General features: G+C 63.2%; 46 protein-coding genes and 1 tRNA gene (1 of these 47 only partly in view). 21 read left to right on the plus strand and 26 right to left on the minus strand.

What is annotated here, in order from left to right; genetic code table 11:
* A protein-coding gene (locus BSG09_RS12180; RefSeq protein ID WP_217650123.1) for an MFS transporter crosses the window boundary here: on the plus strand, positions 1-1,001 show its 3' portion. The gene continues 229 nt to the left of window position 1, outside the view; the window shows 1,001 of its 1,230 coding nt (coding positions 230-1,230); its start codon lies beyond the left edge, outside the window; the stop codon is at positions 999-1,001.
* A gap of 60 nt (positions 1,002-1,061) precedes the next feature.
* The gene (locus BSG09_RS12185) at positions 1,062-1,451 is read left to right on the plus strand and encodes a CopG family ribbon-helix-helix protein (protein ID WP_092933489.1); all 390 of its coding nucleotides are present in this window, start codon (positions 1,062-1,064) and stop codon (positions 1,449-1,451) included.
* A 30-nt stretch (positions 1,452-1,481) separates the two neighbouring features.
* Here the strand turns inward: BSG09_RS12185 and BSG09_RS12190 are convergent, their stop codons facing one another.
* On the minus strand, positions 1,482-1,700 hold the full coding sequence (locus BSG09_RS12190) for a hypothetical protein (RefSeq protein ID WP_092933491.1): 219 nt from the start codon (positions 1,698-1,700) through the stop codon (positions 1,482-1,484).
* 83 nt (positions 1,701-1,783) lie between these two features.
* Between BSG09_RS12190 and BSG09_RS12195 the strand changes: the two genes are divergently transcribed.
* Positions 1,784-2,089: a DUF7130 family rubredoxin-like protein gene (locus tag BSG09_RS12195; protein ID WP_394328124.1), complete on the plus strand. Its 306-nt coding sequence runs from the start codon at positions 1,784-1,786 to the stop codon at positions 2,087-2,089.
* 49 nt (positions 2,090-2,138) lie between these two features.
* On the plus strand, positions 2,139-3,047 hold the full coding sequence (locus tag BSG09_RS12200; protein WP_092933495.1) for a ketopantoate reductase family protein: 909 nt from the start codon (positions 2,139-2,141) through the stop codon (positions 3,045-3,047).
* A gap of 132 nt (positions 3,048-3,179) precedes the next feature.
* Here BSG09_RS12200 and BSG09_RS12205 read toward each other — a convergent pair whose 3' ends face one another.
* On the minus strand, positions 3,180-3,542 hold the full coding sequence (locus tag BSG09_RS12205; protein WP_092933497.1) for a NifU family protein: 363 nt from the start codon (positions 3,540-3,542) through the stop codon (positions 3,180-3,182).
* Positions 3,543-3,625: 83 nt separating this feature from the next.
* A complete protein-coding gene (locus BSG09_RS12210; protein WP_092933572.1) occupies positions 3,626-3,943 on the minus strand; it encodes a DUF5783 family protein in 318 nt (105 codons plus the stop codon).
* Between the two features lie 194 nt (positions 3,944-4,137).
* Here BSG09_RS12210 and BSG09_RS12215 point away from each other — a divergent pair, with 194 nt between their 5' ends.
* Positions 4,138-4,536: a hypothetical protein gene (locus BSG09_RS12215; protein WP_092933499.1), complete on the plus strand. Its 399-nt coding sequence runs from the start codon at positions 4,138-4,140 to the stop codon at positions 4,534-4,536.
* A gap of 51 nt (positions 4,537-4,587) precedes the next feature.
* Here the strand turns inward: BSG09_RS12215 and BSG09_RS12220 are convergent, their stop codons facing one another.
* Entirely contained in the window at positions 4,588-5,382 is a 795-nt protein-coding gene (locus tag BSG09_RS12220) for a DUF7260 family protein (RefSeq protein WP_092933501.1), read from the minus strand.
* Positions 5,379-6,299: a DUF7551 domain-containing protein gene (locus BSG09_RS12225; protein WP_092933503.1), complete on the minus strand. Its 921-nt coding sequence runs from the start codon at positions 6,297-6,299 to the stop codon at positions 5,379-5,381. Before BSG09_RS12225 ends, BSG09_RS12220 begins: the two co-directional genes overlap by 4 nt.
* Before the next feature lie 319 nt (positions 6,300-6,618).
* On the opposite strand from BSG09_RS12225, the gene BSG09_RS12230 reads away from it, so the two are divergent.
* Positions 6,619-7,368: a PHP-associated domain-containing protein gene (locus BSG09_RS12230; RefSeq protein ID WP_092933505.1), complete on the plus strand. Its 750-nt coding sequence runs from the start codon at positions 6,619-6,621 to the stop codon at positions 7,366-7,368.
* A 15-nt stretch (positions 7,369-7,383) separates the two neighbouring features.
* On the opposite strand, the gene BSG09_RS12235 is transcribed toward BSG09_RS12230, so the two are convergent.
* The 4 genes from BSG09_RS12235 to hemC form a co-directional block, all read right to left on the minus strand.
* Positions 7,384-8,862 (minus strand): single-stranded-DNA-specific exonuclease RecJ, encoded by a 1,479-nt coding sequence (locus BSG09_RS12235; protein ID WP_092933507.1) that lies wholly within the window; start codon positions 8,860-8,862, stop codon positions 7,384-7,386.
* A 92-nt stretch (positions 8,863-8,954) separates the two neighbouring features.
* Positions 8,955-9,695 carry a uroporphyrinogen-III synthase gene (locus BSG09_RS12240; protein ID WP_092933509.1) on the minus strand — a complete coding sequence of 247 codons (741 nt, stop codon included), beginning with the start codon at positions 9,693-9,695 and terminating at the stop codon, positions 8,955-8,957.
* Positions 9,696-9,698: 3 nt separating this feature from the next.
* Positions 9,699-10,508 carry a uroporphyrinogen-III C-methyltransferase gene (gene cobA, locus BSG09_RS12245; protein ID WP_092933511.1) on the minus strand — a complete coding sequence of 270 codons (810 nt, stop codon included), beginning with the start codon at positions 10,506-10,508 and terminating at the stop codon, positions 9,699-9,701.
* 14 nt (positions 10,509-10,522) lie between these two features.
* Positions 10,523-11,644, minus strand: coding sequence for a hydroxymethylbilane synthase (gene hemC, locus BSG09_RS12250; RefSeq protein ID WP_092933513.1), 1,122 nt, complete (start codon positions 11,642-11,644; stop codon positions 10,523-10,525).
* A 323-nt stretch (positions 11,645-11,967) separates the two neighbouring features.
* Here hemC and BSG09_RS12255 point away from each other — a divergent pair, with 323 nt between their 5' ends.
* Entirely contained in the window at positions 11,968-12,333 is a 366-nt protein-coding gene (locus tag BSG09_RS12255; RefSeq protein WP_092933515.1) for a group I truncated hemoglobin, read from the plus strand.
* A gap of 12 nt (positions 12,334-12,345) precedes the next feature.
* On the opposite strand, the gene hemL is transcribed toward BSG09_RS12255, so the two are convergent.
* Entirely contained in the window at positions 12,346-13,692 is a 1,347-nt protein-coding gene (gene hemL, locus BSG09_RS12260; protein WP_092933517.1) for a glutamate-1-semialdehyde 2,1-aminomutase, read from the minus strand.
* Between the two features lie 202 nt (positions 13,693-13,894).
* Between hemL and BSG09_RS12265 the strand changes: the two genes are divergently transcribed.
* Genes BSG09_RS12265 through BSG09_RS12275 form a run of 3 tightly spaced genes read left to right on the plus strand, consistent with a single transcriptional unit; the run spans position 13,895 to position 15,694 of the window.
* The gene (locus BSG09_RS12265; RefSeq protein WP_092933519.1) at positions 13,895-14,299 is read left to right on the plus strand and encodes a cytochrome c maturation protein CcmE domain-containing protein; all 405 of its coding nucleotides are present in this window, start codon (positions 13,895-13,897) and stop codon (positions 14,297-14,299) included.
* A gap of 4 nt (positions 14,300-14,303) precedes the next feature.
* Entirely contained in the window at positions 14,304-15,008 is a 705-nt protein-coding gene (locus tag BSG09_RS12270; RefSeq protein ID WP_092933521.1) for an ABC transporter ATP-binding protein, read from the plus strand.
* A complete protein-coding gene (locus BSG09_RS12275; RefSeq protein WP_092933523.1) occupies positions 15,005-15,694 on the plus strand; it encodes a heme exporter protein CcmB in 690 nt (229 codons plus the stop codon). The genes BSG09_RS12270 and BSG09_RS12275 overlap by 4 nt, the downstream gene beginning before the upstream one ends.
* 528 nt (positions 15,695-16,222) lie before the next feature.
* Here BSG09_RS12275 and BSG09_RS12285 read toward each other — a convergent pair.
* Genes BSG09_RS12285 through BSG09_RS12295 form a run of 3 tightly spaced genes read right to left on the minus strand, consistent with a single transcriptional unit; the run spans position 16,223 to position 20,262 of the window.
* Positions 16,223-17,392 (minus strand): carboxypeptidase-like regulatory domain-containing protein, encoded by a 1,170-nt coding sequence (locus tag BSG09_RS12285; RefSeq protein ID WP_092933527.1) that lies wholly within the window; start codon positions 17,390-17,392, stop codon positions 16,223-16,225.
* Positions 17,393-17,395: 3 nt separating this feature from the next.
* The gene (gene ccsA / locus BSG09_RS12290; protein ID WP_092933529.1) at positions 17,396-19,819 is read right to left on the minus strand and encodes a cytochrome c biogenesis protein CcsA; all 2,424 of its coding nucleotides are present in this window, start codon (positions 19,817-19,819) and stop codon (positions 17,396-17,398) included.
* On the minus strand, positions 19,816-20,262 hold the full coding sequence (locus tag BSG09_RS12295; protein ID WP_175542197.1) for a thioredoxin family protein: 447 nt from the start codon (positions 20,260-20,262) through the stop codon (positions 19,816-19,818). Before BSG09_RS12295 ends, ccsA begins: the two co-directional genes overlap by 4 nt.
* A 196-nt stretch (positions 20,263-20,458) precedes the next feature.
* Between BSG09_RS12295 and BSG09_RS12300 the strand changes: the two genes are divergently transcribed.
* From BSG09_RS12300 to BSG09_RS12315, 4 genes are all read left to right on the plus strand, one after another.
* Positions 20,459-21,628 (plus strand): c-type cytochrome, encoded by a 1,170-nt coding sequence (locus BSG09_RS12300; RefSeq protein ID WP_092933531.1) that lies wholly within the window; start codon positions 20,459-20,461, stop codon positions 21,626-21,628.
* Positions 21,629-21,706: 78 nt separating this feature from the next.
* On the plus strand, positions 21,707-22,393 hold the full coding sequence (locus tag BSG09_RS12305) for a cytochrome c biogenesis CcdA family protein (RefSeq protein WP_092933533.1): 687 nt from the start codon (positions 21,707-21,709) through the stop codon (positions 22,391-22,393).
* Between the two features lie 43 nt (positions 22,394-22,436).
* Complete coding sequence (locus tag BSG09_RS12310) at positions 22,437-23,159, plus strand: cytochrome c biogenesis protein (RefSeq protein WP_175542198.1); 723 nt, start codon at positions 22,437-22,439, stop codon at positions 23,157-23,159.
* A 1-nt stretch (position 23,160) separates the two neighbouring features.
* The gene (locus tag BSG09_RS12315; protein WP_083857063.1) at positions 23,161-23,277 is read left to right on the plus strand and encodes a CcmD family protein; all 117 of its coding nucleotides are present in this window, start codon (positions 23,161-23,163) and stop codon (positions 23,275-23,277) included.
* Positions 23,278-23,400: 123 nt separating this feature from the next.
* On the opposite strand, the gene BSG09_RS12320 is transcribed toward BSG09_RS12315, so the two are convergent.
* Positions 23,401-25,056: an ammonium transporter gene (locus BSG09_RS12320; RefSeq protein WP_092933534.1), complete on the minus strand. Its 1,656-nt coding sequence runs from the start codon at positions 25,054-25,056 to the stop codon at positions 23,401-23,403.
* A gap of 475 nt (positions 25,057-25,531) precedes the next feature.
* Positions 25,532-26,539 (minus strand): porphobilinogen synthase, encoded by a 1,008-nt coding sequence (gene hemB / locus BSG09_RS12325; RefSeq protein WP_092933536.1) that lies wholly within the window; start codon positions 26,537-26,539, stop codon positions 25,532-25,534.
* A 138-nt stretch (positions 26,540-26,677) separates the two neighbouring features.
* On the opposite strand from hemB, the gene BSG09_RS12330 reads away from it, so the two are divergent.
* Positions 26,678-27,001 (plus strand): 4Fe-4S dicluster domain-containing protein, encoded by a 324-nt coding sequence (locus BSG09_RS12330; RefSeq protein ID WP_092933538.1) that lies wholly within the window; start codon positions 26,678-26,680, stop codon positions 26,999-27,001.
* Here BSG09_RS12330 and BSG09_RS20845 read toward each other — a convergent pair whose 3' ends face one another.
* Together BSG09_RS20845 and BSG09_RS12335 are read right to left on the minus strand one after the other, a co-directional pair.
* Positions 27,002-27,166, minus strand: a complete 165-nt coding sequence (locus tag BSG09_RS20845; protein WP_006183007.1) for a DUF6757 family protein — start codon at positions 27,164-27,166, stop codon at positions 27,002-27,004. It lies immediately after the preceding gene.
* Between the two features lie 44 nt (positions 27,167-27,210).
* Positions 27,211-27,999 (minus strand): PHP domain-containing protein, encoded by a 789-nt coding sequence (locus BSG09_RS12335; RefSeq protein WP_092933540.1) that lies wholly within the window; start codon positions 27,997-27,999, stop codon positions 27,211-27,213.
* A gap of 168 nt (positions 28,000-28,167) precedes the next feature.
* Here BSG09_RS12335 and BSG09_RS12340 point away from each other — a divergent pair, with 168 nt between their 5' ends.
* A complete protein-coding gene (locus tag BSG09_RS12340; protein ID WP_008013725.1) occupies positions 28,168-28,455 on the plus strand; it encodes a DUF5789 family protein in 288 nt (95 codons plus the stop codon).
* A gap of 174 nt (positions 28,456-28,629) precedes the next feature.
* Here the strand turns inward: BSG09_RS12340 and BSG09_RS12345 are convergent, their stop codons facing one another.
* Entirely contained in the window at positions 28,630-29,637 is a 1,008-nt protein-coding gene (locus tag BSG09_RS12345; protein WP_092933542.1) for a DUF5784 family protein, read from the minus strand.
* Positions 29,638-29,824: 187 nt separating this feature from the next.
* Here BSG09_RS12345 and BSG09_RS20205 point away from each other — a divergent pair, with 187 nt between their 5' ends.
* A complete protein-coding gene (locus BSG09_RS20205) occupies positions 29,825-29,998 on the plus strand; it encodes a DUF5786 family protein (RefSeq protein WP_223174715.1) in 174 nt (57 codons plus the stop codon).
* Here the strand turns inward: BSG09_RS20205 and BSG09_RS12350 are convergent.
* From BSG09_RS12350 to BSG09_RS12360, 3 genes are read right to left on the minus strand one after another with little or no spacing between them, the layout of a single operon-like run.
* Positions 29,995-30,732 (minus strand): DUF7530 family protein, encoded by a 738-nt coding sequence (locus BSG09_RS12350; protein WP_092933544.1) that lies wholly within the window; start codon positions 30,730-30,732, stop codon positions 29,995-29,997. The two genes, BSG09_RS20205 and BSG09_RS12350, sit on opposite strands and share 4 nt — an antisense overlap.
* Entirely contained in the window at positions 30,729-31,682 is a 954-nt protein-coding gene (locus tag BSG09_RS12355; protein ID WP_092933546.1) for an NAD(P)H-binding protein, read from the minus strand. The genes BSG09_RS12350 and BSG09_RS12355 overlap by 4 nt, the downstream gene beginning before the upstream one ends.
* Positions 31,683-31,712: 30 nt before the next feature.
* Positions 31,713-32,693 carry a YkgJ family cysteine cluster protein gene (locus BSG09_RS12360; RefSeq protein WP_092933548.1) on the minus strand — a complete coding sequence of 327 codons (981 nt, stop codon included), beginning with the start codon at positions 32,691-32,693 and terminating at the stop codon, positions 31,713-31,715.
* A 113-nt stretch (positions 32,694-32,806) separates the two neighbouring features.
* Between BSG09_RS12360 and BSG09_RS12365 the strand changes: the two genes are divergently transcribed.
* On the plus strand, positions 32,807-33,052 hold the full coding sequence (locus BSG09_RS12365) for a DUF7561 family protein (RefSeq protein WP_092933550.1): 246 nt from the start codon (positions 32,807-32,809) through the stop codon (positions 33,050-33,052).
* Between the two features lie 113 nt (positions 33,053-33,165).
* Here the strand turns inward: BSG09_RS12365 and BSG09_RS12370 are convergent.
* Positions 33,166-33,254 (minus strand) — tRNA-Gly (locus BSG09_RS12370).
* A 202-nt stretch (positions 33,255-33,456) separates the two neighbouring features.
* Here BSG09_RS12370 and BSG09_RS12375 point away from each other — a divergent pair.
* Complete coding sequence (locus BSG09_RS12375) at positions 33,457-35,289, plus strand: helicase C-terminal domain-containing protein (protein ID WP_092933552.1); 1,833 nt, start codon at positions 33,457-33,459, stop codon at positions 35,287-35,289.
* 217 nt (positions 35,290-35,506) lie between these two features.
* On the opposite strand, the gene BSG09_RS12380 is transcribed toward BSG09_RS12375, so the two are convergent.
* The 3 genes from BSG09_RS12380 to BSG09_RS12390 form a co-directional block, all read right to left on the minus strand.
* Entirely contained in the window at positions 35,507-36,316 is an 810-nt protein-coding gene (locus BSG09_RS12380; RefSeq protein ID WP_092933554.1) for a helix-turn-helix transcriptional regulator, read from the minus strand.
* A gap of 236 nt (positions 36,317-36,552) precedes the next feature.
* Positions 36,553-37,725, minus strand: a complete 1,173-nt coding sequence (locus BSG09_RS12385) for a class I SAM-dependent methyltransferase (protein ID WP_092933556.1) — start codon at positions 37,723-37,725, stop codon at positions 36,553-36,555.
* Positions 37,718-38,842 carry a 60S ribosomal export protein NMD3 gene (locus BSG09_RS12390; RefSeq protein WP_092933558.1) on the minus strand — a complete coding sequence of 375 codons (1,125 nt, stop codon included), beginning with the start codon at positions 38,840-38,842 and terminating at the stop codon, positions 37,718-37,720. The genes BSG09_RS12385 and BSG09_RS12390 overlap by 8 nt, the downstream gene beginning before the upstream one ends.
* 265 nt (positions 38,843-39,107) lie before the next feature.
* Here BSG09_RS12390 and htpX point away from each other — a divergent pair, with 265 nt between their 5' ends.
* Both htpX and pspAB read left to right on the plus strand, forming a co-directional pair.
* Positions 39,108-39,995, plus strand: a complete 888-nt coding sequence (htpX, locus tag BSG09_RS12395) for a zinc metalloprotease HtpX (RefSeq protein ID WP_092933560.1) — start codon at positions 39,108-39,110, stop codon at positions 39,993-39,995.
* A gap of 24 nt (positions 39,996-40,019) precedes the next feature.
* On the plus strand, positions 40,020-40,625 hold the full coding sequence (gene pspAB / locus BSG09_RS12400; protein WP_092933562.1) for a PspA-associated protein PspAB: 606 nt from the start codon (positions 40,020-40,022) through the stop codon (positions 40,623-40,625).
* A 34-nt stretch (positions 40,626-40,659) separates the two neighbouring features.
* On the opposite strand, the gene BSG09_RS12405 is transcribed toward pspAB, so the two are convergent.
* The coding region (locus BSG09_RS12405; RefSeq protein WP_139246213.1) for a transposase at positions 40,660-40,955 on the minus strand (296 nt) is incomplete at its 5' end.

Here is a 40,955-nt window from a genome sequence, read left to right on the forward strand (position 1 = left end):
GCAACAGTCTCCTTATCGGAACCGCCCTCATTTCACTCACACTGCTCGGGATCGGGCTATCCAGTTCCTTCGGGGCACTTGTGGTCCTGTACGTGTGTTGGTCGACAGGTTACAACTTTCGCTCGGGAAGCGAAGATGCCTGGCTGTACGATACGCTCACCGACGACCTCTCGGAAGACGAGTTCGCACACGTCCGTGGGCGGGGAGAGTCCGTTTCACTGGCGATTGGCGCAGGTGCGGCGATCGTCGGTGGCTATCTCGGAAGTATTGACCTCTCGTACCCGTGGTTCGTCGCTGCCACAGTCACGGCAATCGGTGTGTTCGTCCTCCTAACAATAGACGAACCTGAAACCTACGAACAAGCCGATACTACGGAACTGAGTTTTCGGCAGACACTCTCGATGATCCGTCGGACGGTCTCACAGCGTAACATCCGAGCGTTCGTTCTGTATTACTACGTTCTCTATGCGGCGGTGACGTACCTCGTGTTCGTGTTTCTCCAACCGATTTTCGAGACAGTCGTTCTCGACTTTGGTGTGTCGCAGACGCAGGTTAAATCACTGCTCGGATGGTTCTACGCGGCGTATAGTCTTTTCGGCGCAGGGCTGAGCTACTACACTGGTGCGATTCGCGACCGTCTCGGACTGCGACTGTGGTTTCTGGGACTGCCCTTCGTCGTCGGCGGGGCACTGGTGGGGATGTATTTCGTCCCGGTTCTTGCCTTGCCGACGTTCCTACTGGTTCGCGGGCTTTCTGATGTGACCCGATCGTTCGCTAGCCAGTACATCAACGATCATCTCGAGACGATGGGACGTGCGACTGTTCTCAGCGCGATGGCGATGGTCAGCGGACTCGCAGTTGTCCCCTTCCAACTTGGGAGTGGCATCATCTCCGACATCGTCACCCCATTGTTCGCTCTCGCCGTGGCTGGGGTCATCCTCATCATTAGTTCGACAGGGATCTTGCTCTGGGAGACACCTATCGAACGAGAACCGACGTAATACCGAACCGAAGGGTCGCTCTCCTCAGAACTCTTATCCAAGGGCGACGAACAGAACCCGATGCGAACGAGCTTCAATATTCCAGATGCAGTCGTCGAAGAGTTCGACCAGGTCTGGCAAGATGAGGGACTCGCCAACCGATCACGAGCAGTCCGTGAAGCGATGCAGGAGTACATCGAATCGCATTCACAACTCGAGGACTTGACGGACGATGTCATCGCACTCGTCGCCTTCGACTACCGTCATCACGAGGTGATCGGGGAACTCCACGGTGTCCAACACGAGTATCAAGACGTGATCCTCAACACTAGTCACACCCACCAGGGAGAGTGGTGTCTCGAGTCGCTGTTCTGTCAGGGTGCCGGCGAGCGGGTCCGAGAACTGACCTACCGGCTTCGTGATTTCGACGGCGTGAACCGGGTGAAAATCATGGTCCTCAGAGATAACTGAGAGCGGCGGAAGATCCGCAAATACTGTCGCTCAGTCTGCTGGCGTTGCCGCGGGCTTGGCAGGTTCAGTTGACGTGTTCGGATAGAGGTAAACCAACACGACGATCAAGACGATCTGAACTGCCTCGTCGACGTAGTCGACCACCCCGTATTCCGACTTGGCCACGAGCCAGATCGGGATCTGGACGGCCGTATACGGGACGCCGATGAGGTAGAGAAGGTGGCGTCGGTGGTTACGGAAAAATAGCACACGTACGCCGGTTGCAACTCCTGCGGTGCAGCAATTCTATATAGCGGATAGGGATTTATTCTGACGGCGGGCGTAGATCGACGATGGTGACACACATGGCGATCGAAAACTCACAACTCGCGTTCGGAACGACGGTCTATACCCAAGACGGTACGGAAATCGGCCAAATTCGCGGTGTCGACGAGGACGGGATCTACGTCACGCTCCGTGACGGAATCGAGGGACTGAGCGTCGAACACGTTCGATCGGGCCACGAGTTCGGCGAAGCGGAGCTCATGTGGCGCTGCTGGGAGTGTGGCGAGCTCGGTCGCCTCGAGAGCGATCTCCCCGACGCATGTCCGTCCTGCGGTGCCAAGCGTGAGGAGCTGTACTACTGGACTGAAGACTGAGCGCAGCCGGACAACAACCGTTTTTATCCCGCTCGCTCCACCTCGAGCCATGGACATCGTCGTCTTCGGGGCTGGCAGCCTCGGGAGTCTCGTCGGCGGGCTGCTCGCACGCGACCACGACGTCACGCTCGTCGCCCGCGAGGCCCACGCTCGTGCCGTTCGTGAGTCGGGACTGCGTCTCGAGGGTGCCGTCGACGACGGGCCGTCCCGTGTGGTCCCCGCGGCGACGACCGACGGGACGGGACTCGAGGCCGATCTCGCCGTCGTCACGGTCAAATCCTTCGACACCGCCGCGGCAGCCGACACACTCGCGACAGGGTCGATCGAGGCCGTGCTTTCGCTCCAAAACGGGATGGGAAACGAAGCGACGCTCGCAACGCGGCTCGATGCCTCAGTACTCGCTGGCACGGCGACCTACGGCGCGATCCTCCAGGAACCGGGGATCGTCGAGTGTACGGGTCCCGGCGAGATCGTGCTGGGGCCACGAGACGGGGGCTCCTCAGCACGTGCAGAGCGGGTCGGCGAGGCCTTTGCCGCGGCTGGCCTCGAGACGACCGTCGCCGACGATATGCCTCGCCGGCTCTGGGAAAAACTCGCGGTCAACGCCGGGATCAACCCTGTCACGGCCCTGACCGCCACTGAAAACGAGGCGGTCCGCGCCGAGCCAGCGGCCGACCTCGCACACACAGCGACCCGCGAAACGGCACGGGTCGCACGTGCTTGTGACGTGTCGCTGTCGAACCGCGAGGCACTGGCCGCAATGGAAACCGTCGCCGAGGCGACGGCCGCGAACACGTCCTCGATGGCCCAGGATCTCGCCGCCCAACGGCGCACCGAAATCGATGCGATCAACGGCTACGTCGTCGAGCAAGCGGCCGAGAATGGGCTCGAAGTGCCGACGAATCGAACGCTTACGGCGCTGATCCGGACGTGGGAACAGGGTCGTGGCCTTCGGTGAGCGATAGTCGCCACTGCACACCCAATCCCACGACAACCCTCCGATTAGTGTGACTCGGTTCAGTTGGCGCGCTATCGCTGCGATCGTTCTCGAAAATACCGAACCCGACGGATCGAACGCGCTAAACGGGGATTAGAACGGTGCTTCCGGTCCTTCGTCGGCTTCGCCGTCGTCGTCGACGGTCTCGCCGGGGAAGGAGGGGCTCATGCCGCCGCCCATGTCACTCTCGCCGTCCATGCCAGTGGAGGCGTTGACCTTCTCAATCTCGGGGATCTCTTTGACCATGCGGCTCTTGATCGCCTGGATCGTCATCGGCGAAATGCCACAGCCACTGCAGGCACCGCCGAGGGCGATGCTGACCACGCCGTTTTCGCGATCGAGGTCCTGAATCGCTGCGCTACCGCCGTGCATCTGAATCTGCGGGAAGTTCCGTCGCAGGAAGTTCGTCACGCGCTCCTCGAGGTCGTCCCCGTCGTTTTGGGTCTCGGTGCTCATGGACCCCACTTGGGTATCAGCCCCCCTAAACCTTCCGTCCTCACCGTTCGGCCGTCGGTGACGCCGACGGCTCTGGGCCCGCGTTAGGCGAAGCCGAACACGCGCTGAAGTTCGGCTTCGATCTCCTCGACGTGGCGCTCGAGGACCTGCTCGAAGCGCTCCTCGTCGACGAGCACGCCCGAGAGCCGACCGTAGGGGTCGTCGGGAAGCTCGACGCGGAACTCGCCGTCGCTCTCGTAGAAGGGCTCGCTCTCGTTGAGCACCTGCTGGTCGATCGCGTGGACGAGCTCGGAGTCGTACTGGTCGTTCATCCGGTTGAACGCGTTTTTGTACGCCTGCTGAAGCTCGGGGAAGTAGTTGGCGTACTTGTCTTCGAACTGCTCGGGGTCGAAGTCGGCCATATCCGACCAGAGGGTGAGCGACGACAAAAGTCGGACGATCGGTTCGTTCGACACCGAGTCACCCTGGTCTGGTCTGTCCCTGCCGTCCGATCAGCAGTTTCGGTACCAGTCCGCTGAAACTGTATTGGGTGCCTATACAGAGGCCCGCGTATGCAAGCGGAACGGCCACTCCGACCCTTGGCGACTCCGAGAACATGGGTACCAAACAGGAGCCCATTCCACCCGAAGCGCTCCCGCCGGGATGGGGACTGGCGAAACTCGATGACGATCGGTTCGTCTACCGGCATGGCAACCCTGTGATCGAGCTGATCGCGGACAGTACCCATCCCGATCGCTCCCATCCAGCGCTCGGGCTCTGTCGGTGCTGGGAGCTTCGCTACCAGCTCTTCCTTACGGATTCGACGATCGCTCGATCGATCGCTCACGTCTCGACGCGCCAAGCCGCCCTCGACGGCTTACTCGAGTGTATGCATAGCATCCACGAGGCCGCCGACACAGCCATCGATCCGGTCGCGGTCGAAGCGATACTCGACCGCGTCAGTTTCTCCGAACTCGTTCCAGACGAGGCGTCGTCGCCGGATCGCCGGCGGTAGGTTCGTTTCGCTTGCCGAGCCGTTCGCTCCAGCTGTGTAGGATTGGTATTACTAGACACGCCGCGTCAGGTGTGCTCGAACCGTCCGTTGACAGTCGCCACAGATGCCGTACAGCTGTGTCGCGGTCGACAGCAGCGGGTATCGAGCGGGACCGCTCGCGTAGATCGATTCGATGACTGATCGATACTGTGGTCCGCTCGGCTCGTCTCGAGGCGTCGACCCGGTAAGCTGTGCTTGCCGCCGGCTGAGACACGTCTTGAGGCGATCCTGATACGTCTCGAGCCGCTCGTGTTTGGCTCGCAAGTCGTCGAAGCCACACTGTAAGAACGACTCGTCAACCGTCATCTGTAGCCAGCCGACGATTTCGTCGATCTCCGCAATTGCCGTCTCGAGCGTCGACCGTTCTTCCCGTACGATCTCCCGTCGAGCCGCAAGCTCCCGGCGGCTGGTCGACACTGGCTCGAGCACCGCGGCTTTGAGTGGCGGCGTCCAGCCGGTGTCGGTCGCGAGTGCGCCGGCGACGTCTTCGGTCAGCGTGGTTGCCATCGCCTCGAACCGCGATTCGTCCTCGCAGCCGCTACTGTGTTGTCTGACGGTTTCGTCGAACGCCGTCCTGACAGAAGCACAGTGATCGTCCGATGCCGAGGGGGTCGCTCCACGTCCCTGAATCGCCTGCGTCGCCATCGGCGCTGCCGCCTGTTGGGCCTGCAACGCAGTCGGTTGTGCGGCTGGAACCGCCCGAACGCGGTCGGCGAACGCCTCGAGTGCCGCGTCGCGATCCGCGAGCGTCTCCCACTCCTCGGCGAGACACTCGAGCGCTCGGTGGGCCGTCGTCGCCCCCGTCATCGATCCTCCGCGTGGGCGCGAGTGCAGACGAGGCCGCCACTCGTCCGCTCGTCGGTCGTGACCACGAACTGCCAGTCGCCGTCGCCGAGCGCGGTAACCTCGTGTACACCCAGCGATGCCGTCGATGGTGCCGTCCGACGCAGGATGTCGATCCCGATCGGTAGCGTCGGAAACCGCCGCTCGCCGCTGTCGATCGCGTACTCCCGCAGGGTAACGGTCCAGACGCTCTCGCTGGTCCCAGCGGCTGACTCGCGTGTCACGCCGTACGCGCCGATCAGCGACAGCGAATCCAGATATGCGAGGCTCGTCGCGACCGGATCGTCGGCTGGATCGACCGGTGAGAGGTTCGCTGCTGCCGCCCGCAGCAATCGGGTTCGCTCGGTCGCCGTGAGGTGTCGATCGAGTTCGGCTGCGATCGTCTCGAGCAACACCAGACAGAGCGCGTTTCGGTCGGTCGTCGCCTCGGCAGCGGCCAGATACGTGTCCATGATCGCCCGCTCGACGCGCTCGTGATCGCGACTCGAGAGCGCCTCGAAGACGGCACCGGAGACATCGTGGCAGAACCCGATCAGCGGGCCGTCAGTCGTCCCAGCGTGTGTTTGATCGGCCGACCGGCGTCGCTCCCGTGCTGTCGTTGCGTGCCCGGGCGTGTCACTGGTCTGTCCCTCGATATCCGCTCGCGTCTGTTGGACGATTGGATCGTAAAACGGGAGTTGTGGATCGTATCGTCTGAGGGCGGCGCGGTACTGTTCGGTCGCGCGTGCGGCGTCCGCTGCGTCCGGACGGGTCGCGAACCGCCGCCCGGCGACCGGGACGGGCTGTTCGCCGGAGCGAGCACAGACGACGTTGTATTCCCCGTCGTCGCTGGCCAGCCGTTCGATGGAGCGGCGAATCTCTCTGAGCGTCGTTCCGACCATGATTGTCTCCAGTAGGTTCGTATGCTTTAGGCCAACCTAAACCACTATAAGTTCTCCGGATTTTAGGCAGACCTAATAGTGGCTAGGCTCCACGGTGGTAGCCAAAAGCGATTGTCGGATCGGCACGTAGCTACTCATTCACGGCTATTGTGGCCGGTTTCAGCCGCCTCGAGCCACGCTCGCTGTCGGCAGACGTAAACTGGATAATGATATATTGAATACGCCTGCAGACCGGCTGTCGGTGGCAGCACAGTGTTTATACCGGATAACAAGTTATTGGCAGTAGCGACGTCTGTCGTTCACTGACAGTTGGCTCCCCATGACTACGCAGATCCCGTTCGCGATCGACTTTCACGTCCATTCCGAGGACTCCTACGACGGCCACGAGCCGGTCGAACTCATCCTCGAGCACGCCGCTGACATCGGTCTCGACGGGGTGGTCATCACTGACCACGACGAGATCGACGAGTCGCTGCGTGCTGCTGCTCTCGCACCCGAGTACGATCTGATCGGGATTCCCGGCGTCGAAGTCTCGACCAAACACGGCCACCTGCTGGCGATCGGCGTCGAGAACCGACCGGAGCCCGGCCAGGCGTTCATGGACACTGTCCAGACCGTCCGCGAACTGGGCGGCGTCGCGATCGTCCCTCATCCATTCCAGCGTAGCCGCCACGGCGTTCGGAAACGCCATATTGCTGATGCCGACGCGATCGAGACCTACAACTCGATGGTCTTTACGGGATACCGAAATCGGCGCGCGCGCCTCTTTGCGAATCGACGGGACTATCCCCAGATCGGAGCCAGCGACGCCCACTACCTCCCCAACGTGGGCAAATCCTACACCGAAGTCCTCGTCACGCCCGACACGGCGTCCCCGACGAAAACCGACATCGACGGCGACGATCTCATCGCGGCGATTCTCGAGGGCCGAACGCAAATCTACGGCAAGCGGACGCCGATTCGCAAAAGTGCCGTCCAGTACGGAAAGGGCGCGGTGCGCAAGTCGGCGTACGTGTTTACTTCGCGCGCCCCGTTACTGCCGACCGTACCGGCGTCGATGGACCGATAGCCTGGGTCGCCCGGATCAGGACAGTTGCTCGCCGACGAGTTCGTCAGCGTGTTTGATGAATGCTCCTTTGTGCTCACTGGGAATCGTCGCCCCTGCTGCGACGTCGTGGCCGCCGCCGTCGCCGCCGACTGCTCTCGAGGCCTCGCCCATCACAACCGAGAGATCGAGTCCCTGCCGGACGAGCGAGTGGGTGCCGCGTGCGGAGACTTTCAGCTCGTCGTCGTTTTTCGCTGCGAAGGCGATGATCGGCTTCGAGCGGCTGATTCCCTCGTTGCCCATCGCCATCCCCGCGACGATCCCGACGATCGTTTCGCGGATCTCCTCGCCCGCGTCGAACCACTGGATGTGGGCTTCTTCGGTCGTCCCCTCGCGGGTGACGAGATCGATCCCGTTCGAAAGGTTTCGTCGGTGCTCGGCCAGGAGTTGCCGGGCACGCTCGAGTGCGCCGTCACGGTTCCCCAGACAGACTCCAAGCCCCACGTCAGCGCGCTCATAGCGGGCGGTCGCATTGAGCAGCGTCGAGAACTCGCTTGCATCCCGGAGTTCGGTGCCGACCGGTTCCTCACTCAAGACGTAGGCCGTGCCGACGAGTTCGTCGATCTTCGCTGCGGGGACGCCGCTCGAGACGGCTTTCCGGACCAGTGCGCTGGCGACGGTCTGTTTCTCTTCCCCTGAGAGGTCAGCCCATCGTCGCCACTCGCCGTCGCGTTTCAACTCGAGATCGAGCCCGTCGAGAAAGCGCAACGCACCGTTTGCGTCGTTCGAGACGCCCGGAATGTGGACGTCGGTGGCGTACTCGAGGAGTTTGGGGAGCGGGCGGGTCTGTTTGCCATAGAGGGCGAGGTCTTTGCCCGTCTCGAGGACGCCGGCGTCGACGCCCTCCGCAACGATCGCCTCGTTCGCCCCGTGGAGTTCGCCGCCGGCGGCCTGCATGTCGCCAACGGCACCGACGACGGCGAGCGCGGCGAGGTCGCGGTTGTCGGCGCGGGCCGTCGTTCCTGCTGGGCCGGCAACAGTTCCGCCATCAGTTGCGGTGGCTGGTGAACTGTCAGATACGTTCGCGAGCGCCCGCGCGAGGACGTAACTCGCGCCGGCTCCCGACAGCTCCGAGGCCCCGTTGATGCCGACCAGCAGCGGGTTGAGGTGGTACTCGGTGTCCCGGTCGGCGGGTTGGTGGTGGTCTGCGATGATCGGCGTGAAATCGCCGGCGTCCTCGTACTCGCCGATCACGTCGAGCTGGCCGCTCCCGAAGTCGGTAAACAGGACGGTGCCGTAGTCGGTCGCCGCGATGGCGGCGATCGCGTCCTCGTCGAGTTGCTTCTCGAAGACCGTCTCGAAGGGGATCGCCGCCCGCTCGAGCGCTTGGGCAGCGATCGCGGCGCTCGTGAGTCCGTCGGCGTCGATATGCGAGGCGAGCAACACGCGATCGGCCGCACACAGCCGTTCGGCACAAGCGTGTGCACGATCCTCGAGTTCGGGAACCGGCCCTGCCATCGGGGAAACGTGAGTCGGCTTCGCTCATAAACCCGCGGATCACTGGCTCACCGCGTCCCGTTCGCGGAGTCGCCTCACAGCGGTGGGTTCGATCAGTCGTTGTCGGTCGCTGCGTCGACGGTTTCCGTGGCCAACCGTTCGAACGTGGCCTCGCTTGCGACGAGATCGACGTCGATGCCGTGATCCGCAGCCGTCTCGCGGGTCGGCTCACCGATGACGCCGACGACAGCGTCCTCGAGGCCTGCAATCGCGTCCCCGCGGAGTCCCCGCTTGGCGGCGGCCTCGAGGAAGTGCTCGACGGTCAGCGACGAGGTAAAGCAGGCAGCGTCGAGCCCGCTGTCGGCAGCCAGCGCGGCTGATTCGCCGCTATCAGTGGGGCGAACCAGCCGGTAGAGGATCGTCTCATGGACGTACGCGCCCGCGTCCGCGAGTCCCTCGAGCAACACCGGACTGCCGTGGTCGCTGCGGGCAACCTCGACACATGCGCCGTCGACCTCGTCACCGAGCGATTCGACGAGGCCACTCGAGGTGTATTCCTCGGGAACGACGTCGACCGCATAGCCCTCCGCACGGAGGGCGTCGGCCGTCGCGGGACCGATCGCACACACGATTTCATCGCTCTGTTCCCAGCCCGCCTCTGAGATGAGCTCCGCGCCGGTCTTGCTCGTAAAGACGATGTAGTCAGCGTCCGTTCGCGGGACGGCGTCGGTCGCCTCGACGGCTAGCATCGGATCGGGGATCGGCTCGACGCCGCGATCCTCGAGGAACGCGATGGCCTGCTCGAGCCGGTCGTCGTCGGGCCGGAAGACGGCCACGGTGGGTGTCTCGCCCATTGGTTACGCCTCCCGGCCGCCGTTTTCGGCGGCCGACCCGTATTCGGTTTGCAGGAAGTCGACGATCGACTCGCGCGTGCCCGCGACGTCGCCGATCACCGTCACTGCGGGCGGCGAGATTCCTTCCTCATCGCGCACGTCGACGATGGTCTCGAGTGTGCCAGTGGCGACCTGCTGGCCGGGCCAGGTCCCCCGTTCGATGAGCGCGACCGGCGTTTCGGGAGCCATGCCGGCCTCGCACAGCGCGTTCGTGTAGTCGGGAAGACGACCGACGCCCATCAGGACGACGATGGTGCCGCCGGTAGCGGCTAAGGCGTCCCAGTCGACAGCGGATTCTTCCTTGGTCGGGTCCTCGTGGCCCGTGACGAACGACACCGACGAGGCGTGATCCCGATGGGTGACCGGGATACCGGCGACGGCGGGTGCGGCGATCGCCGAGGTGACTGCAGGGACGACCTCGAAGGGGATTTCGTGGGCCGCGAGATACTCCGCTTCCTCGCCGCCGCGGCCGAAGACGAACGAGTCGCCGCCCTTGAGCCGGACGACGGACTTCCCCTCGCTGGCGAGTTCGACCAGCCGTTCGTTGATCTCCGACTGGGGCGTGCGCTCGCCGCCGGCGCGCTTGCCGACGTCCTCACGGCGCGCTTCGGGGAGCTGATCGATGATCTCCGGGCCGGGAAGCTTGTCGTGGAGGACCACGTCGGCGGTCTCGAGCAGCCGTTTCGCCTTGACGGTCAACAACTCGGGGTCGCCGGGGCCGCTGCCGACGAGGTAGACGGTACCGGGTTCCGCGTCGATGTCGGAGTCTGCCATTCGATATGTCCTCGCTATTTCCCCGCGGGTGTATCTTCTTCGGAGACGTCGTCCTCGCCAGCTGCATCGATCAGCTCGGCGGCACCGCGATCCGCCAGGTCTTGTGCGAACTCGCGAGCGGCCTCGGCGTGGCTCTCGATCGGCAGATCTCGGCTCCCGGTCACCGACTCCTCGCCGTCGCCGTCGAAGACGCTGACGGTCGTGTGGACGTACTCGCCCTGAACGACCGCGTAGATGCCGACCGGCGCGATACAGCCGCCGCCGAGTTCGGCCAGGATCGTCCGCTCGACGGTCGTCTCGACGCGGCTCCGCGGATGGTCGATAAGCTGTTGCAATTCGCGGGCGGTCTCGCCGTCCCGGGCGGTCACCGCGAGCGCGCCCTGTCCCGGCGCGGGAACGAAGGTCGACCGCGGCAGCTCCTGATAGTCGACGTAGTGATCGAGTCGGCTCCGCTCGAGGCCGGCGTGTGCGAGAACGATCGCGTCGTACTCGGTCTCGACCTCGCGGCCAAGCGCCTGGCGCTCGAGTTCCGAGAGCTCGTCGAACCACTCGTCGACGGTGCGGTCGTACTCGGCCTCGAAGTCCTCGTTGCCGGTATTCCCTTTGCGTTCTTTGTCCGCCTCCGAGCGCTGCTGGTGTTCTTCCTGTAGCGCTGGCGCGAGCAACTTTTCGAGGCGCGTATCGATGTTCCCCCGCAGCGGCTCGACGTTGAGATCCGGCCGCTCGGATAGCAACTCGGCGCGCCGGCGGAGACTCGAGGTGCCGATAGTCGCGCCGTCGGGCAACTCCTCGAGCGTCGATCCATCGGGCGTCACGAGGATGTCCCCCGGTCGTCCGCGCTCGGGTACCGCGGCGGTCACGAGCTCTTCGGGCTGTTCGGTTGGCATGTCCTTCATCGAGTGGATCGCCCCGTCGAGGTCGCCCTCGAGGACGCGCTCGTCCAGTTCGCGGACGAACGCACCCGTCTTCCCGAGGCGGTGGATCAACTCGTCTGTGATCTGGTCTCCCGTCGTCTCGACGGTGACGAGTTCCACCTCGTACCGGCGGTCCTCCAGTGCCTCTTTTACCAGCGAGGCCTGTCGCCGGGCGAGCGTGGATCCCCGCGTCGCCAGTCGTAGCGTCCCGCGCGTTCTCATAGGCGTCAGTGGGTGCCTCGGGTATGAAAAGCGCACGCTTGTCCGACGAGGGGCGTTCCCCGTCTGGATTCTCATGCAGTTGAGCAATGGTCAGTGATGCTCGCCCCGCGATGCTCTGCTACGGGCTGCTGTCCCGCTTTCCCGGCCCGGCCGCAGTGCGGGTCGCGGTCCCACCGGAACTGACGTACAGTAGTTCGTATGAGTCCAGCACTGATTGTAGGCGAGATGCGATCACGGGCAGACGGACTAGTACTTCCGTGTCACGGGTTTTGCGAATATATTCGTCCATTCTTTTATCATGGTCTGGTGATTGGATACGTCCGATGAGCGATACGCTCTACGAACGACTCGGTGGCGAAGACGCGATTGCAGCCGTCGTCGACGAATTCTACGACCGCGTCGTTGCGGACGAACAGGTTGCGTACCACTTCGAGGACGTCGATATGCAGAAACAGCGCGCCCATCAGACCCAATTCATCAGTTCGGTCGCGGGCGGACCGGTCGAGTACACCGGCGATGATATGAAAGCCGCCCACGACCATCTCGGTATCACTCCCTCGGAGTTCGAGGCGATCGCGACCCATCTTGGGGATGCACTCGCCGTGTTCGATGTCGACGAGGCCGACCGGCAGGCGGTCCTCGAGGCAGTTGCAGACTACCAGGACGATATCGTGACTGCGGCTGACTAATCGCTCGGCTGACTATAGTGCGTCCTTGTAGGCCTCGAGCGTCCGCTCGACGTCTTCCTCGGTGTGGCCGTAGCTGACGAACTGACACTCGAATTGGTTCTGTGAGAGGAAGATATCTTGGTCTTTCATCTGTCCCCAGAAGATGCGCCGCCAGCGCTCGGTCTCGGCGTTTTTCACGTCGCCGGCGTTTTTCGGACAGTAGTCATACCGCGGACAGGTTGGGTTCTGCTGGCAGCCGGCAGTGCACTGTTCCTCGAGCGAATCGGGGCCGGGCCCGTCACGGGTAAAGATCACTTTGAACATGCTGTCGGTCCCGGTGACAGTGTAGCTGGGTGCCTGATCGGCGACGATGTCGGTCAGGCCGCTGCGCAGTCGCTCACCGAGGCCGTTGACGTGGTCGTAGACGTCGTTTTCCGCGGCGAACTGTAGCGTCTCGAGGCCGGCAGCCATCGTGACAGGGTGGCCGGAGAAGGTGCCGGCCTGGAAGACGTCGCCAGTCGGTGCGAAGCCCTCGATGATTTCGGCGCGGCCGCCGATCGCACCGACGGGGAAGCCCCCGCCGATGATCTTGCCGAACGTCGTCAGATCGGGCGTAATCCCGAACTCGCTTTGGGCACAGCCGAGGCCACCGACGCGGAAGCCGGTGATCACTTCGTCGAAGATCAGCAGCGCGCCGTGTTCGTCGGTGATTTCGCGAAGGAACTCGTGGTAGCCGTCTTCGGGGTAGACGATGCCGTAGTTGCCCAGGATAGGCTCGGTCATCACGGCTGCGATGTCGTCGCCGTGTTTTTCGAAGACCTCACGGACGGCCTCCTCGTCGTTGAACGGCACCGGGAGGGTATGATCGGCAAACGATTGTGGAACGCCGGCGGAGGAGGGTGTCGGATTATCGGCGTCGCCTTCGACCAGCGTCGACTCCTGTGCGCCGTGGTAGCCCCCCTGCATGACGACGATCTTGTTCCGACCGGTGTAACCCCGCGCGAGACGCACGGCGGAGGTCGTCGCCTCGGTTCCGGAGTTGACAAAGCGGAGCTTCTCGACGCTTGGAACGTGGCGGACGACGAACTCCGCGAGGTCGACTTCGATCTCCGTTGGGGTCCCGTACATCGGTCCCTCGCTGGCTTTCTGTTGGATACCCGCCTGCACGGGCTCGGGCAGATCGTGGCCCAACAGTAGCGGGCCGAGTCCCATCACCCAGTCGATATAGCGGTTGCCGTCGGCGTCGATGACGTGGCCGCCGTCGCCTTTCTGGACGAAGAACGGATACGGTTCGATCGCCGCGCGAACGGCGGAGTTGACGCCGCCGGGCAGCACCGACAGTGCCCGGTCGTACAGCGCTCGAGAGTTATCGTCGGTCATGCGCGCCCCTTCGGATTCGGACGGGAAAGGAGTACCGAGGTCGGGTCGGTTCGCGGCCCATCGTTGGCCGCCCGCATCCGCCTCATGTCCGGCCGGGCTGGAGACCGAATCGGTCCTCGGAGAACTGCTCGTTTTCTGGAACTGTAACAGAAATCAATGATACACGCCAAGATTGAAATAGTCCGATCGGACATATTCGATCGTGAAACGAAGGAGTAAGTTACTTTTCGCCGGCGTCGGCGTCGTGTTACTCTTCGGTGTCCTCGGAACGACGGTGATGAACGCCTCCGCGGCGTTCGTCACGCCGACCTCACTCGAGAACGGCGACTACAACGGCGAGTGGGTCAACCTCGAGGGGAAAGTCGCCAACCTCGAACAAGACGGCACCGACATCCGGTTCGATGTCACGGACAACAACACGTCCGTCGACGTCGTCTACGACGGGGCGATGCCCGAGACGATGGCCGAGGGCCGGATCGTCGTCGCGAAAGGCACCGTCGACGACGGTTCGCTCGACGCGTCCGAACTCTCCGTCCGGGCCCACGAGGGCAGCGGCGGCGGGAACAGTACCAACAGTACTGCAATGCCACCGACCGAACGGGAATAACGACATGGGGACGATCAGCGTCGATGGCGTGACGAGACGGCTCGGCTCGACGACCGCGCTTCGTGACGTTTCTTTTACTGTCGACTCCGGTGAGCACGTCGGGCTGTTCGGCCCCAACGGCGCGGGGAAAACCTCCCTGATGCAGCTGCTGTCGACGCTTGCCTCACCCGACGATGGCCGTATCCGGATCGACGGCGATGAGGTGACGCCGGACGCGACTGCGGTGCGCGCGAAACTCGGCGTTGTCAGCCATCGGCCGATGGTCTACGGGACGCTTACCGCTCGCGAAAACCTGCGATTGCACGCCCGGTTGCGAACCGTCGACGCGGAGCGCGTCGAACGGGTCCTCGAGGACGTGAACCTCCGAACACACGCCTCGACCCGCGTCGAGGACTTCTCGCATGGCATGACCAAGCGCCTCTCGATCGCGCGGGCGGTGCTACACGATCCGACGGTCCTGTTGCTCGACGAACCGTACGCCGGCCTCGACCAGCGGTCGGCGATGGACCTCCAGCGGATCCTGACGCGGTTCGACGACCGAACCGTCGTCATCGCGACCCACGACCTCGAGCGGGCCGTCGACGACTGTGACCGCGCGCTCGTACTCGTCGACGGCACGCTGGAACGAACCGTCTCGCTGACCGACCTCGACCGCCACTCGTTCGAGACCGAATATCTCGAGGCAGTCGGCCGCTCTGATCTGCAATGACCGACAGTACTGCCGTTAGCTACTGGCGGACCGTCCTCGAGGTCGCGCGCAAGGACCTCCGCATCGAGTTGCGCTCGAAGCAAGTGCTCAACACCGCGGCCGTCTTCGCGCTCTTGGTCGTCATCATCTTCGCGTTCAGTTTCGCCCGCACGTTCGCGAACATCGACGTCGTCGCAAGCGGTGCGCTCTGGGTTGCGTTCGTCTTCGCCGGGACGTTCAGCGTAAGCCAGAGCGTCGCCGTCGAAGAGGCCGACGCCGGCCTCGACAGCCTGTTGCTCGTTCCCGTCGACCGCTCGGCGATCTACGTCGGCAAGGTCGTGAGCAACACCGCGTTCACGGCGGCCGTCGCCGTCATCACGCTCGGGTGTATCGTCGTCTTCCTCGATTTCACCGTCCTGCCGGGCACGACTCCGCTGTTGTTGCTCGTCATCGCCCTCGCGGCGTTTGGCTTTGCCGCGACCGGCGTGTTGATCGCGACGATTACGGCTCGAGCCCGGCTCAGCGACCTCCTGTTGCCGCTGTTGCTCGTGCCGCTCGTGATTCCGGTGTTGCTCGCTGGCGTCGAACTCACGCGGGCGATCTCGGAGGGACTGCCGCTGTGGCGGTGGTTCCGACTCCTGCTGGCCTACGACGGCGTGTTGTTCCTGATCGGAGTCGCGCTGTTCGAGTACGTCGTCGAACGATAGGACCGCTTCGATCCGTTCCCGCCAATCTGTTAGCGGTGCTGTATTTTACAACAGCTGGTTGCTGGAGTCGTAACCCAGCGAACGATAAGTACAGGTGAAGAACTGTTTGATTCTCAGTAGAACAGGAGAGTGTTTGATTATTGTATAGTAGGTGGTTTATTTCTGGATGTGCCAGCACGGTACATTATAATAGCCACTGCTTCGACAAGGAGAACAGGTAGAATACTACCCACAATAAACACAGCAACGATACTCAGGATAAAGATGCTACCAGCTAAAACAAGCGGCGAGCGACGATTTTGAGTTGAGGCCTCACGATACACGAAGCGTGCAATGAACGCTTGGATGACAAGGTAGATGGGGGTACCAATTCCGAATGCAGGCATATAGCGAATACCTTATCGAGGAGACATATGTTTTCGGGTTGTCGTTCAGTTTTCATATCTACATGCTGACTGGTTCAGCGAAATTCGAACGAAATCAACCGCTGTGAACCGGTCGCTGGTTCCCCGCCGGTGGCAAACCGGCTTACAGGTACCGATACGCGGCCAGTCCAATCGCGATGACGGCGACGAAGCCGGCGCTCACCAGGCCGAGCGGGAACTCGCTGGCCCCTGGACTGCCGTTGGTCTGGTCGCTGGCAACCGATTGACTGGATTCGGTGATGCTCACGGAGATCTGTTCGTCCGCCTCGAGCGGCCCCGTACTCGTCACCATCGGCATCGGTGCGTTGGCTTCGACGAGGTTGTCGGAGACCTCGACCTGAGTCAGGTCGTATTCGGCGAACTGGATCGCGAGCTGCTCGACGTCGTAGCCGACCGGTTTCTCGAACGCTCGGTCCTCGAGGCGATAGTACACGTTGACGGTGGTCGTCTCCTGTGGACCGATCATCGTCTCGACGGTCGCCGTGCCGTTCGTCTGGCTGACCGACGTGCGTTCGTCGCCGACCATTCCCGTGACGACTTCCGCGTCCGATGGCACTGCAAAGGAGACGTCACCGGCGAACGGCCGATCGGCACCGTTTTTGACGGAGACCGTCTCGACGACGAACAGCCCGGTGCCGTTTTGTGTCGGTCCAACGTTCAGGAGGTGGTTCACCGGTTGGTCGCCACTGAGCGTCAGTGCATCTCGATCAGTCGAGGGCGTCGGCAACTCGAAGGTCGTGTTCGCTGCGTCGTCGCCGGTCGAGACTGCCCGCTCGTAGGTGGCCCCGTTCGCCTCGATCTCGAGGGTGTAGACGCGATCGGGCTGGACCGGCCCGATCGTAAACGAGCCGTCGGTCGCGTTCGTCTGTGTCACAGTGGGGCCGTACTGGCTCGTGACGGTGACAGTGGCGTTCGAAATCGGCGTGCCGTTCTCGTCGACGAGTTCGCCCGAGATCGTTTCGTTCAGGACGAAGTCGGGTTGTTCACCATCGTCGACGAGGGCGTAGTGTGTCGTGCCCTCGTGCTCGAGTTCGATGAAGTAGGTGATGGCACCCTCGACGGACTCGTAGCTGAACGAGCCGTCTTCGACCGTCGTTTCGGTCTCGTTGCCGATGAGTTCGTTGCTTGGGTCAAGCGGCGCGATCGTGACCGTTTCACCGTCTGCGGGGCCGCCGTCGACGGTGACGGTTCCGGAAACCGGCTCAGCAGTGGCGGTCGCGGGGACGATTAACAGCGATACGAGGACGACGAAGCCGAGGACTGTCTTTCTCATAGGTTAGTCTGATGTGGTTTCGGTGACGTTCTGCTGGCGCGTGACGCGGGGCCAGACCCGGGCGAGTCCGTGTGCGGGGTCGAACACGATCACGAAGAGCATGCCCACCAGCAACGCGGCGACGCTGAACCGCATCACGGTCATCAGCGGGATCTGCTTGACCGTCAGCGATACGGTCCCGTCGTCGACCGCTGCGATGACGTACGTATCGTGGGTCAGGCCGCGGTCGACGAGGACGTCGCGGACTTCCATCCCACCTTGCTGAAGGTAGCGTTCCTGCCCGGCGTTGCCGCGGGCGATCTGTTTGTCGTTTTGATACACGGTGAGTCCGACGGCAGTTCCCTCGACGCGCGTCTGGTCGAGTGCGGCCGGTGGGTTCGAGACCGGGCCGACGTTCGCCGCCTCGGTGACGACGACGCCGTCGGATTGGGGCAGCTCCGGCAGGAAATCCCACATGACGGTGCCGACACCGACGACCTGATCGCCTTCCGAAATACCAAGGTCGGTCTGACTCGCGTTCATCACGCCGATCCAGACGCCCGAATTATCGAGTTGGATGACGGTCGCGTCCGGCCCAGCGTTTATTTGCGTCGCCGTGCCGTAGACCGGTTGTCTCGTCTCATGTATCTCCTGGCCGCGGGAGGCGATCTGCTCGCTCGAGAGCGCCATGTTTTCGACGTTCGGCTTTTCGGGTCGCTGATACGAGCGGTAGTCGGATACCTGGACCGCATAGTTGGATTCGGGAACCTCGTGGACGGCCGATCCCTCGATCGTCGCTTCGCGGTCGGCGTCGGCAACGACCAGCGACGACTGGGCCGTAAAGAGATAGGAGAACGTCACCGTCACCACGAGCAGCGCAAACGCGACGTGGATCATCGTAATCCCCACCTGCTTGAGCTGGAAGTTCCGGTTCGGGTTGCCGGGGACGAACTCGAGCGTTCGCTTGATGACCGTCAGGCAGACGTATGCCGCAGGTGGGAGGATCGAGAGCGCACTCGCGTTCCCGACGAGTCGATACAACAGCGCGTCGTTGCCATCGACGTTCGACAGCGTCCACGTCTCGCTGGGTGCGACCAGTGCCGCGAGGACGGTCAGCAGCGTGAAGATCCCAAGCGAGATCAGCGCGCGCCGGCGGCCCTCGACGTCGTAATCCATGTAGAACCCGAGGATGAGCAACACGCCGAGGACGATCGGATAGCTCCAGAGGTTGTAGTACTGGCCGCCGACCGCGACTTCGACGCCGGTCGCATAGGTATTGAGCACGGGAAACGTCAGCCCCCAGACGGAGATGAAGCCGAGCAGGCCGATGCTCAGGACCGCGAGGTGTTTCAGGTTCACGTGCGTGATCCAGCGCTGTGCGGGACTCGACGCCTCCGACGCTGACTCCGGTTCACGGAGCAGCCAGTATCCAAGCGGCAGTCCGATGCCGAGGATCGACGTAATCGTCAGCAACACCAGTAGTGCAGCGCCGATGCCGCCGTCGGCGAAGGAGTGGACGCTCCGGAACACGCCGCTCCGGACGATCGCCGTGGCGTAGATGATGAGTGCGAGCGTCGCCCCGGTCATCGCGGGGGCAAGCGTTGCGTAGGTCGACCGGGAGCGATAGTTCATCACCGCGTGCAGCGTCGCCGTGAGGAACAGCCACGGGATCAACACGGCGACCTCGACGGGGTCCCACGCCCAGATACCGCCCCAGCCCAGCACCCGATACGACCACAGCGAGCCAAGCACGATCGCTGCAGTCAAAAACAGCCACGCGATGCGTAGCCAGCGCGTGACGCTGCCGATCCACTCGTCAAAGAGGCCACCCTCACCACGAATCGTCGAGATGAAGTGCGCGACGGCGATGGCAAACGGCATCGTCAACAGCGCGTACGCGATAAACATGATCGGCGGGTGGATCGCCATATAGGGATCGATGAGCAGCGGATTGAGCCCCGTCCCGTCGATCGGGACGAATCCCGGATCCATCTCCGGGAACTCCGCCGAAATCGGCTCGAATGGACTGTCGAGCACTAGCATCGCCGCGAAGTAGGTCACGACCCCCATCGTGATCCCCTGGACGAGCCTCGTCTCGCGGCGCTCGAGGCCACGAACGACGACCGCCCAGAACGCGACGATGGCCGTCAGCGCCGCCCAGAGAAGGACCGAGCCCTGATTCCCGGCGTACACGCCGGTAATCCGGTAGAAGATCGAAATGTAGTTGGCCGTGTTGTTCCACACGTAGGCGTTCGCGTAATCCGTGGTGACGAACTGATAGGTCAGATAGGCAAGCGCCAGACTGAGCAGTCCGGCAGTCACGCCGATCAGCGGCGTGACGGCGTTGAGATACCGCTTCTCACGCCAGAGATAGTTCGTGATGAGAAGGACTGTCGCCGCAAGACCGGACAGCAATGCAGCGCCAATCAAGAGCGTTCCGCCCATCATTGGGTTTCCCACTCCTCGAGTGCCTCATCGAGATAGCTCAGAAACGAGTCTGTCTCGGCGTAGCCGTTGATTTCGACCAGGACCTCGCCATCCGGCGTGACGGCGACATGCTGTGGCGGGTAGTTCGCCTCGTACTGCTGCTGGAGCTGTCCCGCCTGTTGACTGTTGTCCTCGAGATTCACCGCAAGGAGGACGAAGTCATCGAGTTGCTCGAGGACAGCCGGATCGGAGTACGCGTTTGCGTTGTAGTCCTCACAGTACGTACACCAGGTCGTCCAGAAGTAGATGAGGATCGGCTTGTCTTCTTCGGCGGCGATCTGCCGCGCCTCGTCGATATCTGTTCTCCACTCCGTCTCACCATGGTACGTATAGGAGTCGTCGCTCAGTACCGGTGCTGCGTTCATCGAGTAGTATCCGATACTGATCGCCGCTACAAAAACCATGATCGTAAACACTTTTCTCGGCGAAATTGACATTATTGTTGTAGTTTATAGTCTCAGTCGGCTCCCATTACGTCACGCCTTGAATCTAGTAGAATGACTTTCTCCCGACCATAAATGTTTAATCATTAGTTACTGTACTTGGCAGTATGCAGAGACGAAACCAGGTGAGGATCATACCCGGAGGTGACATCGGGCGATGAACCGCAAACTCCTCTCGTTACTTGGAGTTGTCGTATTAATCGCTCTCGCCGGCTGTGCCGCGCCATCGGCACCCGGTGGGCAAGCCAACGAGACGACCGAGCTCCCAAAAGAGTGGCCTGATCGGAAGGTCTTTGACGAAGACCTCAGAGAAGGCGAGTCGAAAAACAACTTCGCGTACCGGAACGCGACTTCCGGCGACGAGGTGCAGTTCTCCCCCAAGGAGATGAACAACTCGACGCTCCCCTCGAACGAAGAGGAGCGCGAGATGGTTCTCTACGGGCGTGAACTTATGCGAAACACCTCCCAGGCAATGCCGGAACACGTCGGCAACGAACTCTCCTGTGCCAGCTGCCACGGTGGCACTGACCCGCGCTACGGGATGACACAGGGGATGGTCGGGCAGGACATCGACATGATTCCGCTCGTGGGCACCCACGCGGACCTACCGGAGTGGACGTCTCGGCGCGACCGAATGCGTGACTCGCGCCAGCGCCTGATGGGCTGTTTCGACCGGAGTATGAACTCCCAGAACTCCACCGAGGGGACGCCAGCCTACGACAGTCGCGAAATGCAGGCGATGGAGGCGTACATGCAGTGGCTGAGCGAAGGCGTGCCAGTGAAGGGACAGCCCTACTGGTCACACCTGAACAAGCCCGAAGGTGACGAGAAGAAACCGATCGAAGAGGTCAACCCCGTGCGTGGTGCCGAACTCTACCTCGAGAACTGTGCGTCCTGTCACGGCGATGATGGACAGGGTATCGAGGGAAGTGCACCGCCACTGTGGGGGCCGGGCGCGTTCAACGATGGTGCCGGCATGAGCCGGATGTACACCTCGGCCTCGTTCATCCGCGAGGCGATGCCGTACGGCACGCCACATACGGTCAGCGACTGGAGTGACGTCCAGGACATCGCCGGCTACATGAACGGCCACGACCGTCCCGCATTCGTCGAGAAAGAGCAGGACTTCCCGACGTCCGGACCGCCGAAAGAGGGTATCTACTACCCACGGACGCAGGAAGAGCTCGGCTACGACATGAACCCAATGCGCAAGAAACTCGAGATCGCCGGGATCCCAACCGGGACTGAATCGCTCAACGAGAGCGACATCCCCGACGACGTCGAGTACTACGACCAGCCGCTTCGCAACGAATCGGTCGACGGCTAAGCCGTCGCCGATAGTCGCCGCGGATCCGTCGGTATCGGATCCAGCACGTTCTTTTGACTCGTGTTATAACATCGCGTCATGTTCGATGTGGCCGGACTCGTCGCTGTGTTCGTTGCAGGGACACTGACTGCACTGACGCCCTGTTGTCTCCCCATGATCCCGCCCCTTCTCGCGGGCAGTACCGGCCATCGACTGCGACCGGTCGCGATCGTCGCAGGAAGTATCGCCTCGTTTACTGCACTCGGCATTATTACGTCGCTGCTCAGTTCCGTGACGCCGGAGACGCTCAGAGTCCCCTTCGTGCTCCTGATCATTGCGTTTGGCGCGATCATGGCTGACGACGACCTTCACGACGCCTACACGACCGCTGCGTCACGGATCACTGGCCCGGCATCCCGGGTGACGACGAGCGTCGAAAACACACGGCATCCACTCACCAGTGGCTTCGTCCTGGGCCTGTTTCTCGGCATCATCTGGCTTCCCTGTGTCGGTCCCGTCCTCGGCAGCGTCCTCGCGTACGTCGGCACGTCCGGTGATGTGACGCGGAGCGCGACGCTTCTGTTCACGTATGGTGTCGGATTCTCGGGCCCACTGCTGGCGGTCGCCTACGGTGGCAAACGGGCGAGTACGATGCTTACGACCCGTGTCCGTTCGCTCGAGCGGCCCGCGCTGGTCCGCCGAGTGAGCGGGTACGCGCTCGTCCTGACTGGCATTGGCCTGTTGTTCGAACTCGATAAGGCGCTCTTGGCAGTGCTCGTCGGATAACGACTGGAAAAAAACTAAGTCAGGTGCTTTCAAGTACTGCGGTATGCGTACGTTTTCGCGACAGCTCGCATCACTCATCCGGCTGCTTCGGTGGATCATGTGGAGTCGGGTCGTAAGATGGGGCGCGTTTGCGTTCGGTCTGACCTCGCTTGCACTCATCTTCAGCGTCGCCTCCCGGACCATGTACGGCATCGAACACGGGATCAACCTCATCGCATACTGGCACATTCCGCTGGCGTTTCTCACTGCGTCTGCGCTGTCGACGACGTTCATCGGGAGCCTGCTGTATCTCCGGTACGACGGCCGATTCTGGAATCGCCTCGCTCACAGCGGCGGCGAAATCGGCTTCCTATTCGCGACGTTGACGCTCGCGACAGGGAGTATGTGGGGACGGGTCGTGTGGAATTCCTGGTGGGAGTGGAGCGACATTCGACTCGTCACGTTTCTGATCGTCTGGCTGATCTATGCTGGCTACCTCGCCGTGTACGCTTCGACCGAACGGGGAAGCGACGAGCGCTTTGCCGCTGTGTACGGCGTCGTTGCGTTCGTCACGGTCCCGATTACGTACACGGCCGGTCGACTCTGGTCGCCGACGTTTCATGAGCCGACGATTGCGAACTCGAGCGTGAGTGCGAATATCGACCCGATGATCCTCGCGATTTCGTTTCTCGCGCTGGCGTTACTCTATATATACGTGCTAGCTATTCGCATTCGTGTCCACGAAATCGAAGATAAAATTATCCTTCAGAAAGAAGAGGTGCGGTAAGATGGATACTCTTCTCCTCGCTGGATACGGGTCCGTGTTCGTGGTATTGTTCGTGTATTTGTTCTACATGCAGCGGCAGTTACGCCGCCTCGAACGCCAACTGCAGGATCTGCAGTAATCGCTGACGCAGTAATCGATTGATACGCTGTCGGATGATTCCGGGGATTCTGCCGGGCTGAGTGGTACTGCTCGGCGTCAAACGTCGACTCGAAGAGCGGAACGCGTTCGCGGCGAGTGTGCGTTAGACGGCGTCCGGACCGGTCTTGCCGGTCCGGACTTGCGTCGCGTCCTCGACGGGCATGACGAAGATCTTGCCGTCGCCGGGTTCGCCGGTCTCGGCAGCCCCACGGATGGCGTCGACGACCTCCTGTGCGGGGATGTCGGCGACGACACATTCGATTTTGACCTTCTGGTGGAGATCGACCGTGTACTCCTCGCCGCGCCACTGGCCTTTCTTGGCGGGTTGAGAGCCCCGTCCAGAGACGTTGGTGACGGTCAGCGACGGTGCGCCGACGCCAGCGAGGGCGGTTTTGATCTGGCCGAGGCGGTCGGGGCGGACGATCGCCGTGACCATCTTGATCTCGCCGTCGTTTGGCATCCCGCCGTCGGAACGGATGATTTCGCTGGCGCTGCCACCGTCGGTCGCAACGTCGGGCTTGCCGAACTCGGGGTAGGTATCGACGCCGTGTTCGGAGACGTCGAGCCCGTCGCGTTCGTGGTCGGGCGAGACGCGGGCCTGACCAGCCGCTTTGAACGCATACCAGATGGCCGCTGTCGTCGCGATCGTCCAGGCGCTGATGAGGACGACGCCGGTGAGCTGTGCGATGAACGCACTTGCGACGCTATCGACGACGCCCGGGGCGGCAACGAACGGGAACAGCAGCGTGCCGAGGATGCCCGCCGAGCCATGGACGGGGAAGACTGCACACACGTCGTCGATTTTGAGGTACTGTTCGACGATCTCGAAGACGATCGGCAGCTGTGCGCCGGCGAGGCCACCGACCACGAACGCGCCCCACCACGCAGTGGTGTTGGGAATCGCCGTGATGCCGACCAGACCGGCCAGCAGGCCGTTGGCGACGTATAGCGTGTCGACTTTGCCGGTCTTGAGCCAGGCAACGAGGCCGGCTCCCATCGCGCCGCAGGCCATCGCAATCGTCGTCGTCATCGCGACGCGACCGAGCTGGTCGCCGAGGAAGACGCCGTTTTCCATATCGATGATCGCCGACGTGCCGACGTTGAAGCCGTACCAGCCAAAGGCGAGGATCAACGTCCCCAGAACGGCGAAGGTCAGCGAGTGGCCGGGGATGACGTTCGCGGACCCGTCGCTGTTGTACCGGTCCATGCGCGGGCCGAGCACCCATGCAGCGGTGAGGCCGGCGATGCCGCCCATCCCATGGACGATCATGCCGCCCGCGAAGTCAGCGAACGGCGTGCCAGTGATCGTCTCGATGTAGCCACCGGCCCACGTGAGTCCGGTGACGACGGGGTAGATGACCGCTGCCAGCAGGAACGTGTAGGTGACGTACGCACGGAGCTTCGCCCGTCCGGCGACGGCACCCGACACGATGGTCGCGGCGGTCATCGCGAAGACCGCGCCGTACAGCCAGTCCATCCAGCCGACCGGATCGCTCTGGAAACCGGGCGTGAAGCCGCTTCCAGCCACCACGCCCTCGACGCCGACGCCGATGAGGAAAAACACCGTCACGCCGACGCTCCAGGTCAACAGGTTCTTCGTCAACTGGTTCGCCACGTTCTTCGAACGCACCTGCCCCGCCTCGAGCATGGCGAAGCCGGCGTGCATGAAGAAGATCAGGAACGTGGCGACCAGGATCCACGTGTAGTTGATCGACTCCATCAGCATCTCGGTCTCGGCCTGCAAGAGCGTCGCTTCCATCAGACGCTCACCTCGGGAGTCCACACATCGCATGCGCTATCGATCGAATGATCGTGCTTTTCTCCTGCAATCAGCACCGCATTCGTGTTCCAAATCACGTTTCAACTCGTAGCTCTTGTACCATTTAAGGATTAGTGTTGTTGTTTGTCCAAAATAAACTCTGTAATAGGCCCATACGGACAAAGCTAAATTAGGTATAATGTGTATAAGGATCTCAGCAATGGAGACTGTTTCCCGCTGCGGTTATATTCTATGCGTTTGTCAACCTCCTCGATCGTCGACGCACCGTGTCAGCGGGGGAACAGCCGGGTCTCCCGCCGTCGTTGTGGGGCATTTCGGCGGCCCGTCGCTCGCGCGCGGCAGATCTTGCCACCACGCGCTGGCGTGCCACCCGGTTCTTGACATTCGTCTACATACCAGTCTCGAGCACTCACAGCCGATCGATTCAAAAGTAGTCCCGCCGCCAGTCGTCACACTACAGTTGTGGCGCGATGTCTTCCGCGAAGTACGTCAGAATCAGGTCCGCACCCGCTCGTTTGATCGACAGCAGTGACTCGAGTGCCACTGCCTCGAGATCCAGCCAGCCCTTCTCGGCGGCGGCATGCAGCATGGCGTACTCGCCGGAGACGTTGTAGGCTGCGACGGGGTGGTCGAACTCCCGGCGGATGGCGCTGACGATGTCGAGATACGGCAGGGCGGGCTTGACCATCATGACGTCTGCGCCCTCCTCGGCGTCGAGTCGGACCTCTCGCAGGGCCTCGCGGGCGTTCGCGGGGTCCATCTGGTAGTGTCGCCGGTTGCCAAACGACGGCGCGCCGTCGGCGGCGTCCCGGAAGGGACCGTAGAACGCGCTCTCGTACTTGGCCGCGTAGCTCATAATCGGGACGTGCTCGAATCCCGCTTCGTCTAACGCTGACCGGATCGCACCGACCATGCCGTCCATCATCCCGCTTGGCGCGATCATGTCCGCGCCCGCGCGGGCATGAGAGACGGCGATCTTCTCGAGCGCCGCGAGCGTCGCGTCGTTGTCGACGGTCATCGTCGGCTCACAGGCAGGGCCGTCCGCGAGCGCACCGCCGCGCAGTTCCTCCTCGAGTGGCCCGCAGTGGCCGTGGTCGGTATATTCACAGAGACAGACGTCGGTGATGACGTAGGCGTCGGTCTCGCTCGTAACCTGGCGCAGCGCCTCCTGAATAACGCCGTCGTCGGCCCAGGCGCGGGTTCCTTCGGGGTCTTTCGACTCCGGAATGCCGAACAGCATGACCGCCTCGACGCCGGTCTCGAGCACTTCCTCGACGCGGGCGACGGCGTCGTCGACTGGCACTCGCTCGTGGCCGGGCATCGACTCGATCGGGACGCGTTCGTCGGTCGTCGCGTCGACGAACACCGGTGCGATTAGATCGGTCGGCTCGAGGCTCGTCTCGCTGACGAGATCGCGAACGCGGTCCTGCCGGAGTCGTCGCGGACGATGTGTGAGATCCATACCGGAGTTACTGACGGAACGTCCAAAAGCAGTGCGTTCGTACTCGTCGGCGGTCGTTGCCCTACTCGAGTGCCGATCGACTCCCAATGAGATGAGTACGCAATTTTAAGTGCGCGTCTCGCATCTACCATGTTAGTCATGGCTATTGATCCACAGTTCACCGAGAACCGGGAACAGGTCGACGAACACAACGGACATTCGGTCTGGGGTCCCGTCGATGAACCCGAAGAACTTGGGATTCACGGCACGCACGTCGCGGTCGATTTCGACATCTGTCTGGCCGACGGAGCCTGCGTCGAGGACTGTCCGGTCGACGTCTTCGAGTGGATCGACACGCCGGGCCACCCTGAAAGCGAAGAAAAGGCAGACCCCGCGAACGAGGCTCAGTGTATCGATTGTATGCTCTGTGTCGACGTCTGTCCCGTCGACGCCATCGACGTCGACGCCGGCCGAACGGCGTAATTATTCGGCGCGGTCGACGTCGACTTTCTCTTTGAGGCTCTCGAGCCCATCAGCTTCAGCGAGCTCCTGTAACCGCTCGCGGAAGTGTTCCTCGCAGAGACCGACTTTCAGTCCATCGGACTCGGCTGCGAAGGCAGCTTCGCGGTCACAGTAGTGGCAGTTCATACTCAGCCGTACGGGCCACGACGCATTGAACCCTCCGCTCGCGGTCAGTTAGTACCGTCGGCTGTCAGTTCGAGGCGCTCGTAGGCCCCCCGGGAGAGCCCGTCGATACCAAGGCGCTCGTTGTGTGCGTCGCTGCCGCCGGTGGCGAGCAGATCGTGACGCTCGAGCGCGCGTTCGACTGGTTTGCGGTCGATGTCACGACCGTACGGATACTGGAGTTCGACGGCGTCGAGGTCGGCCGAAAGCGCGAGTGCCTGCTCGGGATCGCGGTACCGCAACGGATGGGCAAGCGAGACGAGTCGACACGACTCGGCCAGTGCCGCCCGCCCCCGCTCGAACGAGGGGACCTCGCGGGGCACGTAACACGGACAGTCAGAGCCAATGAGATGATCGAACGCGCCCTGATAGTCGTACTCGATAGTGGGGTGAGCGTCGATCGCCCGCGCGATGTGTGGCCGTCCGAATCCGCTGTCGATCGTTACGCCGAGATCGACCCCTAGCCGCGACTCCACGCAGTCGACGATCGCCCGGCCGCGTTCCATGCGGTTTTCCTGAATCGACTCGAGGATCGCCTCGAGTTCTGCACTCGGCTCGAGGCCATAGCCCAGCAGATCGATTCGCTGGGAAGCGTCGGTCCCGACCCGCAACTCGATCCCGTGGATCAGCGTCACGCCGTCGCGTTCGACGACCGGGCTGTCGAACGGCTGGACCCGGTCGTGGTCCGTCACCGCGACGACGTCGACGCCGTCACGGCGCGCGACCTCGGGGACCGCCTCGAGTGGAAGACTCCCGTCCGAGCGGGTGGTATGGACGTGTAAGTCCGCGTATGGCATATCGTACCTCAACAGGGCCGTTCCTAAAGGCGTTTCTCCGGGCCTGGACCCATCCTCGGACGAGTAACGTACTTGCTGACTGTCTACTAGGCATATAAGGAACCTAGTGAGACTAGAAAACATGCATGGACAATGTTTATAATTATCGTTCACGGATGATGGGGCGTAATGCTGCTCAATGGCACCGGCGACGTCATCGACGACCACGACTACCCCGCCACGACTGAGGAACTGATCGACGAATACGGGGATCGGACCCTCGAACTCCCCAACGGGTCCGAAACGGTCGGCGACGTACTCGCCCGCCTCGAGTCCGAAACCTTCGAGCACCCGGAAGACGCGCGTCTCGCCGTCTACTCTGCTGTCAGCAACAAGGCTGTCGGCCGCGTCGGCTACAGCGACCGTGACCCGACACCGGTCGGGAGTCCGTACTCGCCCGACGCCGTTTCGTTCTAAGACGACGTCGCTTCTCGGATCGATTCCAGCCGACCGCGCTAGCGACCGGTTTGTTACAACTCGCGTGCGTTTTCACGTGGTATCCAACTCGAGTACAGCCGTGCACGTCTCCTCGCGGTCGTGTTGTAACTGCTATCTCTGAACCCAGCAGCGTGGCGAGTTGATCCCGTTCGATCAGTCCAGCACCGTCAGGACATCGTCCAATTCGAGCGGAACCGCACCTTTCCGGTAGCCTTCGACATGCCCGTTCGGTCGGGTGCGGTAGACGACGGCGGGACGGTGGCGCACGTCGGGTTGCTCGCCGCGGACGGCGGCCCACTCGTCGTCCCGGAAGCTCGAGCAGTCGACGAACAGGGTTGCGCCCCCGCCGTGGTCAGCCAGCTGGCCGTTGGTTTTAGTCTCGGCAGTGTCGCGAACGGCAGCGACGGGGCCAGTGGCGGCGCGGGTGCCCGGCGGCTGTGGTCGGGTAACCTCGACGAGGACGTTGGTATCGTCGTTTTCAGCTCGAAAATCGAGCGAGTGCCCGGTCGTGACCTCGATCTCGGGGACGACATCGTAGCCGGCGTCGGTGAGAATTTTGGCGGCGATGAACTCGGCCATCGCGGCACTCATCCGGACGCGGTCGACGTGCTCGCTGGTGCCGAGTTTGCCCGACATGACGTGTCGATGCTCGTCTAAGACGCCGGTCGAGAGAAAGTCCTCGAAGAACTGTGTCGTCTCCTGGTGGTCGGCGTCAGGAAAGCCCGCGGCGTGGTCCCGGAAGAACGCGCGAGTGGAGTCGCGGCCATCTTTGGACATGAAGACAGGCAGGAAAAACCACGAGAGATGCGGGTAATCCGCGAGCCAGGGGGACCGCTCGTGGAGCGTCGCGGTCAGTTCCCGTTTGGCCCATCGTGCGACGTGATGGGGGACTTCCCGCCAGCCGAACTTGTCGGTCTTCCATAGCGAGGATGGCGTTTCGGTGTTGCCCATCCAGTAGGCGTCGCCGTTGGCGTGTGCAAAGAGCGCGACGTCGCCGTTTTGCATCTCGAAGCGATGTGCCCGCCAGTTGCCGCCGATCTTGAACCAGGGCGTGACGGATTCTGCGCCGATGTTCGACTGAAGCGGCTGGAGAATCTCTTGGTGGATGCGCCCGTCGTTCCACGACTGGGGCGAGTAACGAAAGCGAAGCGGCCGTGCCACACTCCTTGTTAGGGTGTGCGGGTGCATATATCGTTCGCTGTCTCGCTGTCTGCTGCTGTGTGGACAGATTCGCTCGAGCACTCACACTCGAGCAACTCGCTTCCGGCCCAATCGGCGTGAGGTACGGCCGGGTATGAACGACCGTTACATTAATAGTCGCGTCTGCCGTACTATGCGTATACTTACCATGTCAATGGGTGCCTATGACGAAGACGAGCACGAGCGTCGCGAAAAGCAGGCCTCGACGGTCGATACGGACTTCGACGACGAGCGGACGATCTACCACGGTGAGGTCAAGTACGATGCCGGCGACTCCGCCGAAGACTTGCTCGATACGTTCGAGCAGATCAAATCGAACTAGCGGTGATCGACAGACACTGCAGTCATCGTTTTTCGCCGTCCCTGAATCGTAATCGAGAGCGTCGCGACGACCGCAACGGCGACGACGTGACCCACGACCGCGACGAGTAACACCATACGATCCGCGACGAGTGGCACCAAGAGCAACTGCACCGCCGCGAAGCCGATGTTGATCGCATCGATGCGCTGGTACGCCCGCGTCGGTTCCGGTTCGAACCCGTAGGTGAGTGCCCGCCACAGTCCAACGACGCTCGCCCACCAGCAGGTTCCAATCCGATACACCACGTCCCAGAGGACGAGCAACGCGAGGCCGATCGCAAGCGCCGGCGGGTCGACCCCGAAGAGTTCGACCAGGAGTGGTGACCCAGCTTCGCTCCCCTGTGGATCGACGACGAACAGATAGGTGACGAGCGCGACGAACGCCATCACGCCGAGGACGACGTCGATACTCGAGCCGAACAGCAACCGCCGGTACGCCGTCGGCGTCGGCAGCTCGCGGACGGCCCGGCTGAACCGCAGCATGAGCCAGCTCCCGACCGTCGCGACGACGACGGCGATCGTGCCGGGGACGACCGCCCCCCAGAGGTCGTAGATCGCTGCGACGGTGAGGATCGCCGCCTCGAAGCCGAGAAACTGGAGTCCGATCGCCGCTCGACTCGAGACACGCACGCCGGGAACCGTCCCGAGAAGGCTTTCGTAGACCCACGTCTCACCGTACTCCAGTGACTCCGTCATTTCCGGCCCCGCTCCGTCGGCGCTGCCGTCTCGGCGCGGCCGACCGCCTCGGCACTGTTCGACTCGACCCCAACTGCGCGCCGGACCGCCACCGCAAATGGCGTCGACTCGATTTCGACGAGCCGCTCGAGGCGGTCGTCCGTGACGACGACGCGATTGCGCACGCCCTCGATCAACGGGTATGCGACCTCCTTGGGAACGTCGGTGACGAGGCCGACCCAGTGTGACGAGAGTTGCGGACTCAGGACCGGCACGGAGATGATCAGCGGGCGGCGACCGGTCGCGATTTCGGCTGTCTGGAGTAACATCTCGCGGTAGGTGAGCACGTCCGGCCCACCGATTTCGTACGTTTCGCCGGCCGTCTCCGGTCGCTCGAGCACCGCCAGACAGTACGCGATCACATCGTCGATCGCGATCGGCTGGCAGTCGGTATCGACCCACTGTGGGGTGATCATCACCGGGAGCCGCGTCGCGAGCTGGTATATCAGCCGGAAACTCGCGCTGCCGTCGCCGATGATGATCGCCGCCCTGAGAACGGTGACGTCGGCGCTGCCCGCCCGCAGCAGCGTTTCGACCTCCCGGCGCGAGGCGAGGTGACTCGAGAGCGCGTCGCCCTCGCTGCCGAGCCCGCTTACATAGATCACGCGCTCTACCCCGGCCTCGCTTGCGGCCCGTTCGAAGTTCCGTGCGGCGCGCCGATCCCGCTCGGCGAAGTCCCCGCTGGCCCCCATCGCGTGGATCAGATAGTAGGCGACGTCAGCGTCTGCCACTGCCGCCTCGAAGCTCCCCGGCTCGAGGACGTCCCCTTCGACGACGGTGACGCCGGCCGGCGGGTCGTAGCTCGCGGCGTCTCTCACGAGGACCGTCACGTCGTGGGTCGTCTCCGCGAGGAGTGCGGCCACGAGCCGCCGACCCACGAATCCGGTCGCTCCAGTTACAAGTACGCGCATACGATCAGTACGGAGCGAACGCTCTTAACGTCACTCGACGTCCCAGCCTGGCGTTTCGGGCGCGCCCCGCTCGCGTTCGACGGCGTCGGCGACGGTCGGCGACGGCACCGCCTCGCCGGCCGCCCGGCAGCGCTCATCCCAGTCGCGGATCGCCGGCCCGACCCACGAGTCCGTTGTGGCCTCCTCGAGCATCCGCTCTTTTGCCTGCTCGTAGTGAAAGTCGGAAATCGCAAGCGTTCCCGGACTCGAGGCAGCGGCGACAGCGATGGTCTCGGCGCGGTCCCGGCGGGTGAGGTCACCCGCTGTGGCCCGCTCGACGACTCCCTCAAGGGCGGCCGGTCGCGGATGACAGAACAGCTTCGCTCCGATCGCCTGCGACCCCAGCAGGAGGCCGTCGGGATCGTCGTGGTCGGCGTCGAGCAGTCGGTCGCCGCCGAAGGCCGACTCGACGCGCTCGCATTCGGTCTCCTGTGCGAGCGCGAGAGTGTGTTCTGGATACGCGCCACACTCGTCGGGAAACAGGTCGTCCTCGTGGATCCGACACTGCAGCGTCGTCGGATCGAGAAAGACACAGGTCGGCAGCCACGCCGGCTCGTCGCGATCGAACGGGGCCACCGGCTTCGGCGGCTTCCGAAGGCCAATGAAAAAGACTGGCCGACCTGCGACGGCTGCAACTGTGTGGCCGTCGATCTCGACACCGGGTCGCGGAGCCTCTCCGCTCGAGGAGTCCGAGGAACGTGATTCCTCGCGCTCGCCGCGGGCGTGCCAGAATCGCGGGGTCAGCGCCGCGCCCATCCCGGCCTCGAGAAACGCCCGTACCTCGTCGCGGGTCAGTGGGACGAAGGTGGGGTCGTCGTCGAGTGGCTCCCGGGACGAGTCGGCCGGGGTTTCGTCCTCGAACACCTCATGCCGCCGGTGGTCATCGACAGCGTCTCGAGCGCCCGCTTCGTCCTCGAGCAGTCCCTGCCAATCCAGACAACAGCCCGCACAGCCTTCACAGTTCACCTCCATATGCGGCGCTACACCGCTGGATCGTATAACCGCTGTGCGGGCTCTCGCCACACGAACACAGCCGTCCCAGCGACAGGCGAACGGCTTTCATCGTTCGACACCCACACACAGGTATGTCGAAAGCCTCCTGTGACGGCTGTGGCCGCACGGTCACGATTTCGGGTGGGATCGCCAACCTCTGGTCGTTTGGGACTGATGCCGGCACCGTTGGGACTGCGATCACGCTGGACCTCGAGGACGGCACGTCGCATCTACTGTGTTATCCGTGTCTCGAGGCACTGCCCGACTACCCGACGGCCGCGGACGTCGAGCGACTCGAACAGGTCGACGACGAGACCTCGCAACTCGGCCCGGAATGAAAAACATGACAGGAGTCGGGAGCCGGTCGGTACTGCACCGCGACACTGCGTCAGAGCGTGTCGTCTTGCGACCGCAGCACGCAGCCACAACCACGGGGAACCATGACCGCAAGCGGAAGGGGTGGGATTTGAACGCCACGGGGCAAAGTGCCGCCGCGGAGCCAGGTGGCACCGCGGTGCTCTACCGCTGAGCGACCCTTCCACAGATCAGTGCAACACCGGGTTCCGTATTTGTAATCGGCTGATTACCGCCCTGACGGCGGCCACGTCTGGTCCGTAGGTGGCTGATACCGATGGGTAGCCGCCGGTTTCACCGACGATGAGCGACCGGCCTGCCACGGCGGATTCACAACGGGCGCGACGGTTCGCAGCTTTTAGGACGTGGCCGCGCCGTGAGACGAACGGTGAATCCCGAGCGGCTCTTCGATGCGTTTCCCGCGCCGAGTTATCGCGGGGCACAAAAGCAGGCGCTGCGTGACATTCGCGACGCCTTCGCGGCTGGCAACGACGTCGTGCTCGTTCGCGCACCGACGGGCAGCGGCAAGTCCCTGCTCGCTCGCGCCGTCGCTGGCTGTGCCCGGCGAGCCGACGAAGGCGACCCCAGCGACGCCACGGGGGCCTACTACACGACGCCGCAGGTGTCTCAGTTAGACGACGTGGCAGCCGACGAGTTGCTGGCCGACCTCAACGTCATCCGCGGCAAATCGAACTACACCTGCATCCTGCCGGACGAACGCGACACGCCGGTCAATCAGGCCCCCTGCGTGCGCGAACGGGGGTACGATTGTGCCGTCAAGCATCGGTGTCCGTACTTCTCCGATCGGGCGATCGCATCGAACCGCGAGATCGCGGCGATGACGCTGGCCTACTTCATGCAGACCGCCGGTAGCGAGGTGTTCCGCAAACGCGACGTCGTCGTCGTCGACGAAGCCCACGGTCTCGCCGAATGGGCCGAGATGTACGCGACGATCCAACTGGGGCCACGAACCGTGCCCTTCTGGGACGAGCTTCGCGTCCCGGCGGTCGACTCCGTCGAACGTGCTGCCCGCTACGCCGACAATCTCGTGGGTACCTGCGAACGCCGGAAAGACGAACTGCTCGCCCAGGAGACGCTCTCGCCTGCCGACGTGCGCGAACGCGACCGCTTACAGGAGCTCATTGGCGAACTCGAGTGGTTCGTCTCTGATTACCGCGATCCGCAAAGTCCGACGACGTGGCTGGTCGACCAGTCCCAGCCGAACGCTCGCGACACCAGCGCCGACGCCGACGACCCTGCAGGTGGCCCGCTGACGATCAAACCGATGAACCCCGAAAAGTACCTCCAGCACACCGTCTGGGATCGGGGCAACAAGTTCGCGCTCCTGTCGGCGACGATTCTCAACAAGGCCGCGTTCTGTCGGCAGGTCGGCCTCGAGCCCGACCGGGTCGCGCTGGTCGATGTCGAACACACCTTCCCCGTCGAAAATCGGCCGCTGTACGACGTGACACAGGGGAAGATGACCTACGAGCACCGCGACGAGACGACGCCGAAGATCGCCCGGACGATCGTCCGACTAATGGCCCACCACCCCGACGAGAAGGGGTTGATCCACGCCCACTCCTACGACATTCAGGAGCGCCTTGCCGACCTGCTGGCCGATTTCGGCGTCGGTGATCGAATCCGCACCCACGACCGCGACGGTCGCGACGCTGCCCTCGAAGCCTGGAAGGCCAGCGACGAGCCCGATGTCTTCCTCTCGGTGAAGATGGAGGAAGCACTCGATCTGAAAGGCGAGCTCTGTCGCTGGCAGGTGCTCTGTAAGGCCCCCTTCCTCAACACCGGCGACTCACGCGTCGCCCACCGGCTCGAGGAGGGACAGTGGGCGTGGTACTACCGGACGACGCTGCGAACGGTCATTCAGGCCTGTGGTCGCGTCGTTCGCGCCCCGGACGACTACGGCGCGACGTATCTCGCGGACTCGAGTCTGGTAGATCTGTTCGAGCGCGCGCGGACGGACATGCCCGAGTGGTTCACAGCGCAGGTCGATCGCATGGAACAGCCGGACCTGCCGGCATTCGATCCGCAGGCGGCCCTCGGCGGCGCGACGAGGACAGCACGATCGGAGAGGACATCGCGCTCGAGCCGCGCCAGTGAGACGGACGCCGGTGATAACAGTAGCACCTCGTCGCGATCGCGGCGGTCGCGGCGATCATCCCGCTCCAGCCCGCTGGCGGATGTCTGGGATACCGACGAGTGACGGCCGATTCGCGGTGGACCAGTCCCGTCGTGGACGAATAGGCATGACCTCGACCCCGGTCCACCGTCGCTGCCGCCGGTTGGGTCGAGATGGCCAGCGCCCAATTATCTGTCTCGCGTAACATGTTGCACGGTGTGTAACAGTTCGGCAGTTGCGGGCGACCTGCCCGACGACCGCCGAGCGTGAGCGACGGCGTGGTATGACGTTCTCGTGACCGTCAGGGCAGGGATCCGAGCGTTTCGTCGGTCACCTGCCGTGTGTCATCCCGAAGTCGACTGTATCGATTGGCTGCCCACTCGCGAAGCCGCCCGTTCGTACTCCCGATGACGGCGACGAGACGGCTGTTGTCGTACGCACGCAGGAGCGTCCACTCTTCGCCGAGCGTAATTCCCAGCGACGGCGATTCCGACGCGACGTACAGTTCGAACGCGTCGTCCTCGAGCGACGCGCGTAACTGATCGAGCGACTGCCTTGCGACGGCTCGCAGGGCCGCCTCGTCGACGACGAATTCCGTTGGCGTTCCCGCGTCGGCGATCGGCTCGTGGACAGCCAGCAGTTGTCGGGTGAGCACTGGTGTGGTGACACGCAGCCGCGTGCGCTTGCCGGCCGGCTCGAGGGCCGCGAGCCGGTCGCCGTACCACTCGAGTGGATACTGCGGGTTCGTTTCGGTTGGCGTCGCCAGCCGCGCCCCGCACAGCCACTCGAGGTCGAGTTCAGCGGCTGTGTCTTCGGCGTGAGCACAGAACGGCTCGAGTCGCTCGAGCGTTTGGAGTCGGTTATGTGCGCGCTCGTACGTTTGCAGTGCCAGCTCGCCGATCGCGGTCGCTTCGTACCCGCCGTCGACCCGCCGAACCCAGTCGCGTTTGACCAGTTCGGAGAGCGTCCGGTGGACGGTCGTCCGGGAGACGTTGGCAACCGAGACCAGCTCGGCCGGCTGGGCGGTCCCGTCGACGAGCCGCTCGAGAATCGTGGGCCGGACGGTCGAGCCGGAGAGATAGCGAAGCGCACGTGCTGGCTCGTCGGTCATCTAGTTGTCAGACTGATCAGTCAACAGTAAATACTTACGATTGACAGGTGGCTGTCACGATCCAGCGCCTAGAAGATGGCTGTCGCGCCCCATGCCACCATCGAGGACACCATGAGGAACGCGAAGACGAGCGCGATGACCTGATTCTTGTCCATAGTCGACGACTACGGCCCCGCAAGTATCAATGTCACGACCGGTGGCCGGCCAGCGTCTCGACCACGCCGTGTCTCGCCGTCTCAGTCGAACCGGGCGTCGACGACGACGTGTGCGACACCCGCGCTGTGGCTTTTCACTCGCCGTTTCTCGAGCACTGCGAGGTCGCGGCCGGCCGCATCGGCGGCCCGCTCGAGGCGAGCAAGCGGGCGGTCCCAGAGCCGTGATTCCGGTGTCGCTTCGTGGTAGTGGACGACGCCGCCGGGAGAAAGCGCGTCGAGCGCATCGGGGAGGAACTCGTGTGCTTCCTCAGTTCGCGTGCCGTGCTCTCCTTCGTCAGTATCGTCGCTCGAGTCGTCCGAACTGCCGTAGTAGCCCATGATGACCCGATCGACATCGAGGTCGCTGGCGAGGTCGCGACAGTCGGTCATGTAGGCATCGATCCGGTCGCTGACATCGTTGAGCATGGCGTTCTCGAGCAGGTAGCGAAACGCCGTCGGGTTGCGTTCGGTCGCAGTAACCTGCGCGCCGGCCCGCGCTATCGGCAGCGTGAAGTAGCCGATCCCGGCGAACATATCGAAGACACGCTCGCCGTCGTCGACGAGGTCGCCCATCCGAGCGCGCTCGGCCTGATTCCCCGGCGAGAACATTACCTTCGTCGGATCGAGGCCGTACTGGGTGCCGTGCTCGGTGTGAATCGTCTCCGTGTCGCTGCTCCCGGCGAGCAACCGGGTTCGAGGCTCGCGGTAGGTGCCCGCTGTGCCGTCGTTTGCGATCCCCGCGTCGGCCAGCACGCTGTCGGCCTCGCCGTGGAGTTCGAGTAAGGCCTCGCCGACCGCCGTCTCGTCGGGACAGTCCGCTGGGATGGTTACGATGATCACCGAGCCAATTACCGCCCACGAGCCCGGCGCTGCCTCGAGGTCGTCGTCGCTCCAGCCCCGGTCGGCCAGCAGGTCCTCGAGATCGGGATTCCGGGGTTCGGGCTCGAGCTGTCGGACGACCTCACGGATCTCCGTCTCCGTCGGTGGCTCCGTGACGGGCAGGGCGACCCTCTCGGGGCCGTCCTCGCAGACGCGCCGTGACTCGTCGTAGACGCCCTCGGCACGCAGCGACTCGATGGCCGTCTCCGTCCGGGGTTTGTCGACGATCGCGGCCAGCGGGGCGTCGGCCGCCGCCCGCTCGAGGATGGCGTCGGCTGCGGGCTCGAGGTCGTGAGCGTCCCCGGCTGCCGGCTGGTCGTCCGCGTCTTCAGTCATCGCGCTCGTCGGGCAAGATGTGCAGCCCGGCTCGGCTCTTCAACACGGGCACCGTCTCGGCGTCGGGATCGAAGTAGTCCGGCCGTGCGACGGTCTTCGCCTGAAAGGTCTCGGGATCGAGTACCTGTACGGCGTTGTCGTCTTCGACGGTGACGACCGTGGCCTCGGCCGCGTCCTCGAGGTCGCCGAGTTTGCGTGCCGCCGGCGAGTTGCCTTCTTCGTAGCTCGCCTCGTAGCGCTCGCCGGTCGTCACGCGAATGCCTTTGAGGTTGCCGCGAGCGCTGCGGACGAGGACGGGGCCGCCGTCATCGTCGGCGAGGTCGATGATGTCGCCGGGCGTGTATGGCGGCAGGCGGACGGCGAACGTAACCCGATAGACCTCGTTGCCGTCCTCGTCTTCCGTGACGAGGGTTTCGGCGTCGTTGACGGTGCCGCCGAACTCCTCGATCATCTTGTTCGAGATCTTCTTGCCGATCTTGTTGGTCGAGACCTTGATGTTGAGTCCGTCGTCGGTTTCGCCGACCTCGGTGACGAAGGCGTTGCGGTCGCCCGTGGCTTCCATGTCCGCGACGGTCTGATTCGCGATCTCCTTTGCCCGATCCATCTCGTCGCTCGTCGGGGTGCGATCCTCGGCACGGATCTGGACGATGCTGGCGTAGTAGTCGCCGGCGATCCGTCCACACCGGGTACAGGTCTGGCGGGCGATCTTGACCGGGACCGTCACCTGTTCGTCGACCGGTGTCCCGCGAACGACGCCAGTGAAATAACAGTGCATCCGGATCGTGTTCTGGTCGACCTGTTCGGGGTCGATCTGCCAGGCGACGTCTTCGACGTCGACGTGGACGGCAAGCGCCTGACTCACTTCCTCGATGGCGATGTCGGTGTAGTCTTCGGCACCGACGTCGACCCAGCGATTCCCGCGATAGACCGCCCCACACCGCGAACAGACGCGAACGTCGATCCGGTCCGGCGCGTCGACGAAGTCGAAGTCCTCGAAATAACACGAATCACAGAGTTCGACTTCTGCACCGGGCCGCAACGGATCGTTCGCGTCGCTCGCCGATCGCTCGGGTACCGCATCCCCACATCGGGGGCAGAACGCACGCGACTCACTCATTAGCCTCGTTTGGAATCTCAGCGAGTTAAGAGCCGCGTTCCGACTGGTTGCGGTCGTTCGCATTGCTCGTCTGCTCGAGCCGACATCGATCGGGTCGGCGAACGCGGCAGACACCTGTCAGACGGGCCGCCGATTCGATTGTGTCAGACGTAACTCAGTCACACGGTTTCCATCCGAAACGAAGGGGTTCACTCGGTAGTCGAAGACGGGCAGGGGCTATCGGTCGGTGGTGATGCTTATTCCGTCGCGGCCCATACTTATCGATATGAACTGGCAGGCGGACTGGGGACTGCGATTTCGGATGTTCGTGACGATGTTCCTGCTGTTTGCGCTATACATCGTCTTCGCCGGCGTGATTACCGCCTACGTCGGCGGCGGACTGTTCTTCTTCGCGCTGCTGTTCGGTGGCTTCTCGCTGGTCCAGTACTACTTCAGCGACACGCTCACGCTGAAGAGTATGGGCGCGAAGACCGTCTCGCGCGAGGAGTATCCACAACTGCACGGCTCGATCGAACGACTTTCCCAGCAGGCTGACCTCCCGAAGCCAAAGGTGGCGGTCGTCGACTCGAGCGTCCCCAACGCCTTCGCGACCGGACGCAACCAGCGCAACGCGGCCGTCTGCGTGACGACCGGGCTGATGCACACACTCGAGCGGGACGAACTCGACGGCGTCCTCGCACACGAACTCTCTCACGTCAAGAACCGCGACATGATGGTGATGACGATCGCCTCCTTTCTCTCGACGATCGCGTTCATGATGGTCCGCTGGGGGGCCTTTTTCGGCGGCGGACACGGCCGCGGCCGCGAAGGTGGTGGCGGCGGTATCGTGGTCGCGATCCTCGTCTCGCTGGTCGTCTGGATCATCAGCTATCTGTTGATCCGGGCGCTTTCGCGATATCGCGAGTTCGCTGCCGACCGCGGCGCAGCCGCGATCACCGGCAACCCCTCCGCGCTTGCCTCCGCGTTGCTGAAGATTTCGGGCCAGATGGACAAGGTTCCGAAAGAGGACCTGCGCGAAGAAGCCGAAATGAACGCCTTCTTCATCATTCCGATCAAGTCCGGTGTCATCGGCCGACTCTTCAGCACGCATCCGTCGACCGAACGGCGTGTCGAACAGCTCCGCGACCTCGAGCGCGAAATGCAGACCTTCTAAGGGATCGCACCGCTCACAGAACCTATGGGACTGCTGGATGGGCTCCGCGCCGTCCTCGGGATGCGCGCCGAGACCGACGCCGGACGCGACGCCGACCCCGATGACCTCTTCGGGATGAGCACCGCCTACGTTACGATGGAGGCCGACCTGGGCTACGAGTCACTCGACGTCGGCGCACTCTGCTTTTCTGGCGTCGACTCGGCCGACTTTCGAGACGCCGTCGACGAGGTCGAGGCGATTCTCGAAGCCGGGCAGGAAGAGACGGGCACCGACTTCTCGGTCACGTCGGACGAGCACGGCTACCACTGGGTCGTCCTTGCGGACGACGATCCGGAAGACCTGATTACAAGTCTTCACTTCGCCGCCGATACGTTCATCGAACACGGCTACGGCTCGCGGTTGCTCGCAGCGGTGTTCGCGTACAGCAACCGCGATGGCCCCGCCTACTGGATCTACTCCTTCCGACGCGGCCGCTTCTATCCGTTCGTCCCACGATCCGGCCGCGAGCGCGACCAGAGCGCGGAGTTTTCTCTCGAGTCAGCCCTAGACGGCGAACTCGAACTCGAGCGCGAAAAGGAGTACTGGTATCCGCTCTGGCCCAGCGAGGGCGGAACCCATCCCTGGGAGTGATCGGCTATGTTGAATCGCCATACGGCGTTGGATTTCACTGTTTGATGGCCTGCTTGATGTTATAGACGACACACATCAAGGCGATTTCACGGAACTCTCGATACCAGGTACGCGCTCGCACGGCGTAGCCGAGCGAGCGCTTGACAGCTGAGTTGACGGTTTCGGCCATTGACCGCTGAGCGTACCGATCGTCGTCAATGCGGGCGTTGTGTGCGTGATCGTACGGCGCGAAGATCCGGTGTTTGATCAGCGGGCGGATGTCGAGTTCACGCAGTCGTTCTCGGAGTTGTTGCTTGTCATAGCCTTTGTCAGCAGCAAGCGACCGCAGAT

This window comes from Natrinema hispanicum, assembly GCF_900111485.1.
In the GTDB taxonomy this organism is placed as follows: Archaea; Halobacteriota; Halobacteria; order Halobacteriales; family Natrialbaceae; genus Natrinema; species Natrinema hispanicum_A.

Bases quoted from the DNA above. Each gene is read 5' to 3' on its own strand.
- BSG09_RS12225 (WP_092933503.1), bottom strand. From the start codon at position 6,299: ATGGTCGGAACGACGCTCAGAGAGATTCGCCGCTCCATCGAACGGCTG.
- htpX (WP_092933560.1), top strand. From the start codon at position 39,108: ATGAACTGGCAGGCGGACTGGGGACTGCGATTTCGGATGTTCGTGACG.
- BSG09_RS12380 (WP_092933554.1), bottom strand. From the start codon at position 36,316: ATGACCGACGAGCCAGCACGTGCGCTTCGCTATCTCTCCGGCTCGACC.
- BSG09_RS12385 (WP_092933556.1), bottom strand. From the start codon at position 37,725: ATGACTGAAGACGCGGACGACCAGCCGGCAGCCGGGGACGCTCACGAC.
- BSG09_RS12335 (WP_092933540.1), bottom strand. From the start codon at position 27,999: ATGCCATACGCGGACTTACACGTCCATACCACCCGCTCGGACGGGAGT.
- BSG09_RS12210 (WP_092933572.1), bottom strand. From the start codon at position 3,943: ATGGCCGACTTCGACCCCGAGCAGTTCGAAGACAAGTACGCCAACTAC.
- BSG09_RS12205 (WP_092933497.1), bottom strand. From the start codon at position 3,542: ATGAGCACCGAGACCCAAAACGACGGGGACGACCTCGAGGAGCGCGTG.
- BSG09_RS12365 (WP_092933550.1), top strand. From the start codon at position 32,807: ATGTCGAAAGCCTCCTGTGACGGCTGTGGCCGCACGGTCACGATTTCG.
- ccsA (WP_092933529.1), bottom strand. From the start codon at position 19,819: ATGATGGGCGGAACGCTCTTGATTGGCGCTGCATTGCTGTCCGGTCTT.
- BSG09_RS12295 (WP_175542197.1), bottom strand. From the start codon at position 20,262: ATGGTTTTTGTAGCGGCGATCAGTATCGGATACTACTCGATGAACGCA.
- BSG09_RS12220 (WP_092933501.1), bottom strand. From the start codon at position 5,382: ATGACGGGGGCGACGACGGCCCACCGAGCGCTCGAGTGTCTCGCCGAG.
- BSG09_RS12200 (WP_092933495.1), top strand. From the start codon at position 2,139: ATGGACATCGTCGTCTTCGGGGCTGGCAGCCTCGGGAGTCTCGTCGGC.
- hemB (WP_092933536.1), bottom strand. From the start codon at position 26,539: ATGGATCTCACACATCGTCCGCGACGACTCCGGCAGGACCGCGTTCGC.
- BSG09_RS12300 (WP_092933531.1), top strand. From the start codon at position 20,459: ATGAACCGCAAACTCCTCTCGTTACTTGGAGTTGTCGTATTAATCGCT.
- BSG09_RS12255 (WP_092933515.1), top strand. From the start codon at position 11,968: ATGAGCGATACGCTCTACGAACGACTCGGTGGCGAAGACGCGATTGCA.
- BSG09_RS12390 (WP_092933558.1), bottom strand. From the start codon at position 38,842: ATGAGTGAGTCGCGTGCGTTCTGCCCCCGATGTGGGGATGCGGTACCC.
- BSG09_RS12240 (WP_092933509.1), bottom strand. From the start codon at position 9,695: ATGGGCGAGACACCCACCGTGGCCGTCTTCCGGCCCGACGACGACCGG.
- BSG09_RS12185 (WP_092933489.1), top strand. From the start codon at position 1,062: ATGCGAACGAGCTTCAATATTCCAGATGCAGTCGTCGAAGAGTTCGAC.
- BSG09_RS12320 (WP_092933534.1), bottom strand. From the start codon at position 25,056: ATGGAAGCGACGCTCTTGCAGGCCGAGACCGAGATGCTGATGGAGTCG.
- BSG09_RS12195 (WP_394328124.1), top strand. From the start codon at position 1,784: ATGGTGACACACATGGCGATCGAAAACTCACAACTCGCGTTCGGAACG.
- BSG09_RS20845 (WP_006183007.1), bottom strand. From the start codon at position 27,166: ATGAACTGCCACTACTGTGACCGCGAAGCTGCCTTCGCAGCCGAGTCC.
- hemL (WP_092933517.1), bottom strand. From the start codon at position 13,692: ATGACCGACGATAACTCTCGAGCGCTGTACGACCGGGCACTGTCGGTG.
- BSG09_RS12360 (WP_092933548.1), bottom strand. From the start codon at position 32,693: ATGGAGGTGAACTGTGAAGGCTGTGCGGGCTGTTGTCTGGATTGGCAG.
- BSG09_RS12285 (WP_092933527.1), bottom strand. From the start codon at position 17,392: ATGAGAAAGACAGTCCTCGGCTTCGTCGTCCTCGTATCGCTGTTAATC.
- BSG09_RS12235 (WP_092933507.1), bottom strand. From the start codon at position 8,862: ATGGCAGGGCCGGTTCCCGAACTCGAGGATCGTGCACACGCTTGTGCC.
- BSG09_RS12230 (WP_092933505.1), top strand. From the start codon at position 6,619: ATGACTACGCAGATCCCGTTCGCGATCGACTTTCACGTCCATTCCGAG.
- BSG09_RS12355 (WP_092933546.1), bottom strand. From the start codon at position 31,682: ATGCGCGTACTTGTAACTGGAGCGACCGGATTCGTGGGTCGGCGGCTC.
- BSG09_RS12275 (WP_092933523.1), top strand. From the start codon at position 15,005: ATGACCGACAGTACTGCCGTTAGCTACTGGCGGACCGTCCTCGAGGTC.
- BSG09_RS12310 (WP_175542198.1), top strand. From the start codon at position 22,437: ATGCGTACGTTTTCGCGACAGCTCGCATCACTCATCCGGCTGCTTCGG.
- BSG09_RS12305 (WP_092933533.1), top strand. From the start codon at position 21,707: ATGTTCGATGTGGCCGGACTCGTCGCTGTGTTCGTTGCAGGGACACTG.
- BSG09_RS12340 (WP_008013725.1), top strand. From the start codon at position 28,168: ATGCTGCTCAATGGCACCGGCGACGTCATCGACGACCACGACTACCCC.
- BSG09_RS12215 (WP_092933499.1), top strand. From the start codon at position 4,138: ATGGGTACCAAACAGGAGCCCATTCCACCCGAAGCGCTCCCGCCGGGA.
- BSG09_RS12315 (WP_083857063.1), top strand. From the start codon at position 23,161: ATGGATACTCTTCTCCTCGCTGGATACGGGTCCGTGTTCGTGGTATTG.
- BSG09_RS12330 (WP_092933538.1), top strand. From the start codon at position 26,678: ATGGCTATTGATCCACAGTTCACCGAGAACCGGGAACAGGTCGACGAA.
- BSG09_RS12350 (WP_092933544.1), bottom strand. From the start codon at position 30,732: ATGACGGAGTCACTGGAGTACGGTGAGACGTGGGTCTACGAAAGCCTT.
- BSG09_RS12270 (WP_092933521.1), top strand. From the start codon at position 14,304: ATGGGGACGATCAGCGTCGATGGCGTGACGAGACGGCTCGGCTCGACG.
- cobA (WP_092933511.1), bottom strand. From the start codon at position 10,508: ATGGCAGACTCCGACATCGACGCGGAACCCGGTACCGTCTACCTCGTC.
- BSG09_RS20205 (WP_223174715.1), top strand. From the start codon at position 29,825: ATGTCAATGGGTGCCTATGACGAAGACGAGCACGAGCGTCGCGAAAAG.
- hemC (WP_092933513.1), bottom strand. From the start codon at position 11,644: ATGAGAACGCGCGGGACGCTACGACTGGCGACGCGGGGATCCACGCTC.
- pspAB (WP_092933562.1), top strand. From the start codon at position 40,020: ATGGGACTGCTGGATGGGCTCCGCGCCGTCCTCGGGATGCGCGCCGAG.